The following is a 56757-nucleotide window of genomic DNA, read 5'->3' as shown; positions in this document are numbered from 1 at the left end:
TCCGAGACATCGCTCCTCTCGCGGTGGTGCGCGTGCTACTCGTCGTTTCTGCGCTCTGTCACCGATCGTGTATGACAGTCGCCGCCAGATGTGAAATAGCGTTTTTAGGGCCTGAAATGGCTGTTTGGTGGGGGTGCCTCTAATCCACATCTACACAAAGTATTTATCAGAACCGGTGTACGTTCCATGTGCAGATCCCTACCCAACGAGAACGCGACCGACGCAATTCAAACTACAACCCCAAACAATGACAAGCGATAACACTACACGGAAGAAGGTCGGTGCGGCCTTCTTCAGCGTGGTCATGGTTCTTTCCGTGGCTACGGTCGGTTTTGCCGGCTTTGCCGGTTCCGCAGCCGCCCAAACGACTAACCCCACCGACGTCGACTTCGTCGTCGACGGACAAACGAACCCGAGTATCGTGTATCAGGGCCAGGATGTCACCGCGATAGACATCCAAGCTGACACGGAGTACGTGCTCCGATCGGTGGACGAGTACGACGGTGATGACGTCTCGAGTAGTACGTTCGAGGCGGAGTACGAAACGGATAGTGATGGAAACCTCACGATCGACACGAGTGATCTCGAGGCCAACGACTACTTCCTCCGCGGGCCTGACCTGGACGAGACTCGGGGTAACACCTTCGAGCTGACCGTCCAAGAGCTCACTGTCGATTGGGAAGAGGCGACCTACGACACCGGCGAAGAGGAGGCCGAGCTCAACGTCGAGTCCCGCCGGAACAGCTACAACATGAACGTCAGTGCTGACGGCCTCGACTACGACGAGCTTGAGGCGCTGTTCGGCGGAAACAGCAACAACGACCCCGTTAACGGAATCGCGCAGGACGCCGCAGAAGATGACGACGAGATCATCGTTCGCGGCTTCCGTGACGACGCGCTGATCGCTGACTTCAACAACGCCGATATCGACGCCGGTGAGTACGAGTTCACGGCTGAAGTGACCGATACCGACGCCGAGGACACCGCGTCGGTGACCATCGAGGAGGAGGACGTTAGCGCGGACTTCGCCGAGTCTATCACCACCGATGCGGCCGGCGACGTCGTCGAAATGACCGTCGAACTTGAGGACTCCGACAGCGTGTTCGTCTCCATCGGCGGAAACAACGTCGGCTTCTTCGACGTGGTTTACGTCGAGGACGACGACGGTGACGGCGAAGCGACCTTCCAAGTCAACACCCGGACGCTCGGAACCGATGAAGCGGCGAACGCGTACTCTTCGGCCGACGATATCGTCGAAACTGACGTAGCCAGCGAAGGCGCGTCGTTCGAGAACGAAGACGGTGACACCTTCACCGACGTCCGTGACTTCCGCACGAGTTCCGACGGGCTCGACCAGGGTGAGATCGCGCGACCGATCCAGCCCGGCGAGTACGATCTGATCGCGAGCGACGGTGACTTCTCCGCCGATGATGACGGCGACCTCATCGTTGCGAACGAGCGGGACCTTGCGACGCTCGAACTGGTGGAGCCGACAATCGACGGCGTGACGATCCACACGGCTCCGGCCGGTGCCACTGGCGACGCTGACGACGTTGAGGCGCTCCTCGAGGAGGTCACCGCGAGCGAGTCTATCGCCTTGGACGACCGCATGGTCATCCAGGTCGAAGCCGACGGTATCGAGGGCTTCGTCGCCCAGGAGGGCGGGACGACCCTCGACGACCTCAACGAGGGCATCAACGGTGCCGCCTTCAACGAGCTCGTTGACGATGACAACGGACAGGGTGTGAATTTCGAGGTCGAAGCGACGTCGGCGACTGCGAATCAGGACCCGGCCGCGCTCGACTTCTCGGAGACGACCGTCTACTTCGCTGACGGTCAGTTCTTCGTCGTCGCCGACACGAGCAACGACGACGCGTTCGACGGCTCCGTCTCCGACGGTGACAGCTTCGATGTTGCCTACGAGTACGAGACCGACGAGGACGAGCGCTACAGCTTCGACGATGACTCGCCGCCGACGTGGGACAGCAACGACAACGCGGACTCGTTCCCGTACTTCGCACCCGGCGACAGCGCCTCCGCGGAGGCCAGCTTTACGCTGGAGGACCGCGAAGCGTCCTTCGACAACGAGAACGCCGACGGCTTCGTCGAAGTCGCAGTTAACGAGGAAGCATCGGTCACGGGTACGACGAACGTGGCTCCGGGCTCGGACGTGAGCGTCCGCCTGCGCTCGGCGTCGGATGTGTCTCCGCAGTTCATCCTCACTGATAACGACGCGGAGATCGCCGAGGACGGGACGTTCAACGCGACCCTCGACACGACCGAAGGTGAGGTCGACAACGAGGCGACGCTCCGCTTCCGCGTCGACAGCACCAACGTCGAGGAGGCCGACGCTGTCCTCGTCGAATCGGTCGACGACGGTGAAGACGGCGAGGACGGCGAGGACGGTGAAGACGGCGAGGACGGCCAGGACGGCGAGGACGGCCAGGACGGCGAGGACGGCGAGGACGGCCAGGACGGTGAAAACGGTGAAGACGGTACGGACGGCAACGAGACCGACGGTGAGGACGGCGGAGACGGTGAAACCGACGACGGAACGCCCGGCTTCGGTGCCATCGTGGCGCTCGTCGCCCTCATCGCGGCTGCGCTCCTCGCGACGCGGCGGAACGAGTAACGCAGCAGCGACACTCGCTATTTCGCAACTACCGGTCCTCGCGGGCCGACTCCCTCGCGGTTTTCCTTATTGCGCCACGTCTCGACCGGTGAGCGACAGCGCTACGCAGCGCCGCACAGCGCAGACCGCGTGACGCGGTGTCGCTACCGGATCGAGACCCGATTCGTGACGACCGCCGCGATCGTGGATTGGACGACGGGACGGCCGAATCGAGCTTGCGAGCGCTTCGGCGTCGTCGATGTAGCTGACACACCCTCACCGAACGCCGAGTGCCACCGACCCGCATGCGAACCCCGTAGCGAAGCGGTTAAGGGCGAACCGCGGGAAGTACGGGCAACTCGCTGGTGCGGACACAGCGGGCACTCGCCGCCGGGGTCGGTTCGACGCCGCGATGGCCGTCGACGCCGCGCCCCGGGACGAGACGACATGTGGCCGCTTCGCGGCTGAATCGCAACCGTCCGCGGACAACATATGGCACGAAGCTTCTACTCGCACATCAAGGAGGCGTGGCGGTCCCCCAAGGAGGGGAAACTGGCAGAGCTGCAGTGGCAGCGCAAACAGGAGTGGCGCGACGAGGGCGCCATCGAGCGCATCGAGCGTCCCACTCGTCTGGACAAGGCCCGCGAGCTGGGCTACAAGGCGAAGCAGGGCGTCATCGTCGCCCGCGTGAGCGTCCGCAAGGGCGGCTCGCGCAAGCAGCGACACAAGGCCGGTCGCCGCTCGAAGCGTCAGGGCGTCAACCGGCTCTCACGCCGCAAATCGATCCAGCGCATCGCTGAGGAGCGGGCCTCCCGCAAGTACCGGAATCTCCGCGTGCTCAACTCCTACTGGGTCGGCGAGGACGGCTCCCAGAAGTGGCACGAAGTGATTCTGGTGGACCCGAACCATCCCGCGATCGAGAACGACGACGACCTCGGGTGGATCGTCTCGGACGACCACAAGGGGCGCGCGTACCGCGGGCTCACCTCCGCCGGCACCAAGGGCCGCGGCCAGCGCACGCGCGGGAAGGGCACGGAGAAGACCCGCCCGAGCGTCACCGGCAACGACCGTCAGGGCAAGTAAGCCGACCGCGGTCCCGATCGATTTCTTCGCTTATATCGTCCCACCGGGGACACGATTATACCGACTCACCGCCCACACTCACGCATGAGTCTCTCGCTCGACGCCGATCAGCTCGACCGGTACTCCAGACACGTCATCATGGACGAGGTCGGCCCGGAGGGGCAAAAGCGCCTCCTCGACGGGCACGCGCTCGTCGTCGGCGCGGGAGGGCTCGGCGCCCCGGTCATCCAGTACCTCGCGGCCGCCGGCGTCGGCACCCTCGGCATCGTCGACGACGACGTGGTCGAGCGCTCGAACCTCCAGCGACAGGTGATCCACGGCGACGCCGACGTTGGCGAGCCGAAGGTCGAGTCGGCGGCGCGGTACGTCGACCGGCTCAACCCCGACATCGACGTGGTAACCCACGAGACCCGTCTCGACGAGGGAAACGTCCACGACCTGCTCGCCGGCTACGACCTCGTCGTCGACTGCGCGGACAACTTCCGGACCCGGTACGTCGTCAACGACGCGGCCCGGATCGAGGGGCTTCCCGTCGTCCACGGCGCCATCTACAAGTTCGAGGGACAGGCGACGACGCTCGTCCCAGAGGGCCCCTGCTACCGGTGTCTGTTCCCCGAGGCGCCCGAGCCGGGGACGGTGCCCGACTGCGCGACGACGGGCGTGCTCGGCGTGCTTCCCGGCACCGTTGGGTGCATCCAGGCGACCGAGGCGGTCAAGCTCCTGCTCGGCGCGGGCGAGGCGCTCGAGGGGCGCGTGCTCTTCTACGACGCGATGGACATGACCTTCGAGTCGGTGCCGTATCGGCGCAACCCCGACTGCCCGGTCTGTGGCGACGACGGCATCGAGTCGATCGAGTCGATTGACTACTCGGGCGGGTGCCGCGTCGATGCGGACTGACCGCGACGGGGCGCGATCGCGGCGGACTCACAGCGACCGGTTCGGCATCGTCGCCCCCGCGGCTCCGCCGGACCCGTCATCGACGAAGCCGGAGCGAACGCACCAGCGGCAGTACTGGTAGCCCGTCCGGTTCTCCGCGCCGCAGTGCCGGCAGACGACCGTCTCGCCGTCGGCGTCGAGCGGCGGCGGGTCGCCCGCCGGTCCCGATTCCCCCGCGGTCACCGTGAAGCCCGTCGCTCCGTCGCCGGGCGGCTCCGAGTCGGCCTTCGCCTCCTCGGGTACCTCGCGCGTCGACCCGAGGAAGTCGGCCGGATCGCGGTCCCCGCGCGTGAACAGCCACGCGAACGCGAGGTTGATCAGGGCCACCGCGCCGAGGATCGCGACGAGCGGGGCGATTTCTGTTCCCGTCATGTGTTGTGTGTTAGCACGCAAAGGATATAGGCGCAACGGTGGTGGCGGGACCGCAGTACCGGGAGCGACGGAGCCGAACCGCTCGACCGCGTTCCCCGGTCACTTTATGCACGCCCGGCGAAGGCGGACGTGTATGAAGGAGACAGTCCACACCGACGCGGCCCCCGCGGCCGTCGGCGCGTACAGCCAGGCGACGACGAACGGCGACCTCGTGTTCACGGCCGGGCAGATCCCGTTGACGCCGGACGGCGACCTCCTCGACGACGCGTCGATCGCCGAACAGACCGAGCAGGCGCTCGACAACCTCGTGGCCGTACTCGACGAGGCGGGCGCTGAGTCGACGGACGTGCTCAAAACGACGGTCTTCCTCGCCGACATCGACGACTTCGAGGAGATGAACGAGACGTACGCGGGCTACTTCGAGGAGTCGCCGCCGGCCCGGTCGGCCGTGCAGGCCGGCGCGCTCCCGAAGGGCGTCGGCGTGGAGATCGAGGCCGTCGCCGTCGTCGAGTAGATGGCCGACGGGGGCGGCGTGAGCGATAGGGACGGCGGGAACGACAGGGACGGCGGGAACGACAGGGACGACGGAGCAGACGGGGGCGAGGAGACCACACGCCCGCCCGGAGTCCCGGCGACCCCTCGGACGAGGGCGCGGTCCGCGGCCCTGTGGGGACTGGTCGGGGGGTTCGCGTTCCTCGTGCTCGCGCAGGGGTACCTGCTCCTCGACGGCGACCTCCCCTTCGGGTACGCCGGACTGTTCGCGCTCGCGGGGGCGATCGCCGTCGCGTCCGGCGGGATCGCGTACGCGACCGAGCACCGACTCCACGCGAAAAGAAGGACTTAACAGTCTCACCGGATTATCTCAGGCCGAGCCAGGATGGCCGAGTGGTAAGGCGCACGCCTGGAAAGCGTGTTCCCTTCCGGGATCGGGGGTTCAAATCCCTCTCCTGGCGTCTTTCGCTGTCGCAACAACGAGCGAAGAGCGGAGCGAGCGAAACGTCTGGAGTTCAAATTTCTCTTGGCGCTTTTCCGCAGTATCGCGCCCGTACCCCGCGTAGCGACGCTGTTCGACCACACCACAGACGCTCACGCACACCGGCAGAAGACTCATAAGTGTGGGTGTTGTTCACACGGATGACGATGCCAGACACGAAATCAGGTCGCGAGCGGAAAGGGAGGAATAAGCGCCGGCAGTTGGAGAGCCGCCTCAATCGACGCGAACTCGACGCCGCCGACGAGCCGCCGGAACCGACGCTCGACGAGGTAGACTCGGAGTACCTCACCGAGACCGACCAGCTCGATCGGTGACCGCTCGCGGTCGACCCCGCTTCTCCGTTTTCGTTCGATAGTTCGCATCGCGATCCGCCGGCAAACCGCAGTAGCAAGGTCCCCGTGCGGAGACGCGTTTCGGAATCGACGACCGTCACAGAGATATATATAAACACACCAGATGAGGGCCTTCGATCGAAGTGAAGTCCCGTGCTAACTATACACATAAAAATCGACCGAGAGCCGTGGAGTCTTGCGTTTTTCTCACTGACATCGCAGGGGACGACGATCACGAACGAACGGCGCTCAACGACACATTTATATAGAATCACAATCAATCAAGCGGTGTATGAGCCAGCGAATGCAGCAGGGTCAGCCGATGATCATCATGGGCGACGACGCCCAGCGCGTCAAGGATAAAGACGCACAGGAGTACAACATCTCCGCGGCGCGCGGCGTCGCCGAGTCCGTACGCTCGACGCTCGGGCCGAAAGGGATGGACAAGATGCTCGTCGACTCGATGGGCGACGTCACCATCACGAACGACGGGGTCACCATCCTGCAGACGATGGACATCGACAACCCGACCGCCGAGATGATCGTCGAAGTCGCCGAGACCCAGGAGGACGAGGCCGGCGACGGCACGACGAGCGCGGTCGCTATCGCGGGCGAGCTCCTCAAGAACGCCGAGGACCTCCTCGAACAGGACATCCACCCGACGGCCGTCATCAAGGGTTTCAACCTCGCGAGCGAGTACGCCCGCGAGCAGGTCGACGAGGTCGCCACGCAGGTCGAACCCGACGACACCGAGACGCTGAAGAACGTCGCCGAGACGTCGATGACCGGTAAGGGCGCGGAGCTCGACAAGGACGTGCTCGCCGACCTCGTCGTCCGCGCCATCCAGGGCGTCACCGTCGAGGCCGACGACGGCTCCCACGTCGTCGATCTGGCGAACCTCAACATCGAGACGCGCACCGGACGCGCGGCCGGCGAGTCCCGGCTGCTCTCGGGCGCCGTCATCGACAAGGACCCGGTCCACGAGGACATGCCGACCGACTTCGAGTCGGCGGACGTGCTCTTGCTCAACGATCCGATCGAGGTCGAGGAGGCCGACGTTGACACCGCCGTCAACGTCGACTCGCCCGACCAGCTCCAGAAGTTCCTCGACCAGGAGGAGAAGCAGCTCCGCGACAAGGTCGACAAGATCGTCGAGTCTGGTGCCGACGTGGTCTTCTGTCAGAAGGGGATCGACGACCTCGCCCAGCACTACCTCGCGAAGGAGGGCGTTCTCGCGGTCCGCCGGACGAAGAAGTCCGACCTGAGCTTCCTCAAGAACGTGCTCGGCGCGCCGATCGTCAGCGACCTCGACTCGCTCACGGCCGACGACCTCGCGGTCGGCTCGGTCACCCGCGACGCCGAGGAGGAGCTGTTCTACGTCGAGGGCGAGGACGCCCACGGCGTCACGCTCCTGCTGTACGGCACCACCGAGCACGTCGTCGACGAGCTCGAACGCGGCATTCAGGACGCGATCGACGTGGTCTCGACGACCGTCTCCGACGGGCGCACGCTCCCCGGCGGCGGCGCCATCGAAGTCGAGCTCGCCCGTCGGCTGCGCGACTACGCCGACTCCGTCTCCGGGCGCGAGCAGCTCGCCGTCGAGGCGTTCGCCGACTCGCTCGAGCTGATCCCCCGCGTGCTCGCCGAGAACGCCGGGCTCGACGCCATCGACCTGCTCGTCGACCTCCGCGCGGCCCACGAGGCCGGCGACGCCGACGCCGGGCTGAACGTCTTCTCCGGCGAGGTCGAGAACACGACCGAGGCCGGCGTCGTCGAGACGGCCCACGCGAAGGAGCAGGCGATCGCCTCCGCCGCCGAGGCCGCGAACCTCGTGCTGAAAATCGACGACATCATCTCCGCGGGCGACCTCTCGACCGGCGGCGACGGCGACGAGGGCGGCGCCCCGGCCGGCGGCATGGGCGGGATGGGCGGAATGGGCGGTGCGATGTGAGCTTCGAGTAGGCCACACCCTATCCCCACCTCGTCTGTGTATTGACGCCCGATCACGCGTTTGGACGGTTCACATTTTTGCTTGCGAGATCGGACGCCGGAGTCGCTCCTGTCTTCTGTGAGTTATCTACCTCCTCCGTGGTGAGACTCACCCGTGGTTTCCGGTGCGGTGGCTTCTGTCGATTCGAGGCCCTCCGTGTGTAGGTGTGCAACGGAGGATTTTACCCGGATGCCACACAGGTGTCGACAATGGCGGATTCGTATGCGGAAACGCGAGCCCTCCTCGACGAACGCCCTGAGACCGAGGCGGCGATCGAGGATATCCTCACCGTTGATGAAACGGGGCCGTGGACCTTCGAGGAGATCGAAGCGGATTCGGGCACGTTCGGCGAACTCGTCTCTCGGGGCATCGTCGAGAAAACGGCGGCCGGCTCCTACCGCGTCGTCGACCCCGAGGCCGTGCGTACAGCGGTTGCCGGTGACGGACACGGAGGGACGGCCCCGGCCGAGACGCCCGCTGACAGCACACTCACCCGCGGCACCCGGTGGCTGCAGACGTCTTTCGGTGGCTGGACGGAAGCGCTTCATCGTGACCTGCTCGTCGCGATGACCGCCGTCCTCTCGTTTCTGTTCGTCTTCCGGACGATCACGTTCGGACAGGTGTTTCGCACCGACCGCGTCCTGCTACCGGGGAACGACCCGTACCATTACTTATACTGGGTCGAGCGGCTCGCGGAGGCGGACCCGGACCCGTTCGCCTTTCGCGCCATCGCCGACACGCTCGGGGGGCGTGCGAGCGGTGAGCCACTCGTGTACACGCTCGGGTTGTGGGCGACCGAACTCGGTGGGGGTGACGCTGCAGATGCCATCGCGATCGTCGCGTGGCTCCCCGTGATCGCGGCGCTCATCGTCGGTCTCGGGGTGTACCTCATCGCGACGTGGACGACAAACGACGAGCGCGTTGGTATCACGTCCGTCATCGTCTTCGCGCTGTTACCGGGCCATGCGTTATACTCCGGGATCGGGTTTTTCGATCATCACGCCTTCGATTATCTCTGGTTGACACTGTCGATCGTCGGCGTCGTGTGGCTCGCTCGCGATCACGAACTCCGGGACCCGGGGCGGCGTCTCGAACACCTCACGTCACCGGCCACGTGGGCAGTGGTCGCGGCGCTCGCCGTCGTGTTCGCTATCATGGCCCACTCGTGGAACGGATCGCCGATCCTGCTCGTCGGGCTCGCGGTGTACGTGACCGTGCGGGCGACCGCTGATCTCCGCGCCGGCTGGAACCCACTCGTCGCGACAACCCCGATCGTCGCCGCGCTGGGTCTCGGCTTCGGCCTCGCGTATCTCCTTCACAGCCGAGCCGGGTGGCAAGAACCGGTTGCCGTCTATGCCGTGCTGTTAGTCTGTGTCGGGGCGGCCGTCGTTTCGGGTGCCGCGGCCGTGCTTCAGCGTCTCGACGTGCATCCGGGCGTCCACCTCGTCGTCTCGGCGTTGAGCGTGCTCCCGCTCTGGGGCGTGTTGACCGTCGTTCAGCCGGCCGTTGCGTCCCGGTTTCTCTCCCGGATCCGCGGATCCTTATTCGGGCGTGAAGGGATCGCGGAAACGCGGAGCCTCTTTGCGGCCGACTACGGCGTCATTTTCGGTCCGATCGACCACTTCGGCTGGTTCCTTTTCGTGGCACTTCCCGTGATCGGGTTGGTCGGGTGGCGATGTGTCCAGTCACACGAGCCGCGGTGGCTGGTCCCCGTCAGCTACGCCTCCGTACTGGTGACGTTCGCGCTTATCCAGCTTCGATTCGCGGGCGAATCGGCCGCGGTCGTGGCCGTCTTTGCCGGCCTCGGCGTTGTCTATCTGCTTTCGGTGATCGACGTGGCCGAACGCCCGTCGCCATTCGGGGAGCGGTCAGCGCGCGTGCGGATCGCGCTCCGACCGGCCGGGATCTCGGGCCAACAGATCGGCTACGCGTTTGCGATCGTACTGCTCGTCTCCAGTCTGAGTCTGTTCATGGTGCCTGTAATGATGGACAATCTCGCTGCGACCGACGGCGAGGCCGAGGCGATCGAGTGGATCGACGCGGACGCCGCCGAGAGCGACGGCCCCGACTACGTCTTAAACGACTGGGGTCGCAACCGGATGTTCAACTACGCGGTGGGCGGTGACTCAAACTCGTACGCCTATGCGCAACGCACCTATGAGTCGTTCATCAGCGATCCGAACCCGGACTCGTACGCCGACGAGTTCAGCGGCCGAGTCGGGTACGTCGCCATTGAGGAGGTCGAATCAGACGCCCCTGCCTCCTCTGGATATGCACAACTGTACGAGGCACGCGGGAGTGCGACCTCGGCGGCGAACGGCTCCGGACGGTTCGAGTTGGTGTTTACCACGTCGGATGACTCGATCGCGGTGTTCAAACCGGTTCCTGGGGCGACGATTACCGGTGAGGCCGAACCGGGCGCCACCGTCTCCGTCCACACGAACGTGACCACGGCGAGTGAGACGTTCACCTACGAGCGTCGGACCACTGCCGGCGACGACGGGACGTTCACAATCACGGTCGCGCACGCGGGCGACTACCGTGTCGACGGCGCCCTGTCGAATCCGAACGGCACGACCATCTCGGTCACGGATGCCGCTGTACACGCTGGCGAGACGCACGCGATTTGAGCCTACCGGGCGGCTCCATCAGGGCTCATCGATCCGGTCGAGATATCCCGACGTCGCCGCCCCGCCCGCCGCTGTCACCGACATCGCAGTCCATTTATAGATTGTCCACCGTACGTACGGCTAATGCTCTCCGGGTGGCAGTATCGGCTGCGTAGCGTCGGCGGTGTCGCAGCCATCACTGCGCTCACAGTCGCGGTCGCAAACAGCAGCGCAGTCCACACGCTGCTCACCCGGCTGCCAGTCGTCGGTCGGCTGGCCGCGGACGCGCCGGTGGGTGCCGAACTCGTGTTCGAGATGGCGACGACCGTCGTTATTGTGACGGCGGCGTTTCTGCCGTTGTACAAGCCGCGGCCGCGGCGCATTCTCGACACGGTTGCGCTCACCCAAAAGCGGGTCATGGTCGCGATGCTCACGCTCGCCGCGATCGGGTACTTCGACTACACGTATCGACTCCCGCGGACGACGCTCATCGCGATCACGCCGCTGTTGCTCGTCATGCTGCCCGCGTGGTTCGTGGGGATTCGGCATCGACCGAACGGTGACGCCGAGCGGGCCCTTATCGTCGGGGATGATCCGGCCGCGATCGAGGGACTTGCTGCCGACATCGATATGCCGCTCATCGGATATCTCTGTCCGACGAGCGGCTTCATGACTGGTCCGTCGTCGCGACCGGTGGCCGCTGTTGCAGACGGCGGCGTCCAGCTGAACGGGCTTGAGCGGCTGGGCGGACTCTCGCGGATCGAAGACGTGCTGGTCGAGTACGACATCGATACCGCCGTGTTGGCGTTCGAACACACGGACCGAGCCGAGTTCTTCGGCGCGCTCGATGCGTGTTACGAACACGGCGTCGACGTGCTTGTCCACCGCGATCACGCCGATCGGGTGTTGACTGCCGATAGTGATGCCGGGACGCTCGTTACCGTCGACGTCGAGCCGTGGGACATCCAAGACCACATGCTCAAGCGCAGCTTTGACGTCGTGTTCTCGGTGGTCGGGTTGGCGGTGTTGAGTCCCGTTATCTGTGCCATTATCGTCGCGATCAAGATAGATGATGGCGGGTCGATCCTCTATAGCCAAGAGCGCACTGCGGTGTTCGGCGAGACGTTCGACGTGTTCAAGTTCCGGTCGATGGTTCCCGAGAGTGAATCAGTTGAGCCGGTTGCTGATGCGGCAAATGATCGGATCACGCGTGTCGGGCGCGTGTTGCGCCAGACGCATCTCGACGAGATTCCACAGCTGTGGTCGATCCTCGTCGGCGACATGAGCGTCGTCGGTCCCCGAGCCGTGTGGACCGAAGAAGAGTCGCTGTTGGAGGCGCAAGAACAGTCGTGGCGCAAGCGATGGTTCGTCAAACCGGGGCTCACGGGACTCGCGCAGGTGAACGGTGCGAAAAGTACGGATCCCGAAGAGAAGTTGCGCTACGATCTACAGTACGTCAAACAGCAGTCGTTCACGTACGATCTGAAGCTCGTTGTTCGGCAGATCTGGAAAGTCGGGATCGACGTGATAGAGACGGTCCGTGGGTGACGATTCGCAGCGGTGGGGGCAATCCTGTGGTGAGGCTCCCGAGCGTGCCGAGATGTCGTTCCTTGCGCGCTACGCGTCGGTCTCGACGACGTCTTCGGTGCCCTCGTCGGGCGCGGTGTCCTCGTCGGCGTCGTCGCCCCGGAGGCGGCGCTCGGCCTCCTCGCGGTCCTCCGGATAGCCGACGTCGATCCGCCAGCCGTCGAGACCGATGGCGTCGATCGTCCGGCCCGACTGGATGAGCAGATCGATCGCATCGGAGATCTCGTACTCGTCGCGGTTCGAGGGCTGGACGAGGTGACAGGCGTGGAAGATGGCGGGCGAGAAGGTGTAGAAGCCAGTCATCACGAGGTTGCTCGGCGGGTCCTCCGGCTTCTCGACGACGTCGGTGATTTCGCCGTACTGGTTGGTGTCACAGACGCCGTACCGGGACGCGTCTTCCCAGGGGACCTCCTCGACGAGGAAGGCGGCGTCCGCGCGGTCTTCACGCTGGCGACGGACCACGTCCTGGAGGTTCGCCTGGAAGATGTTGTCGCCGAGGATGAGCATGAAGTCGTCGTCGATGTGTTCCTCGACCGTCAGGAGGGCGTGGGCGAGCCCCTTCTGTTCGCGCTGGTGCGTGTAGGTGATCGGGACGCCCTCGTACTCGTCGCCGTAGTGGTCGATGATGTCCTCCTTCATGTAGCCGACGACGACGATGAGTTCGTCGGCTCCCAGGTCGATCAGCTGATCGAAACAGTGGGTGACGAGGGGTTTCCCGTCGACCTCGACCATCCCCTTGGGCTTGTCGTCCGTGAGCGGGCGGAGGCGCGTGCCCTTGCCGGCCGCGAGTACGACTGCTTTCATGATCCGACAGTTCAGTTCAGCCAATCATAAGGATTCTGGCTTCACGAGCCGGAACGCTGTCCACAGGGCGATCGATGCGGGTCGCGGCTCCAGCAGCCCACCACTGACACACCGTCGCTTCAAGTGAAGCCGCCCGATCGGTTCCCCGGCTCGGGAGAGTCACACACCACCGTTTCACGTGAATCGACTCGGTGGTCCGGCCTCGCCAAGCTCGTTCACGAGGCTCGGAGATCGCTCGATTTCGCGTTTCCGTGCGTTTTTCGGGTGGTCTTCACTCGAAACGGTGGTGTGTCCGTGTTGTTCTGAGGCGGGGATCCGGGGCGCACGGCCGGACGATCTCGATGTCCTCCCGAGGCCGTCAGGCCAGTGGACGGACGGAACGCGAGCAGTCCGAACCGGTATCGATCCGAACCGGTACGTTTGTACGCTGGCGTCGGATACGAGCGCGTAATGCGAATTCTCCGTGTCGCGCCGTGGATTTACCCCGACACGAAGGGCGGTGGGGATTACCACGTTCACGCGATGTCGCGAGACCAGGCCGCGATGGGTCACGACGTGACGGTGCTCACGACGCGGGAGGACGAGTCGCTGCCGCGGATCGAGGAGACGCACGGGTACACGATCGTTCGCGTGTCTCCGGGCGTGACCCTGTTGGGGAACGACGTCTCGCCCGCGGTGGCGCGGTACCTCTGGCATTCGGACGGCGAGGACTTCGACGTCATCCATGCGCACTCGCACTGCTACTTCGTGACGAACCTCGCGGCGCTGAAGCGGCGGCTCGGCGACCTCCCGCTGGCGATTACGAACCACGGCCTGTACAGTCAGAACGCGCCGGAGCGCCTGTTCTCGCTGTACCTGCAGACGCTCGGGCGGTGGACGTTCAACCAGGCGGACGTGGTGTTCTGTTACACCGACGTGGACAAACAGCGCGTCCGGGAGTTGGGCGTGAGTTCACGGATCGAGGTCGTCTCGAACGGGATCGACACGGAGCGATTCACGCCGGAGGGGCCGGAGAGCGACCTGATCGACGCGGAGGGACCGGTCGTGTTGTTCGTCGGGCGGTTCGCGGAGGGGAAGCGACCGTGGCTCGCGGTCGAGGCGTTCGCGGGGGTGTTGGAGGAGTACCCGGACGCGGAGCTGTACCTGTGTGGCGACGGGGCGTTACGCGAGGATCTGGAGACGCAGGTGGCCGAGTTGGGGATCGGGGAGTCGGTGACGTTCCTCGGACACGTGTCCTACGACGAGATGCCGAAGGTGTACCGGAGCGGGGACGTGCTGGTGTTGCCGAGCCGGGCAGAGGGGGTGCCGCGGACGGTGTTGGAGGCGATGGCGAGCGGGCTGGAGATCGTGATGAGCGATCTGGACCAAGTCACGCCAATGCTTGGGAAGCGAGGCCACGTGGTCGCCGATGTTGGGAATGAATCGTTCGCAGACGGACTCTTCGAAGCGATCGAAGACCCTAGTGAGACCTCCGAACAGATCGCGGCGGACGAGCATCGGTGGGCCGATACCGTCGAGCGTACGACTCAGACTCTTCAGTCGATCGCCGAGAAAAACTCATAAGTAATCGCTCCTCTTGTCAACGCATAATGGAGCTGAGTCCGGCGGAGATCGTTAAAAACTCTCTCTTGTACCGCGTCTCAGCACAGCTCATTGAGTGGGCCGAACAGAGTCTATTTCTCCGGGCACTGAACGACGAGCGCGTGCTGGTGGGAGCTCTCGGCTTGGGCTTACTCGCCAGCCTCGTTCGAATACTCTCCTCGGGCCTTCACGTGACCATCCAGTTTCTGAGCTTCGCGCTGCTGTTCGTCGTGCTCGCCGCGGTGACGTGGAACTACACCGAGCCACTCACGAACGAGTAGCTCCCAGCGCGCGATCACGGGTGCGGCGGCGATGACAAGGATAAAATCGAAGATAATTCGATGACGCACCCCGGTTCCGAAGTTTGAGTTGATGGCGCCGTAACCGGCAGTTCCTGCGAAATAGACTACGCCAAGCAGAATGGCGGTCGTAGTGGCGAAATCTCGACTATAGAGAGAACGAACCGCCCCAATAAATATTACAATAGTGATTACTGTTCCAACAAGTGTGAGTCCGTGAAATACTGACTCGACGTGAAGGGGGAACGGCGTGAACTGGAAGTATATCGCTCGTGCTGGCGCCGCCAATAGAAAGTCGAACCATGAACTGTACTCCATTCCGTCGAGGTAGACTGCGCCTCCAGTCGCTCGATACGAGAGTTCCGCATTTACCCGTTCAAACGAATAGAGCAGTTCAGCGAAAAGACCAAATCCAGCTGCTCCGATAGGAACGAGGATGACAAAAATTGATCGCAGAGATAGATCGATATCGGACAACTGAATCACAGTAACACTAACCGCAGCGAGTACGGCGAGTAATGAAACAAGGGCGAGTTCAGGGCGAACGAGGTAGAGCATACCCCACACCGGAAATACAAAGATTCCAACCAAAGCACGTGTTTCTGAGATAGATTTGACTGTGATTGCTAATAGCGAAAAGAAAAGAAACACCGACGTTGAATCGCGCATTGGTAAACTTAACATCAAGAACGAGAGCGGGAGGAACAGGATCATCGTCGTAACCCCGTCAAGCCGGATTCTCCCGTAGAGTGATGTCGTAATGTACCGAATTGGGATCGGGAGGAGGACAGCCAAGAGCCCAGAAATAATGGCGATATTCGTTGGATCGTGGCCAAATATGGCGTACACTATCCCTTGGACTGCTGCGAAGGAAGCAACAGTAGAGCCATCAGGGAGACTTCCTGTCGCTACCAGTTGAGCTGCCTGATCGAACTGACCAAAGTCCCATGTGTATGGTATAATTGGAATAACAACGACTGCAACGATTACGTGCCCCAATAACGCAACTAATCCGAGTCTGAGATACATCTTATCGTCTACTAACTGCGCAATATAAACGAAGACGAGAAACGAGAAACCCGTCGCCGCAAGGACCATTCTAGCTTAATCTCTGTCGCGATGATTAAAAGGATATCTCTCTGCGGCTTTGGATTCGTTCGATGATACTCTTCGGATATACACGGAATCAGAGACACAACGATAATAAGCCGTACTGATAAATACGAGATAGATGTCGGTTCAGAACAACTGGTTCTTACGAAAACTCTACAATACGTCTCCGCCGCAGTTACAATCGCTTGCTGTCTCTGTGTTAGGACTCAAAATCCGCCGCACGCGGTACGATAACCGATTTCAGACGTGTAGCAGAGCATATCGCAGACACCAGTGGAAGAGCGCAACAGACTGGCAACAGGACCAGCTTCACAAACTCCAAGATATCGCTGCGCACGCTAAACAGACGACGAAACACTACAGCGATATTGACCTCGAATCCGTGCGCTCGGCGACGACCCCACGGGAAGCGCTGAAGCACCTACCGTTCTTGGAGAGTGAAACACTCCGTCAAGAGCCTGAGGCGCTCATCTCTTCGGAAGTAGATACTGACGACTGTATCGCGTTGAGTACAAGCGGAACGACCGGAACGCCAAAAACCACGTACCACGACGTGCCGTCTCATATCAAGTATTGGGCGGTTATGAACCGGTTCTGGGGCTGGGGGGGTTGTCGGTACGGAGATCGGCGCGTGTCGTTCACCGGGAATAAGATCGTCCCTGCTGACCAATCGGGAGGACCGTACGGACGATACGACCGGGCAAATAATCGTCTACTGTTGTCGAGTTACCATTTGGGCGAAGAGACGGTCGATGCCTATCTCGACGAAATCGAGGAGTTCGAACCGGACTTCATCGACGGCTATCCCTCTTCGATCCGATACTGTGCGCAGCGGGCTATCGAGACGGATCGAGACGTCGAGATCTCCGCCTGCTTCCCGACTGCCGAGATGCTCCGCGAAGACGATCGATCGATTATCGAGGACGGACTGTCAACGAAGGTGTACAACCAGTACGGATCGACCGAAAGCGCTGCGATCGTGACTGAGTGTTCCAGCGGTCACATGCATGTTAATCCCGAAATCGGGATCATCGAGGTACTGGACGAGGACGGAAATACGGTCTCTGAAGGTGAGGTCGGCGAAATAGTTCTCACCGCGCTGAATAATCGCGCGATGCCGTTAATTCGATATCGGATCGGCGACATGGCTCGTGGGCCGCCAAAGTACGAGGAGTGTGACTGTGGAAGAGAGATGCCGATTATCGACGAGATTATTGGCCGACAGGATGAGGTCGTCGTCACAGAAGACGGGCGCCGGGTTCCGATGTTGAGTTATAATGTATTCAAGTACACTGAGAACATTAGTGAGTCGCGGATCGTACAGGAGTCTGTTGACGAGTTCGTGTTACAGATCGTCCCGGATGATGGGTATACAGACGAACAAGCGGAAATCGCTATCAAGAAGCTCAAGGATCGTGTCGGTGAGGATATCCAAGTTGAGGTCGAAACGCTGGAATCTATTCCACGGACCGACGCTGGGAAGTTCAGGGCAGTGATCAGTAACGTTTCTGCTCAGATGAATCATAAATAAACGATCTGGATTCTATCATTCATCTAAGAAATAAATGACTGCTCTTAATACTAGTTCGACAACCGATCAGACGGAGCTCGTCTACATCATTAACTCCCTACACATTGGCGGGGCTGAGATCGGTCTGTGTCGTCTGCTCAATGGATTGGATCCAGCACGGTACGATATTACTGTGGTTTCTTTAGACGGATTTAGTCAGGATTTCGTCGATGAGTTTCCTGCGTGGGTCCGTATCGTTGATCTCCGGATACGGTCGGGGATCGGTGTGTCGACTATTCGGGAGCTGTATTCGATCGTTCGAACAGCCGACGTGATCGTCGGTTCACTTATTCACTCGTCGATGGTGGCTCGGGCAGCGAAGATTGTGAATCCGACCGCGACGATAGCGACGTGGCACCACGCAGATCAGTTCAAGACTGACCTGCGACGACGGGCGTTCCGTCGGACGGCCGGACTTTGCGATGTGGTTCTCGCTGATTCGGAGCCCGTCGCGGAGATGCTGATCTCGGATCTCAGACTCGATCGATGTCTCGTTCACACAGTTCCTATCGCTGGAATTGATTTGGAGGAGTATACCCCCGTCACGCATCAGGATTCGACGAACATCACTGTTGGGAGCGTTGGACGGTTATCTGAACAAAAAAATCACGAGACTGTATTAGACGTTGCGGAACAGTTCCAGGGCTCTAACATACAATTTAAGATCGCAGGTAACGGTGATTTATACGAAGAATTACAAGCACAGATTAGAGGACGCGGTCTCACGAATGTATCTCTACTAGGACTTGTAGAAGACATTCCGGCGTTCCTCGCAGATCTCGATATTTATTTTCAGCCATCTCTATGGGAGGGGCTCTGTATCACCGTCTTAGAGGCGATGGCTGCCGGACTCCCTGTTGTTGGTAGCGATGTAGGTGGTATCGGGCGGAACGTTGAGGAAGGCAAGTCCGGATATCTGTATGACCCCCATGATACTGATGGGTTTGTCTCAGGAATCCAGAAACTTAGAACCGATCCGAACCTTCGCCGGCAACTCGGTAACCGTGGTAGAGAAATTGTTGGAGAGTCGTTCACTCAAAAACTGCTTGTGAAAGAGTTCGAAAGAGCAATTTCATTAAATATCTGCTAGGACAGAAACTCATATATATCTATCTCTGATTAATCAACGTAATGAATACCGTATTATACGTGGCTATGCTTATTACCCCAGAAATCGAAGGGACGTATAATATTGATTCGTATTCACAGGCTGGTTATCATAAAATATCTAACATAATTGATTCACTGGTCGCCAATAATAAACAAGTTACTGTTATTTCACCACTGTCAGTAACAGAATCGTCACTAATACATAGATCTCCGAAAAAATACACACACCCTGACAACGGAGTAACTATTATTGTACCTAGGCTGCTCAATGTATATGAATTTTCTGTCATTAATAAACTCTTCTTAATTATATTCACAACAGGTGAAGTAATAAAACAAATAATAAGTGACAAAATATTTATGATCTTATTCTACAATATGGTTCCTTCAAAAGCTATACCTGCGACAATTGGGAGTCTAATTTCAAACACTCCCTTAATTCTGGAATATGAAGATGGATCTTTTGCCAACCGCTCCATTGTTGGGAGATTAGCAATCAAATCTAGCCGAATTATTTCTGCACCTTGGGTTGATGGTGCTATCTGTGTCAATGCTTTGCTAGCTAAGAGAGCACCTACAAAGAACACGATCATATTCCGGGGATTCCCCTCCGTTGGACTTCCTGAAGATCTTCCAACTGTTGAATATGATGAATCAAAAACAGTCGTCATGTATGCTGGAAAATTCGATCGTCTAAGAGGAGTTCATACATATATTAATATGATAGAAGAATATCGCGGTGAAAAATGCGAGTTTTGGATCAGTGGCTGGGGTCCAGAAGAAGAAATAAACAAGATTGAAAAAGAAATTAACTTGATTAATAATGACGACGTCACATTTTTTGGTCAATTACCGTTTTCTGAGTATAAGAGGTGTTGTGTTCAAGCAGATGTTCTAATCAATCCACAGGATCCAGATAATTTATTGAGTAAATATACATTTCCTTCAAAAATATTGGATTTCCTTTCAAGTGAGACAATTATTATAACAACTGATATGGCTGATTTAAAATCTGAAATGTCTGATGTACTCATCATCGATGGAAAAAGTCCAGAATCGCTCTCTAAAACACTAGATCACGCTCTAAAAATGGATGAAAATAGTATCAACCGACAAAAAAACAATGGACAACAATGGATTCGTGACCACTGTGATCATAAAAAGATAGGACAGGATATTATAAGACTTGGCTCTTCTTGAGGTATGCTGCCGTCAATCCCGAGACAAACAAATTGCTCCATACAAGGCTTGAGCCGACGACAACAATGTTCTCGCTCATTCGTTTCTGACGGAACTCTCCGAGTAAACACGATATCTCCGACGCCGTGCGCTCTTGGGTAGAGGATTGTTGGTGAGTTCTCAGCAGTAACTGGAAGTCACAGCGGGCAAGGGTGACGCGACCGCGTCACCCGACGAACAATGTTCCCTATCAAGACGTTCGTCTCGGAGCGTCGCGCCGCGAACCTGCTGGAACAGGTTCGCTGGCGCGACGGCGTCTATTGCCCACGCTGCCGTGCCGAATCACAGATTCGCCACGGCAGCTATCGCGTGTTTCAGCGGTATCTGTGTAAGGATTGCGACCGCACGTTCAACGATCAGACCGCACGATCTTCGAACATTCTTCGGTGGCGCTCAGAAAGTGGTTTCTCGCCGTCTACACGTATATCCGCTTCAACACAAGTCTCAGGCAATTAGACGTAGAGATTGACGTTTCATACAAGACGATCTACCGGCGCGTCCAGCGCTTTTTGCGAGCGCTGGACGCGCCTCGACTACAGCTCGAAGGCCCCATCGAGATAGATGAATTCTACGTGAAAGCAGGTCTCAAGGGCCGCGAGCGCGACCGAGAGTCGCGCTCGCGTGGCCTGTCTACGCGCGGACGTGGAACATACGCTGAGGACAAGCTCCCTGTGTTTGTTCTCGCTGATCGCGGCAGTGGTGAACGACACGTGATCCCGACGAAAGCCGCGACCGAATCGAGGATTCGACTCCTGCTGGCTGACCGCCAGCAGGAGTCGTTAACCGTCTACACAGACGGCTTTCGGGCATACGATCCACTTGACGAGGACGACGCATTCACCCGTGAATACGTCGTCCACGGTGACGGCGAGTACGCCGATGGAGACGTTCACGTGAACACCTGCGAGAGCCACGCGTCGCTGGCGCGACGGTGGCTCTCGCCGCATCGAGGTGTCTCTAAAGACAGACTCACGCCGTATATCCGAGCGTTTCAGCTCCGTCGAGAAGTGTTCCGCAAACCGGGGAAAGAAGCGCTCAAAACCATCCTCGAAACTGCGCTATGACTCACCAACAATCTCCGCCACAAGAGCGTGCTGGATATCCTAGGCGAGGAGCATCGTAGAGGCTTGCTCGATCGGTTCATCGTCGAACTGATCGAGCGAGTTCCGGATCGTTTTCCCAACGACTCTGTGCCGTTCAGTCAACGCATCAAGCTGACCGCCCTGATTGCGCCCGATCTTCGCGAGAACGTGTTCTTGCGGCTTTCTCCGTCTACTGCTCTTTGAGCTCGTATAGTTCCTCAAGTGTGACCCTATCGAGCTGAGCCAGTATCGACTATACCAAATCTATCGGTGAATAATACCTCTCGTAGTATCTACTGACGATTATAGCCTATTATCGGACCTAACGAGAAAATCAATCTACAAGTACCCCTATTATATTTTCTCGGGGCCATTGACTAGCCGTCAATAGAAAGATTAAACCAACAATACTATCCAAATCATCCTATGGATATCGACACAAGACTTGCTGAACGCCCCGTATTCGTAACTGGGGCTGATGGATTTGTCGGCTCTCATCTTGTTGATAAACTAATTGAAAGGGGAGCAGATGTTCATGCCTTTGTTCGAGCGACCTCTAGTGGAGAACTGAAGAACATCCGTCACCACGCGGACGAAATAACACTCCATCGTGGTGATATCCGCGATAAACACTCTGTCGAATCAGCTCTTAAGGCATTAAAACCTCATAGTGATTCGCTGATCTTTCATCTCGGTGCGCAGGCTCACGTCGGTGAATCATGGGAGCGACCATACGAAACAGTCGATACGAATATCGTTGGTACGTTAAATCTGCTACAATCTGTTGTCGATCTCGATCTCGACATCGCAAAATTCGACACAGCCGGGACTAGCGAAGAGTACGGTAACGTCAAAGAGGAAATGCTCGGTAAGCATGAGTTCGATGGTGACGACCGTGTTCTCCTGAGTGAGCGTTCGCCAGTCAACCCAACAAGCGTCTACGCAACATCAAAACTGGCTGCGGATTTCCTCACCATGAATTATCACGACGCATACGGGCTTCCAACCGTCACAACACGGATGTTCAACAACTACGGACCACGACAGAACCCGCGATACATTACTGGGACGATCATCACACAGGCGCTTGAACGCGATATCGTTGAACTCGGAAACCTAACTCCGAAACGAGACCTGTGTTACGTCTCTGACGGCGTCCGTGGTCACCTTCACGTTGCTCTCGAAGGCAATCCGGGAGAACAGTACGTCTACGGATACGGCGAAAATCTCTCGATGCGAGAGTGGACTGAGATGATCCTCGATGTCGGTAGTGAACAGGGCTACTGGGAGAACCCTGAGATCGTTCAGGATGATGATCGCTTCCGTCCCGGTGACAGTGATGTCGAGGAGCTTCTCGTCGGATACGAGAAGCTCAATGAGGAGACCGGGTGGAAGCCCGAAGTCTCATGGCGCGAGGGTATCCGACAAACCATCGAGTGGTATGCGGACAATCCAGACAGCTGGTACGGTCGGGTGGACTGGCGATGAGTAGCAGCCAGGAGTACTGGGACGATAAGACGGTTATGGTCACCGGCGGGGCTGGTTTCCTCGGAAGTCATCTGGTCGAGGACCTCGAATCCCGCTCTGATTCGGTCGACGTCTTTGTCCCGCGAAGTGACGACTACGACCTCCGGGAAAAGCCGGACATCAAACGAGCCTTCGAGGACTCGCAAGCGGACATCGTGATCCACCTCGCGGCGACGGTCGGTGGGATCGGGGCCAATCGACAAAACCCTGGTCGATATTTTTACGACAACGCAGTGATGGGCATCGAATTGATGGAACAGGCGCGTCAGTTCGATGTTGAGAAATTCACCATTCTCGGAACGATCTGTGCGTACCCGAAACATACACCGACCCCGTTCAAAGAAAAAAACCTCTTCGATGGCTATCCAGAAGAAACGAATGCCCCCTACGGTATTGCGAAGAAGGCGTTGCTCACACAGTCTCGCGCCTATAGAAAACAGTGGGATTTCAACAGCATCTATCTTCTTCCAGTGAATCTCTATGGTCCGCGTGACGATTTCGACTTGGAGACATCACACGTCATCCCGGCCATCATCCGGAAGTGTATCGAAGCAAGAGAGCGAGGTAACGGGACGATTACTGCTTGGGGGACGGGCGAACCTACTCGGGAGTTTCTCTACGTGAAGGACGCGGCTGAAGGGATCCTTGATGCGACTGAGCGCTACAACTCTTCGGAACCGGTTAATCTCGGGAGCGGCGAAGAGATCTCGATCCGGAAACTGATCGATATTATCGTTGAAGAGGCTGGGTTTGAGGGGAGCGTAGAGTGGGACACCTCGAAGCCGGACGGACAGCCACGACGAAAACTGGATACGTCCCGAGCGAAGCAGCGATTTGACTGGGAGGCGTCGACGAACTTCCGGGAGGGACTCCGAGAGACGATCGACTGGTACGAGAACAACCGGGAGAATCTCGATGAGTGAGTGGATCTCAGAGAAAGACTGGGAAACGATTGTTCAGAACGTACCGATCGTCTCTGTCGATCTCGTGGTAAAACGTTCGGATGGAATCGTACTCGGGAAGAGAACTAACGAACCGGCAAAGGGAGAGTGGTTCGTACCTGGTGGGCGGGTCCTGAAGAGTGAAACCCGAGTTGAGGCAGTCCATCGTATCGCGGAAGAGGAACTCAGAATCACCGTTGAGGTGACTGAGTCTCTTGGAGCATTCGAACACTGCTACGAGACTTCTGACGTTGACGGTGTAGAAACAAAACACTATCTCGCGAATGGATACGTTGTGGAAGTAGATTCAGGTAAGATTCAGCCTGATGACCAGCACGAAGAGATACAAGTATTTGAGTCAGCTCCTGATTCTCTTCATACGTATATTCGATCGTATGCTGATATGTCAGAGGTGATCATCGATTGGTTATAATTGATGCTCTCTGTACTATACTATTTATTACGTCTGGATGATTAAAGTAATAATCTAGAGATATATTTTGCTATAGGCCCATTATGCGGCTACTACAAAGAATTTTTGCCGTAGAATATTTAATAAGTATGTAATGGCTTCTACTGGAATCGCAGTGTTTGCGTATAACCGGCCGAATCACCTCAGTCGTGTTTTATCTGGTCTTCAGCAAAACAATATTGATCATTTATATATATTTGTTGATGGTCCTACGGATGAGCGAGATAAGGAACAAGTGGCTGATGTTAGAAAACGTGCAGAGCAAGTCGACTGGTGTCGAACGACAGTCACTACTCATAATCATAATATTGGTCTGGCAGACTCAATTGTATCTGGGATCGAACGCGTATTTGAAGATCATCAACGAATTATTGTACTTGAAGATGACTGTGTCCCGGCCTCTAATTTTGTATCATTTATGAAAAATTCTTTAGAAGAGTATGCGGATGACAAACAGGTAATGAACGTGAATGGTTATAGTCCACCAATCAATATACCTGGTAATTATCCATATGATATATATTTTACATATCGAAGTGCTTCGTGGGGTTGGGGGACATGGCGTTCCGCATGGGACCATTTTGAACAGGATCCAATGACTCTTGAAGAATTAAAAACAAAAAAGAATGAAATTAAAAGAGTAACTCGAGATGCGGGAGAAGATCTTTATCCGATGATACGAGACCAACTCAAAGGTAATATTGATTCATGGGCAGTTTGGTGGTCGTATGCTATTGCTGCTAATAATGGATTATGTCTTAACCCGGTTACTTCAAAAATTAAGAATATTGGACATGATGGGACCGGAACTCACACTGGGAAATCAGATAAATTCAATGTAGACCTAGACACTAGACCCATCTCCGAATTGAATTTTCCACAACAACCGTTTATTAATGAAGAGATTAATTCTAGATATAATCAGTTTATTGGTAGTAAAGATCAAAGTAGATTAAAACTATATTGTATTAATCTGCTAAAATCGATGGGATTGTTGAATAAATATAATCGGTTACGGAAATAGCTATCTAATAAATGGCCGCATCCACTCTTGTTATCCCCTAGAGCTGTAATTAGTTGTGAGTAGCAGTAATTACATAAACGTCCTGTTCGCGGTGTAGATCTTCGAACCGCTTTTCAGCGATTTCTTTTGATTGTATTGTATATGACAATTCTTTCAATATTTTCTCTACTTCTTCACTAGATGCGCCATATACCCCATGACTTTCTACGAGAAGAACTTTCGGTCTGATAGATATATTCTTGAGTATCTCTAGTTCTGCACCTTCACAGTCCAACTCTAATACATCACACTCTGGAAGTGCCTTAGGAGGAATCTGTTGAGCATCACCTTCCTGGCTATAGAGATTTATTTTGGGACCGACAATACTGTGATTGATACTAACTCTTTCACTAATATCGTTAATCTCTGCTGTTTCTCTTATCTTCTTGACTTCATCTTCTGAACCTTCGTAGACAATCACATTCCCAGATGGTCCTGCCACCTTCGCAGCTCGTGCTGCTGTGACTCCCCATCCACCACCAACAATGACGATCGTCTCTCCTTCTGTCACCCACTTATTAATACCTGAAATAATTCCAGACTCATAGTCTGGTTCTGCCTCTACCTTCCAAGGGAATGAAGTAGGATTGTATCGTGCTGCATTTACGCTAACCCCGTTGAGCTTAGTTGTCATTGTTGGTAGTAGGGGAGCGATCATTCGATTATAACCATAGGGGATGCCTAGTTTGAGGGTTTGATATAGACCATTCCGTCGAATAGAATGAATTGCTCTACTAATTAAACTCATAGCCGTGTGCTCATCTTATGTACTTATCAACATTGTCTTTAGATTTTACTATCGGTCCACAGTACTGTACTTGTTTAGATACCTTTGGGGGTCAGAGTTGGGTCAGATCCATAGAACTGACTTATTGGCGCTACTTGGTCTAACTGATACACATCATGGTTAATCGAAACTCTTGGTAAATAATAAATATTCTACCTATGCAATAGCTATTGAGTTTACTGTGGCGAGACGCAATACGAGGATATATATCAAAGCCCGATTTCCGTTAGATCAGAGATCTAGGTTGATAGAATGAGTAAAAAAATTGACTTATATTTTTCCGGTCTTGTCCGAGATGCTAGCGGCACAGTAGGAGCAAACGTAGAAAAAATCTTAGATATTTGCGACGACAAATCTGTCGGAATCGGGAAAATATTCATAGCGGAAAATGGATCAAAAGATGATACTCGGGATATTCTAAAAGCACTTGAGAGGGACAACTCATCCATTGAATTACAATTATTTGACGACTTAGATGAAGAGTTCCCTGTTCGTGAAGAACGAATTGCACATCTTAGAGAGAGTCTCTTCAACTCCATCTATAAATCTACCAGAAGTTCGTTAATTGATCATTCACAACTCTACATTCCAATTGATCTTGACTCCATGATCGCACAATCTATTAATCAATCAGATTTTATTGAGGAGTGTAAATATGTGGCAAGTGGTAAAACAGATGCAGTATTTCCAGTAGCTAGACCGCGATACTATGACATCTATGCACTGCGAGCTAAAGGATGGATAGAAACAGACTGTTGGAAAAATGTTCAGAAATCGAGGGGTTTGGGTAGACCACTTTTTCCTACAGTAAAATATGTATACTCCAATCAAAAAAGATTAGATGAATTACAGCAGCTCGACCGAATATCCGTTGAAAGTGCATTTGGTGGTCTTGGTATCTACAATCTCAATAGTCTGGGGGATGCCAGTTATAAATCTAATGGTAAATTACCGAAGAACTTTTGCGAACATGTCTCATTCAACTCAGATGTCAGATATAAAGAAATAAGTACAAATCTTGTAGTCAAAGCACCACAAGAACACATCCGGTATCATACCTCTCTAATTGATAAGCTAATAATACTATCTAGACTATCACTCATAAACATACGTGAAACTATATCTGGTTGAATTCACCGATCAACTAGAACCCACACAATTAACGTCCAGAAAGATCTCCATCTTCAAATCAAATTCAAACTGGAGTACTCAACTAAGATCGACGGCTTCTTCAATTCCTATTGACTTCTAATTACTAACAACCCGTCTATGCTGTCCAATTTTGGAAAAATACTGCGCTATATTCGGTCTCGCTTCTATTCTGGCAGGGTTCGTCAAACCATTCGAAATATAGGTCTCAATAAGATCTTATCACGACCATTCTGGCAACTTGTGTATACTCTTGAGGATACACAGACACATAATATAAATAATCATTCAGTTACCTTTCGCACCGACACATTCACTGAGTTTATGCGCTTCCGCAATCTCGTTGGTGAACGCTCTATCATCAAAGATTTACTAACTACCATCGATTCTAATGATGTTTTTTATGATATTGGTGCGAATGTTGGTACTTACACCTGTTTCGCTGCTGCTGAACTCGGCTCCGGTAGAACAGTTGCGTTCGAACCAGAACCAGAAAACGCTGACCGTCTACAAGATAATCTTGAACTAAATAGCCTTGACGCCAAAATCATTCGAGTCGCGCTGTCTGATACCGATGGAACAGTCGATTTCGCTCTTACCGGCGAAGAGGCTGGTGAAGGACAACACGCTATTGCGACTAATAGCGACGGACGAACGCTTAAAGTCGAGACCGCTAGAGGCGACACAATAGTAGAAAAGCGCAAGCTTCCCAAACCAACCGTCGTGAAGATCGACGTCGAAGGTGCTGAACTATCTGTGCTTCGGGGACTTCAGGAGACGATTCGCGAGAGCTGCCGGCTAATATACGTCGAAGTACACTCCGAGAAAATCGCGGACTTCGGTGGAGATGTATCTGATGTTGAAAAGTTTCTCACAGATGCCGGATTTGAACTGACGGAGATGTCTCGACGTGGAAGTGAGATATTCTTCCGGGCATCAAAGTAGATATCAATAACAAGTGTCCGTCTTTATGACTGTATGTCTCTATATCGCTCAAAACACACATTCATCTGATGACTATCCAATATCTCTTGAAAGCTATGAGTAACATCAGTCGAGGATTTATTTCAGTTTTCGGATCAAGGGTAGCTACTCTCGTTCTTGGACTCCTAATAACGCCAATTCTCGTCCGATTACTTGGTAGTTCCCAATACGGGAACTATGCCTTTCTGTTCTCAATTTTAACCATTACGATGACTTTCGCTAATGCTGGGATCTTTGATGGAACTCGAAAATATATTGCTGAGAATCGAGTGGAGTCAAACTGGTCCGAACATGTCTTCGCATTCTATCTTCGAGCTGCTTTCGTACTAGCTGTTTCCGCAGCATTGGCGTATTTTGCGTTCTCATGGTCTGGCCTTTCTGGGCGTTTCTTCGGAGACGAGTTTGAGATCTATTTTTATCTTCTTGCTATCCTAATTATTCTCCGTCAGGCGAACTCCATCGCTCGTGGGGGATTGATGGGGCTTGGGCTTGAACACCGGAGTGAACCGCTAAGTATTCTTAAGGAACTTTTATATGGGTTCCTCGGACTCTCACTCGTGTACATTGGTTACGGACTCGTCGGTGTTCTTGTTGGACAGATCATTGCTACTTTAATCGTCTCGATCCTTGCGTACGCAATCTTATTTCGACATATCAGATTTCAATCTATTTTCATACGTCTTCCCGACGAATTTCCGAAGAGGGAATTGCTTTCCTTTAACAGTCTTAGTGTCATTCTAATCCTATTAACGGCGTCGCTGTATCACGTCGATATTCTATTCCTCAGAGTGCTAACCGGCGATCAAGCGACCGGATACTACAAGGCAGCACTCGTCGTCGCTGAGTTTCTCTGGTTCGTGCCGCACGCATTACAGACGGTACTTCTCCACTCATCTTCGGAACTCTGGGCAAACGACCGCACAGAGCAAATTACAGAATTAGCGTCTCAAACGACACGATATAATTTATCGCTCGTACTGTTGGTCGCGATCGGGTTAGCAGCGCTTGTTCGAGACTTCGTTCCGCTTTATTTCGGGTCCGGCTTTGACGCTGCCATCTTACCTCTCCTCTTGTTACTCCCGGGTGTCCTCGGTTTTGCGCTCGCTCGTCCAATATTCGCCATCGGACAGGGAAAGGGCCAACTTCGCGTGCTAATTCTCGCAACCGGGACAGCTTCGGTTATTAACTTCTGCCTGAATGCGCTACTAATTCCAACGTACGGAACTCGTGGAGCAGCTGTCGCCACGAGCATCGGCTACGGATCGATGTTGGTACTTCACGTGATCGCTGCGCGGCGAGTCGGATTCGATCCGATTGACGATCTCCGTCTTACGAGGATCACAGTCGTTGCCCTCCTCGCTGCTGGTGCCATCTTCGGGCTCTCATCAGCAATCGACTCGTCAATTGCTTCCCTGATCGTGGTCCCGCCCGTCGGATTCGTTGTATATGCCGTATTGACCCTCAGGCTCTCTGTAATCTCACCGAAAGAAACCGAATTAATCACACAGAGATTACCGGAGCCGATTCGAGATCAGGCTAAATCTATAATACAGTTTGTTAGCTGATTATAATACGTATCTATTGTAGCGTACCAAGAGGTCTCGCTAAAACCTCTTCTCCCGTAGAAACTCATTGCTCGGTCGAATGGTCTCTTTATAAAATAGTGAGTGTGGATTTACATCTACCAATCGAACTATGGGAGAGTACGTTTCGTATGCTTTCCCGCTCGCGTCCCTCCGAGAGACAGAGTACATTTCGTGTGCTTTCACTGTGTGTGCTCGGCGATCTCCGTCCGCGTCTCTAAGACGATCGCCGGATCGAGGTCTAACTCATACTCGTAGTACTGCCCGCCGCTCAATCCCTTGTTCTGCTCGTGGCGTCGAAGGAACCCCAGCATGTGGCGGTCCGAGAGGTGGTCTTGGATACTCTTCAGCGTCGACAGCGGCGAGGCGGCGTGCGACTCCGCCACCCGCTCATACGTTCGCTGGATCTCCTTCGATCGCGCCGGGACCTCCCCGCCCGTCTGGAGGTTCGCGATCGCTTCGAGGATGTACTGCGCGTGTTCTGTCTGGTCTCGGATCTTGTTCGCGACCCGACCGCGCTGGACCCGTTCCCGTGCGGTCTCGATGTGCGCATCCGTGACCGGCGCCTCGCCGTTCTGCTCGGCCAGCTCCGCTCCGACGCGGAGCAGATCGAGCGCCTGCCGCGCGTTCCCCATGTCCTGTGCGGCCAACGCTGCCGCCTTCGCGATCGCCGACGTGTCACACGCCTCGTCGACGAAGGCGCGGTCCGCACGGTGTTCCAGAATCGTTCGCAGTTCCGCGGCGTCGTACGGACTGACGGAGCTCTCGGTCTCCATCAGCGTATCCTTCACCTTCGGCGAGAGCGTCTGTCGGAACGTGTAGTCGTTGCTGATCCCAATCACGCCGACCTTCGCGTCCGTGATGTGACCGTTCGCTCGCGCGCGTGGTAGTTCGTACAGCAGCGTGTTCGCGTCCTCCAGATGGTCGATCTCGTCGAACACGACGAGGTGCGTCCCGCCGATGCGATCGAACTGTCGGTACAGTTCGTCGAACGCGTCTCCAGTCCCGAGTCCCCGCTCCGAGAATCGGTTGGTCCGCTCTAGAAGTCACCCGTTGACGAGGCTGCGAACCCCGATTCCGAACACCGGCGGGAGTACACAAGAATGCCTCGTGGGCAGCGACTACTCCCCGACGCTGTTAAGCGCGCTATTCAACTCGAAGAGCTCACGGACGACATCGCTGTCCGCGACCCGATACCGGCGTGGTGACGTGTTCGGAACGTCCTCGATGAGTTCAACCTCACACAAGAGGTCCGTGTAGTTGCCAACAGTTTGGCGCGTGACGCCGGCGTGTTCTGCGAGTTCGGTTTTGTTGAACTCACGATTTGGCGGGAGATCAAGCAACGCGTCGACGAGAATCGGGATCGCATCGTGCTGCGTGAGGTAGAGCCACCCGCTCGGGTGCTCCTTCCGGAGTTCCTTCTTCGCCCCGCGGTCGTCCGCGTGCTCCATACTGCTCATACAGAAAGCCACCATCTGCGTGTGTATAAGTGTTCCCACTAGCGTTAACAGCTATTAACAGCCTTTATATGAGCGTGGATTTATTTCTCCGCCATGGAGAAGCCGTCGGTGAAATGTGCCCTCCTCGCGACGATGATAGCGAAACACAAGTGGGGTACACCGATCACGGAGGAGGCGCTCCTCAATCTCTCAGCGATCGACGGCGACTACCCGACTGCGCGAGATGTCTACGCCGATCTTCGCCGCGAACCCTACATCACCTACCGCGGAAACCGCGGTATCGAACTTAACAAGAGTCGCTTCGACAAACTCGCCGATGTCCTCTACCAGGAGTGTGGCTGGGAGGCTTGGGAGATCGACAGTCGCCTAAAGCACTACGAGGGTATCGAAGAGCACGATTGGAAGTGATTTCATATACTGAAAACGGACCGTGGTCCCGTCGCGTTCATCGCCACCCCCACCCCACCGTGTCGAGTGTTCTTTTCGAGACAGGGTGGGACACTTTCCCCTGAGAACCCATCGTGTCGAGTGTTTGAGCAGAACCACTTGGGACCATCCGAACAACGCTGACCGACCTCACTGCCTCACGTCATCCGCGTCGCCACGCCTGTCGGGAGCGCAATAAAATCGAAATCCCCGAACGACATTGCCGACGACACCGACGTCGAACTCGTACTGGCAACGTCGGGCCCTTCGGGTGGGCAGTACGAGGGACACACCGTATACCGAGTGAAATCAAGAGATGAAACCCCGTCAAACCGTCGTCACACACGTCGGACCGAGTGACACCTGCCGAAACAGTACAACGCAGTCAGCGTGACCCAGTTCAGTTAGAACGATACCTCCAACCAGACTTCAGGCTCACAGAGGAGTAAGGAGGAAGCCTACGGATTCAGCCGTTGGAGGAATCCGACACTCCCCGTAACATACCACGAGCGATAGCAATCTGACTCCCAACTACCAGCCGTAGAATTTATAAATAAACAGATTAAAATGTGAAATACAGATGGGGGATGTGATCCGCACCGTCAAAGTCAAGCTTGACGTACCCGAGGAGCGGTGCGACGACCTCCATCAGACGAAAGACCAGTTTCTCCACTGTGCGAACACGACCGCAGCCTGGGCGTGGAGACACCCAGACGAACACTGTGTCACCTCGAAACAGAAAGCCGAAACCGCTCTGTACGACCGACTCCGGGATGAAACCGAGCTAACTGCGAACCTCGTTCAGAAGGGGATTCGACGCGCTATCGAGGCCAGCAAAAGCGGTGTTGCCCGACTCAAAAAGGGCGAACCCACGAGTCAACCACACTTCGACGCGTGGAGCGTCGTTTACGACAAGCGCAGCGCGACGTTCCACCGCGACCACGTCTCTCTTTCAACAGTGAACGGGCGCGTCGAGTGCGAGTACGTACTTCCTGACGATCCTGAGGAGACACCGATCGGCGAGTACCTACTGAACGAGGACTACGAGTTCCGGATGTCCACGCTTCAGTACGACCGCTCGAGCGAGGCGTTCTACCTCCACGCGCGTATGCGCCGTACCACAGACGAACACGAGCAGTCCACGGCTGTTTCTAACGCCGAGCACAGAACAGTCCTTGGCGTTGATCTGAACGTGGACGGCTCGCTCGCTGTGACTTCTACGGGTGCGTTCATCGGGAACGCCGACGAGATGAACCATCGACGCCGCGAATTCGAGAAAACGCGCGGGTCGATGCAACAGGCGGGTACGCGGTCGGCGCACCTGTCGATCCAGTCGATGGACGACCGAGAACACCGCTGGATGCAGAACGAACTCCACCGCGCTTCGAACCGGATTCTCGACGAAGCTCGCGACCACGAATGTACGCACATCGCGTTCGAGAATCTGACGGATATCCGCGATCGGATGGCTCGTGCGAAGCGGTTCCACGCGTGGGCGTTCCGCCGATTATACGAGTACGTCGAGTACAAAGCCGAGACGCTCGATATCGAAGTTGAGCAGGTGAGTCCGGCGTACACGAGCCAGCGGTGTTCGAAGTGCGGCTTTACACACGAGAGGAATCGGAAATCGAAACACCAGTTCGTGTGTCAAAAATGCGACTACGAGCTGAACGCGGATTATAACGCGAGCAAAAACATCGCTCGAAAACTATTGAAACGTCTCCGCTCGGGGCAGAAGTCTTCGAGTGGAGGCGCACCCTGTCAGTGTGCGCTGAAGTCAGGGACGCTGAACCTGAACGGCGAATTTATCGCCTCCGTCGACTCGACGGCAGAAGGGGAGTCCACTGACAAGCCCACGACTTCAGTCGTGAGTCACTGACTCGGTACGAGGTGTGTCTCTCGGTGACGCCAGCGACGACCAACCCGCGTGACCAACACCAAACGGACAGTCAACGATCATCCAGGGACGATGTGTACGACTACCGAAGGAATCCACTGTCGAGACCAGTGATCTCACTCGGTATCGAGTATGCCCGTACCCGTGCCAACTGTCTCGTGGTAACGCTCGATACGGTGGAGTGGGGGATCCGACTGCTGCCCCGACCAAGAAAGCACTCGACACAGTGGGGTGTCGAGCGCTCCGCCCACCGACTCGCCCGCTTGCTTCCTCTTCAGAGTCGGCGGCGAGGTGGCGAAGAAGCGCAGCGACGACGGCGTCGACGATTCGCACATCGTCGAGGCCCAGGACCTCGTCCAGTGCGGTCAGCTACGCAATCGGATCCGAGACCAGACCCAGTACGCCCAACTGCTGATCGAACCGCCCGCGTCCCTCGAAGAACGAGGCGCGACGCCGGCCCGGTCGAAGACAATCAAAACCCGGTACGAGCGCGGGGCGAACGCACACGCCGTGGACTCGCGTACGACGCTGAAAAGCATCCAGAACCACCTCTCGGAGCTCCACAGGCTCGGCTTCCTCCAACGGACGAACCGGAATCGCGGCGAGAGCGGCGGCCGGTACGACGAGTACGGCCTCGATCTCGACCCCGAGATCGTCCTCGCGATTAGAGACGAGATCGAAACGGAACGCGACCGGTGACACCCGGCCGCGAAGACAGACGAAACGTACTCTCTCACTTTGCTGCTAAGCGAGTGAGAATTGGGGGAACCCTGCCGGGACCGTTCCCGGGCAGACGAAACGAGGTGTGTCCCTATCACCCCCACCGTACGCGATCCAACTCGGAAGCCTCCGAAATACGTCGATACAGCGACACGAATCGCGGGTTCGTGCCAGGGCGTCCTGCTCGAACGCGAACGTCACCCGTATCGAACACTCGACGCCGTGGGGTGTCAGGGGCTCGTCCCGAAAAACGCAAAACCAACTGGAAAGGCCTTCATACCGCATAATTCGACTTTTCGAAGTCTTTTAGTTGGGCCGGTGACTGTACCTAGATGAGATGGTGGACCCCGACCACGTCGTGACTGCTGAAGATGTTGCCGACGCGACCGGCCAGTCCATCGAAACGGTGGCCCGGGGCTGGCACGAGCTGGCCGAAGAGCAGGTCGATACCGAAGAGTCCGAGTCGGAGTCCACGGACCGTCGCCGGATGTTTTCCGACGACTAAGCCATTTTCGTTAGGTCGCAATGAGTGGCACCAACGACGGGTCCACTAATTCCATCGATCAGCTGCTGGGCCACACAGAGGGACCGACAGGAACGCCGTCGGAAGAGGTGATCAAGCGTCTTCGGTACTCAAAACAGATTGTCGATATCAACTTCACCCGTCTTAGCGGGCTCTGTGATGATTTGCCACGGACGGGTTCGTGTATTATGCCCCCGTGGAACAGTCGGATATCCGGAGCTTTGAGCGAACACCTATCGATTCGACGCATATGCTGGTATCTTCGTTTCGAACAACCGCTGAAGCGCGGTCCACAGAACTTCTGTCGGAACAGATTTCGTGAATTCTGTGCGTGTCCGATCGGATTCCCCTGTGTTTCGGTGTTCGTACTGAAAGTGTACCGAACCTAGATCCGGGTGATCCTTGTCGCGGTGCCACCCACAGTCGAAGCCTGTGTTCGGGTCCGCGTAGTGGATTCGATAGGATTCCGTTTCTCGTCGAAACCGCCACTCCACTTCGAGTAGTGGGGACTCCGGACCAGTTGGCGGCGCAATTCGATCCGGAGCGATAGTCGCCCGAATGTATTCTTTCGAGATACTGTCCGGCTCAAAGCCAACCGTTGTGACTTTGGGATGTCGATTTAAGACGTCACGAAGCCCGTCGTAGACAGACGTGTCGATCGTCCCTGGCAACCCCATCGTTCAGACCGGAACCCCGTCTCGATCGGTCGCCCAATCGTACTCTTTCAGCGCTGCCTTCACGACCGGCAACCGGTCAGCGAGGTGTTCCCACTCGCTGGCGATCGCACGCCGTCTCTCGGCCTCGTCAGGGGTATCGACGTCGGCGACACTCGCGAGGAGTTCGCTTGGCGACTCGACGTCGTACTCGGCTTCCCACTCTGCGATCCGCGCCCGCATCGACTCCAGGGCGTCGGCAAGTTCCTCTCGGTCGTGCTCGCGCTGGAGGGCCGCGACTTCGCGATAGGTCGCCATCAGTTGATCGACACAGTAGAGCGTCTGGCTCCCGCGGTCGGTCTTCTGTAAAACGTTATCCTCGACGAGCTGATCGAGGTACTTTTGGGCCGTCTTCGTCGTGGTTTCTGTTTCCTCGGCCACCCACGATGCGGTTCGGGGCGTTCGGAGCGTTCGCGCGGCCGCACGAACTCGCTCACCTCGCGTCATCGAGGGAGCGTTTGAATCGGCAGCGTCCGTTTCGTTCGGCATAGGGCCTCCTATGCTCTGGAAAAACATATATCCAAGGGATTGTAGATATTTCTCACTCGCTTTTGAGCGCGTCGTACATGTTCCGGTTCGAATCCCGGTCGTCCGCCGCCACCCGCCGGATGTCCTCTATCACCTCATCGAGCGGAGATGCTGTTTCCGTCTCTTTCTCCGTGGCCATACCGAAACGGACATTTCGAAAGCCGTTAATCGCTCTGGCCCGAGGAATCGCCGGTCAACTGGTCCAGTCCGTACTGGACGAACTGAACAAGCCATTTGCCGATCTCACCGGCCAGATCCAGCGCTTCTGTGTGGGATCGGTGTCGATCGTGGCCCCCGAAGCGTTCATCCGCTCCCCTACCCCACCGCGTCGAGTGTTCCTTCCGAGACGGGGTGAGGGGTGGAGCCATCTGGGTACCCATGTCGAACACGTGACGCTGTGGAGTGCGATGCAGACCTGTCGTTTGTCGTCTCCGAGAACACTCGACACGGCGAAGTATCAGGAACCCGTCCCTTTCTCCCCGCGCACCAACTCGCTCGCCCGCTCGGTATCCTCCGACGTGTTCACGTTCACGCGCTCACCCACCCGAACCGTCGCCACCTCGTACCCTGCCCGCACCAACAGGCCCACGGCCTCGCTCAGCTGGTACTCGCCCTCGGCCGACGGCCGGAGCAGCGCACACGCGTGAAAGACGTCCTCGGGCAACACGTAACACCCGGTCGTGACGAGCGTCGACGACGGCTCCGCCGGCTTCTCGACGATCCCCGTCACGCGCCCCCTCTCGTCCGTCTCAATCACGCCGGTCGTCGCCGCGACCTCGGACGATACCTCCTCGACCGCAAGCGCGGCGTCCGCCTCCCCGACAGCCTCGACCGCGGGCTCGACGCTACCCGCAAAGACGTTGTCGCCGTTCACGAGCAGGAACGCCCCGTCGACGTGCGGCTCCGCCTGTAACACCGCATGCCCGAGTCCCAGCCGCTCCCGCTGGTGGACGTACGTCAGTGGCTCACGACTTCAGTCGTGGGTCACTGACGTGTCGAAGTGATCTGTGCGCATCCGGCGACGATCGACGACCCACACGAGACCAGCGAGCACCGTCGCAGCGACTATCGGCCACCGGTCGGTACTGAGATAAAACCCGTCGACGGCAAGGCCATGTGTGACGAACGGCCACAGCAACGGACTCGTGATCCCGGACGGCTTATACAACAGCAAATCGAGCGCGTAGTGAGACGCGGTACCAACACTCAAGAGAGCGAACACGACACGCCGATACGCGTTCGGGACGAGGAGTGCGCCAATGCACACGATCAGGAGCGTGCCGCCGACACGGTGGAGCGGGCTCCACGTGAACGGCAGCCCCAAGAGAGCTGTCACCGTTTCCTCGGGGACCACCAGATCGATCCGATTGAGATCTGGGAGCGTCGATCCGATCATTACCGCCGTGACGAACGGATAGGAGATCCACTCGTACCGCCACGAGAGCACGATCGCGAGGGTGTACCCAATCAAAATATGCGTGAAGAGGTCAGCCACTGGCATCATCCTCCGATAAATAGCGGGTGTGAAGTGGCGTGTCCCGCGGCGAGAAGGTAACCGTCTCCGGATCGAACCGCCACCCATCGGCGATCCGGAGCGCAACGAACAGTGCTCCAAGCACCGAGACCGCGTACATGTACGCCGTCTCCCACGGCTCTCGCACGACTGCCCGGTCCCGATCTGCGGTAAGCGTCCCGTCCGTCGTGAGCGTGCCATCGACGACGATCTCTTGGCCCACGGCGACGTCCGGCGCATTCTCGACAGGGAGGTGTTGTGTGGTGGTGCGGTCGGTGACCTCGATAATGACTGGATCAGTTGCGATCACGACGCCACCCGTCTCGACATGGTCGCCGGCCAGATCGGCTGGTGCTACGTCGGGCTCCGCGAGGTCAGGCCCCGAGCTTGCGGGTGCTGGATATCCCGCGCCGGCAAGCACAAAGAGCCCACTGAGAAGGATAACACAGACTCCGAGTGCGACTAGTCGGTACCCGACAGCAGTAGCCATCTAGGGAGTCGTCCGTCGGTAACGGATAAAGATCCATCGATAGTGTGTCTCAGTGACAAATCAACCCCTTTCGGATCCTGATGAGTCGGTGAACGGCGTTCGATTTCGTCCATCGCTTTGTAAACTCGAAGCGATGCCCCTGCCCGAGTGAATCGCCCTCTCACGTGACGGACTTCTCGAAGCCCGTCACACACCGGCCACGGCATTGTTCCCTGTCAACAAGCCCAATCCTGTCTCAAACCAGAGCCGCCTACGACTCCCGCACGAGCGGCTCGTACCACTCGCGGTTCGCCTGATACCACTCGATGAACTCCCCAACCCCCTCCGCGATCGTCCGCGAGGGCTCGTACCCGATCAGCCCGCCGGCCTTCTCGACGGACGCGTGCGTGTGCTCGGCGTCGGCCTCCCGCGCGGATTCGTACTCGATCTCCAGTTCGGGTGCCAACTGGTCTCGCACCGTCTCGGCCAACTTCTGAATGGAGATGTTGTCCGAACTCCCGATGTTCAACACGTCGCCATCGGCGGCGTCCGACTCCAGTAGCGTCCGATTCGCGTCGACCACGTCGGCCACGTAGGTGAAGTCACGCGTCTGCTGGCCGTCCCCGTAGATCACCGGTGGCTCGCCGTTCAGACACCGCGAGACGAAATTCGAGATCGCCATATTCGGCCGCATCCGCGGGCCGTAGACGGTGAAGTACCGCAGACAGACCGTCGGGAGACCGTGAAGCTCGGTGTACACCCGCGCCATGTGCTCTTGCGTCAGTTTCGTCACGCCGTAGGGACTCACGGGCTCGGTGGGGTGATCCTCCTCGTAGGGCAGCGAGCGCGGCTTGCCGTACACCGACGAGGAACTCGCGAGGATCACTCGCTCGACGTCCGCCGCTTTCGACGCCTCCAGGAGATTCACCGTCCCGTCAACGTTGATGTCGGTCACCTTCCGGGGATTATCCACGCTCTCGCGTACGCCCGCCTGCGCGGCTTGGTGGACCACGATGTCCGCGCCGTCGACGACCGCTCGGACCGTCTCGGCGTCCCGCACGTCCCCCTCGACGAACCGGTACTCGACGGCTCGGTCCTCGGCCACCTCGCGGTGGACGTCGATCGTGTGGCGCTTGATCCCCTCGGCGTAGAAGGGTTCGAGATTGTCGAGGACAGTCACGTCATGGCCGTCGGCGAGGAACGACTCGGCGAGGTGGCCGCCGATGAATCCGGCCCCTCCCGTCACGAGGATACGCATACGCGCCTTTCTAAAGGCCGACACAAAACTCGCGCGGTTCGTCGAACTGGAAGATGCTCCGGTTCTGACTATTCAACCGGCGCTTCAAACTCTGCCAGCCGGCGGGCCCGATAGAACCGCACCCGACGCGTCAGCACCCGCCAACAGACCGCGGCGACGGCCGCTCCAACCGCGTTCACGAGCAGGTCACCACCACTGGCAGTCCGCGCGTCCAGCGTCAACTGGAGCAGCTCGATACCCGCCCCGTACCCCACCGCGATCAGAAACACGACACCGAGGACGGACCGATCGCGCCACGGTCGATCCTGAAACGCGTACGCGAGCGTGACGGCGAGCCCGGCATAGGCCAGCCCGTGCAGCCACGTGCTGTACGCGAGCACGCCAAATGGCCCCCGTCTGATCACGCCGCTACCGGGCGGGGTAAACACCGAAAAGTACAGAATCGTCGCCGCGACCGCGAGGACGACTCCCCACCGGAGCGATCGCGGGACGAGCGGGAGCCGGACGCGAACCATCTTTGTTCGCAGCTCTTCGCAGAGCAACTAAAGACCACAGGATTTCGCCCGCCGCGCAGGACAGGCCGAACGAATACGCTTTTGACCCATGCACAAGTTGCATGTGACAATGCCGCTTTCGGAGGGTCTCAGATGGAACTGATCGACGACGACGGCGACCTCTTCGGCGTGGTCAACGTCGTCGACGCACTCGTTGTCCTCCTTCTCCTCGCGGTCGTCGTCGCGGGCGTCGCGCTCGTCTTCGGCGGCGACGATCCCGCACCCGAACCGGACACCGAAACCACCTACGCCACCCTCGATATGGGAACGCAACCCGCATACGTCGTCGACGCGATCAACGAGGGCGACACCTACGAACCGGACGGCTCCTCGACGATCACGGTCACGGACGTCCATCTCACGCCACGCGAGGACGACGTCGGCGTCACGCTTCGCGTCCAACTGGACGGCACTCCGGGCGACGACACCGTCTCGTACGCGGGTGCCCCGCCGCGGCTCGGCCGGAGCCTCACTATCGCCACCACCCGCTACGAGGTGAGCGGGCAGATCCGGGCGGTCGGCGACGACGACGCGCTCGATCGCACCGACCAGCGCGTGATCCTCCGTGACACGCTCGATACGGAGACCGCGGCGTCTGTGACCGCCGGCGACGAGGTCCGTCTCGCCGGACGGACCGTCGCGACGGTCGAGGAGGTCGCGACCTACGCGACGGGCAACGCCTCCCAGACGCGGGTCTTCCTCGAAACGACGCTCGACGCCCACCGCGAGGACGGGCAGGCTCGCTTCGGTGGTGTCCCGCTCCAGCGTGGCCAGTCGCTCACTCTGCCTGCCGACGAGTACACTATCGACGGCCAGATCGAGCGCGTGAACGGCGATCTCCAGTTGGGCGAGACCGCGACGCGATCGGTCACGCTCCGCATGGACGAGGTCCACCGGGACACCGCCGACGCGATCCGACCGGAAATGACCGAGGGCTCCACGAGCGATCCCGTCGCCGAAGTCACGGCCGTCGACACTGAGCCGTCGATCATCATCGCGACCGGTGACGACGGCAGCGTCACCGTCGCCGACCACCCGGTCAACCGTGACGTGACGATCACCGCGGATCTGCAGGTTCGCGAGACGGCCACTGGCGTCCAGTTCAAGGGTGAGCCGTTACGCAGCGGCACGACCGTCACCCTCGATCTCGGGACCGTCCTCGTCGAGGCCGAAGTGGTGAGTATCGGCGGATGACCCGGTGTGGCGGCTGCTCTCTCCGTGTCCGCCTGTCGCAGTCGCGTCTTCGATCCGTCGAGGTGACGCTCACGTGAGTCCGCGCCCGACGGACGACACTGGCCAGGCCACCGCTCGGCGTGACTCGCCGGCTGATGAGCGCTCGTCCATACTCGCTGGGTCAACGATCGTGTCCGCTGTTCGGGCCGGGAGCCGGCGGATTTCGTCGTGGGTGCGTCACTCCGCGATCTACCAGTGGTTGACCGCCGAGCCGGACCCGGAGGTCATCGTGATCGACTTACGGGAAACGTGGACCGTGGGACCGATCCTGCGCGTGCTCGATCGGACCATCGATCGACTCGCGGATGCGGCGGCGGGCTCGCGTGCCGTCGCTATCGCCACCCGGGGGAGTACCGCCGCGATCGCGGCCCCGCTTCGCGCGGGTGGGCTCGTGCTTGCCGCCCTCGGAATCGTCGTCGCTGTGAGCGGCGTGCTCGGTGCGACCGCTCTCACGCGCGTCGCAGTTGGCGTCGGACTGGCCGTGGCGGGGGTGATCGCCATGCAAGACGATCGCGACTGGGCGACGCTGCGGGAGACGCGCCCCGTCGAGCTCGCGATTACGGCGTTTGAACCGCCGGCGCCGCCGGATTCTGGAACAGACCAGGAAGTGGATGACGCTGATCACCGCGAAGACGGTCCGTCTGACACCGAGCGCGATGACTCGACGTGACGCGTCTCTGGAGCGCTGCCCTTGCAGACTCCCTTGGCACAGTCACGTGGGAAGACGACCCGTCCGACTGTCTCGGAAAGCGGTTCGGTGAGCTGCCGCAGGCGGCCAGCGTGCTGTCACCGTCGCCGTGGCTCGCCCCGACGCCGCCACATCCGCCGTCACCCGCATCGCGAATCTGTGCCGCTTAAGTAGTCGGATCCCACGAGTTCACGTAGTGACGCTCTCGGACCTGCTCATCGCGATCCTCGCGGGGATCGTCCAAGGCATCGTCGAGTGGCTTCCCGTCTCCAGTCAGGGGAACCTGTCGTTGGTCCTCGCGTTGGTGGGCATGGAGCCCGACGTCGCGCTGCAACTCGCGCTGTTCTTGCAAGTGGGGACGACGCTGTCGGCGGCGACGTACTACCGCGGCGAGATCCGGACCGCGCTCGAAGCCGTCCCGGGCTGGCGACCCCGTGCGGCGTATGAGGGCGACAACGCGATCGCCTCGTACATCGTCGTCGCCTGCCTGATGACGGGACTCGTCGGCATCCCGCTGTACGTCTTCGCCGTCGATCTCGTTGGCCAACTCACCGGTGGGATGTTCATCAGCGTGATCGGGGTCTTGCTCATCGCGACCGGCCTTCTCCAGCTTGCCTCCGAATCGGTCTCGATGGGGGGACACACCGCCCCAACACTCACCGACTCACTCCTCGTCGGCGCCGTCCAGGGCATCGCCATTTTGCCCGGGATATCGCGGTCGGGCATGACCACGAGTGCCTTTTTGTTTCGCAGCTACGAGCCACCGGCCGCGTTCCGGCTCTCCTTTCTGCTCTCGATTCCGGCGAGTCTCGGCGCCGCCGTTCTCACCCTGCTCAGCGCCGGCGGGCTTCCGGGGATCAGCCCGACGGCCGCCCTCGTTGCGCTCTCTGTGAGCGCGATCGTCGGCTATCTCACGATCGACGCGCTCATGCGGGTCGTCGATCGCGTTCCCTTCTGGGCCGTCTGTTTCGGCCTCGGCGGGCTGGCGATCGCGGGCGGCGGGATCGTGTCGGTCGTCGTGTGATCCGACGCTTCCGGGCCTCGGACGCCTTTTCGAGAGATCACGTGGAAATTGTCCGCTCCTCCCACCGTTCACTGACGGTTGGCCCGAAGGGCCAGCGTCGCGACCAGAAGCGCGACTACCGCCACGACCGGACCGAAGCCCGGGACAGACTCTTCCGTCTCGGTGGCCGGCGAGGCCGCGTCGTCCTCCACGAAGAGGTCGATGGAACCAATCTCGTCGCCATCGAGTGAGACCGTGCCGCTCTCGCTCGGAGTGAACCCGATCCGGATGATGACCGTCTCGTTGGGAGCGAGCGCTACCTCCCGTTCGGCAACGGACTCGTCGTCTATCGTAACGGTGAGCGTTCGGTTTGCCGGGGCGTCGCCGGTGTTCCGAACTGTCGCACGCAGCGTCGTCTCGTAGCCGGCCCGGACCTGATCCGCGAGGAGTTCGGCGTCAACGACCTCGATGCTGCTGGACTCAAGCGCGACGCTGTTACCGGATCCAAGCGCGACGACGGCGACGGGGGCGGCGTGGGGGAGCGTCACCCGGTGCCCGTCTTCAGTCGTCTCGTGTGTGACGTCGGTCGTCGTCCACTCGCCGTCCGCGTACCGCATCACTGCGACGTCCTCGGGGCCAAGCCTATCGGGGAGCGCTTCATCGTTCACGGCGAACTCCAGCGTCGCCGCACCCGTGTCGGTCGCGTCAAGCGTCGAGGTGATATTCACATACCCTAGTACGGTACCCCGCGGAACGGCGGCGCGGGCTCCGGGGTCGCCCCTCGGCCGCCCGACCGTCGCCTCGAACGCCTCCTGATCTTCAGCCGGGTCGATTGTGAGTGTGGACAGCGACACTTCTTGAACCTCCGATGGGCCGGCAAGCCCCACCGAGAAGTCGTACCCCTCCCCGTTCACCCCGTCAACGCTGATCGTGACGGCGCCGTCCGATATGGACCGGACCACGGTTGGCGCACCGCCCGTCGTGGTCGACCCCGACGACCCAGACGACCCCGATGACCCCGACGATCCGGAGGAGTCGGGTGATCCAGACGATTCAGAATCGTCTGGCTCGCCTTGTTCACCTTCGTCCGGACTTTCGGAAGTATCGCCCTCGTCTGGCTCGTCCTCGTCTGGCTCGTCCTCATTAGAATCGTTCTCACTGGGCTCGCCTTGTTCACTTTCGTTCGGACTTTCGGAAGTATCGCCCTCGTCTGGCTCGTCCTCATTAGAATCGTTCTCACTGGGCTCGCCTTGTTCACCTTCGTCCGGACCTTCGGAAGTATCGCCCTCGTCTGGCTCGTCCTCGTCAGAATTGTTCTCACCTGGCTCATTTCTATTCTCTTGCTCGCCGTCGTCGGGGTCGTCTTGCTCGCCGTCGTCGGGGTTGTTCTCGTCAGAGTCATTCTCACCGGACTCGTCCTGTTCAGATTCGTCGAGATCTTCAGAATCGCCTCCGTCATTGTCGTGCCCGCCGGCACTGTCCTCGGTGGGATCGTCACCCTCGTCGCCTCTGTCGGGATCTTCGGAATCGTCTTCGCCGGGATCGTCTTCGCCGGGATCGTCTTCGCCGGGATCGTCACTCTCGTCTGGCTCGTCGTCGTCGTCCTCTTCCTCTTCCTCGTTCTCGTCTTCGTCTGGCTCGTCGTCGTCGTCAGAATCGTCGGATCTGTCGGATTCTTCGTCCTCGTACACATCCGTGTCTTCGACATCGATGTTCGTCACGTGGATATCCGCGTCGTCTCCAGCAGCTGCGACACCCCCACCGATGACTCCAGCGAACGTGAACGTCGAGAGGAGAACCGCCGCACAAACCCACGCGACAACAGCCTTGCGGCCAGACATACGCACACGAGCAGACAGAAGCAAATTGTAATAGGCTCGAAATCACGATTAATTCTCACTTAGATCGGTGTTAGAATGTGGTCGGCATCCTCACGGTGACCACTCGACGCCCGCTTGCGTCTTTCGACACGTGTTCGAAAGGCTAACTACCCGTCCGGCAAAGATTGCGAACATGCAGACGCTGCTTCTCAACGCAGACGACGTCGACGAGAACGCTCGCATGGACCGCGTCATCGACGCGGTGCGCGGCGCGTTCACGGCCTACGAGCGGGGAAACGCGAAGATGCCGGCGAAGTCGTACATCGACCTCCCCGAGTACAACGGCGACTTCCGGTCGATGCCCGCCTACCTCGACGTGCGCACCGAGGACACGACCGAGGACGACGGGTGGGACGCCGCCGGGATCAAGTGGGTGAACGTTCACACCGACAACCCCGCCGACCACGACCTCCCGACAGTGATGGGGACGATGATCTACTCCGACCCCGAGACGGCGTTCCCGCTGGCGGTCCTCGACGGCACGACCCTTACGATGAAGCGGACGGGCGCGGCGGCGGCGGTCGCCACCGACGAGCTGGCCGTCCCGGACGCGACCTCGCTCGGGATAGTCGGCGCCGGCGTCCAGTCGTACACCCAGCTCGAGGCGATCGCGACGGTGCGCGACATCGAGGAGGTCGTCGTGAGCGACCTCGACGAGGAGCGCGTCGCCGACTTCATCGACGCCTTCGACGATCGGTTCGACGTGCGGGCGGGCTCGGTCTCGGAGGCCGGGCACTGCGACGTGCTCTCGACGGTGACGCCCGTCGAGGAGCCGATCGTCGGCCCCGACGACGTGGGCGACCACACCCACGTCAACGCGATGGGCGCCGACGCGGCCGGCAAACACGAACTCGCCGATGACCTCCTGTTGAACGCGACGGTCGTCATCGACGATCACGAGCAGTGCACCCACTCCGGCGAGATCAACGTCCCTTACGCCGCAGGCGTCCTGACCGACGACGACATCTACGGCGAGATCGGCGAGATCGTCGTCGGCAACCGCCCGGGCCGCACCGGGGCCGGCTTCGGGAGCGACGGCAGAGAGGGTAGTGACCGCGACGAGGCCGGCGTCGACGGCGTCACCGTCTTCGACTCCACCGGCCTCGCGATCCAGGACGTGGCGGCCGCCCGCGTCGTCTACGAGCAGGCCGACGACAACGACAACGGCTACCCGTTCGACCTCCTCGGGCTCGCGGAGTAGCGCGGCGTTTTTCCTCTCTGTTGCGCTGTCCGTCGGTCCCCCGCCCGACCCCTTTTGTCGTCCGCGCCCGTACGAGACCCTGTGCAACTCGTCAGCGTCGCAGCGGTCGCGGAGAACCGGGCGATCGGCATGCGCGGCGAGGTTCCGTGGCCCCACATCGAGGCCGACGTCCGACAGTACCGTGAGCGCGTCGCGGGCTCGCCGGTGATCTTGGGCCGCCGCACCTTCGACTCGATGCGTGACGACCTCCCCGGCACCCGCCAGATCGTCGTGAGCCGGAGCGTCGACTCGGTCGACGTTCCGTCCGCGGTCGTCGCCGACGGCGTCGACTCGGCGATCGAACGCGCCGAGGAGATCGCCGACGGCGACGACGGGAACGATGGGGGCGACGGAACCGATGGCGACGGCTTCGTCTACGTCCTCGGCGGCGGGACGATCTACGAGCTGTTCCAGCCGCACCTCGACCGGATGGTGCTCAGTCACGTGGCGGGGAGCTACGAGGGAGACACGTTCTATCCGGCGTGGGGCGCGGAGGAATGGGCCGTCGCCGACGAGACCGCGTTCGACCGGTTCACGCTCCGCGAGTGGGTCCGGCGCGGCGACGCGGCCTGACCGCGTTCAGCTTTCGGGGCGGGTGTCGCCGCCGGTGGCGGTGTCGGTATCGCCGTCGCCGCTCCGGCGCAGCCGCCACTTTATCGCCAGCCCGACGACCAGCACCGTCGCGGCGGTGACCAGTCCGGAAACGAGCGCGCCGCGGGGGGTCGTCGTCCCCGTCGCCAGCGTGGTCGCCGAGGCCCCTCCGCCCGCGAGCGCGGCGCCGCCGGCGATCCCGCCGAGCCCGATACAACAGAGGCTGAGCAGCCCGACGAGCGACAGCGATTCGAAGATCCCGTCCCCGCTCACGGCCTCTTACACCTCCCCGTCGCTGTCGGCCGGGTCCGCGGCGTCGGACTCGGATTCCCCCGCGTCGACGCGCGTCGCGAACCCGAACCGCGGCTTCGCGTCGTCGACCTCGACGGTCACGGTCTCGCCCACGTCGGCGTCGGAGACGAACAGCGAGTACCCCTCGACGTACGCGATCCCGTCGCCCTCGTCGCCGCGCTCCTCGACCGTCACCTCGATCCGGTCGCCGGCCGCGACGGGGGCCGTGTTCAGTCCCTTGGCGACGAGGTACACCTCCGAGGAGGAGTCGCGCGAGGCCGGCGGCGAGACGGTCCGGAGGTACTGGAACTCCTCGCGCACGTCCTCGCGGAACGCGTCTAAGTCCTCGCCCTGGAACACCTTCACGACGAAGTCGCCGCCGGGCGCGAGCAGCTCCTCGGCCACGTCGAACGCCTGTCGCGCGAGGTGGACCGACCGGGCGTGATCGAGGGCGTACTCGCCGGTCATGTTCGGCGCCATGTCCGAGATCACCGCGTCCGCGCCGCGCTCGCCGATCGCCTCCCGCAGGTAGTGGCGGGTGCGCTCCTCGGTCATGTCCCCGCGGATCGTCTCCACGTCGTGTTCCTCGAGGTCGTCGATGCGCTGGAGGTCGACGCCGACGACGGTCCCCGACTCCTCGACCTCTTCGGCGGCGACCTGCAGCCAGCCGCCGGGCGCGGCGCCGAGGTCGACGACGGTGTCGCCGCGCTCGAACAGGTCCGACTCCTCGTCGATCTGTTTCAGCTTGTAGGAGGCGCGGCTCCGGTACCCCTGCTGTTTCGACCGGTTGTAGTACTCGTCTTTGCCGCTCATGTCTCTCTCACCACGACTCGTGGCCGAATGTCTGTCGAACCCGCGGGCGAATCGACGTTCATACCCGGAACGACGGGGTCAACCCGGAAATGGACATCGGTGAGAGGTCCGCCGCTGACGGACGAGCGATCCGGTCACTCCTTCGAGCGTCGCAACCGCGCCACCGCCCGTTTAATACCGGACGCGACCGCGGCTAGCGGTCGCCATCCTGTGGTCTCATTCGACGCGGTGGTGTCCGGATCGGGTGCGTCGTCGGTCTCCGAGCGCGCCGCGACGATCGCCTCGTAGTTGTCGATCATCTGCTGCCGCTGTTGCTCCTTCGACTCGACGATCCGTTCGAGCGCCTCTACCTCCGCTTCCAGCGCTTCCACCTCGGCCGCGAGCGCGGCGACGCGGACGCGGTCGTGGTAGCCGGCGCGCCGGTCGCTCTTCGGCCGAGCGCCCGCGGACCAGGTCGCTCGAAGCCGGGGACCATCGATCGAGTCCACCGCCTCAACGTCGGTGCCATCGAGAGTCTCGTGGGAGCCGGATGTAGAGGACATCGTGTGGTGGAGATGTGTGTACATATACCACACTGAAAAAGCTCAGTCAGCCGCGAGTCGGACGCGCCGCTTCCGGCCGGTTCACGGCGACGTCCCTTCCGCCGCACTGTCCACCGCGGCCCGCCCCCAGAGGCGGTCCGGGTCGCCCTCCGGGACGCGGTCCGTGCTGGGGGCTCCGGTCGCGTCGGAGCCTCGGAACTCGCCCGCGCGTTCGGCCGGTCGGACCGCGAATCCGAGGTTTCGGTAGAACTCCTTCAGCTTCGCGTCGAACGCCGCGGTGACGACCGCGACGTCGGCGTCGCGCTCGGCGCGTCGGACTATCGCGGCGACGAGCGCGGAGCCTGTCCCTCGTCCGCGACGGGCCCGCCGGACGGCCACGGCGTCGACGTGGAGCCGGTCCGACTCGGGTCGCGTCGCGACCAGCGCGCCGACGACCGTGTCCGTCTTTTTAAACCGGGCGACCAGGGCGTCCCCGGCGTCGACCGCGGCGTCGACGACTTCGGGATCCGTCTCCAGCATGGCGGCGTCGAGCACGCGGAGCATATCGAGCCGGTCGTCCGGCGAGGCCGTCTCGATCGCGACGTTCTCGGGCGGGTCGCCGGCGGATCGCTCCCCGCTCACGCGGTGGTGTCCGTCGATCCGCCCTTTATAAGCCGGAGCAGCTTCACCGACTCGGCGTCGACGACGCGGTCGCCGGGGACCGGCGAACCGTCGACCAGCGCCGACGCCTCCTGCGGGTGGTAGCCGGCCTCGCGAATGAGGTCGGCGTAGGTGGCGTCGTCGGAGAGGTCGTACTCCGCCGTCCCCTCGCCGACGACCTCGACGGAAACACGCATCGCGGACTTATCCGTCCAGCTCCTCGCGGAGCAGCCCGTTCACCTGGCCGGGGTCGGCGCTGCCGCCCGTCTCCTGCATCACCTGTCCGACGAGGAAGTTGATCGCCCCCTCGTCGCCGTCGCGGTAGTCGTCGACCGCGTCCGGGTTGTCGTCGATGGCGGCCGTGACGGCGGCCTCGACCTCGCCGGAGTCGGCCACGCCGAGCCCCTCGCGCTCGATGACGGTCTCGGGGTCCTCGCCCTCGTCGAGCATCTCGCGGAGGACGACCTCCTCGGCGTTCTTGACGGTGAGCTCCTCGGCGGCGACGAGTTCGATGAGGCGCTTGAACTCGTCGAGGCGGTCCTCCACGTCCGTGATCTGCATCTCGCGGTAGTTGAGCTCGCCGAGCAGGTTGTCGGCGACCCACGTCGCGGCGAGTTCGGGGTCGAACTGCTCGGCCACGTCCTCGAAGAAGTCGGCGACGGCCTTCGTGGAGGTGAGCTTCGAGGCCGACTCGCGGTCGAGCCCGTACTCCTCGCGGAAGCGCTCGCGGCGGGCGTCGGGCAGCTCCGGGATCGGGATCTGCTCTTTCCAGTCCGACACCTCCAGCGCCGGGAGGTCGGCCTCCCGGAAGTAGCGGTAGTCCTTCTCGGCCTCCTTCGAGCGCATCGAGACGGTGACGCCGCGCGCCTCGTCCCAGTGGCGGGTCTCCTGTTCGATCTCGCGGCCGCGCCGGAGCACGTTCTCCTGCCGGGTGACCTCGTACGCGAGCGCCTGCTCGGCGCCCTTGTGACTGGAGATGTTCTTCACCTCGGCGCGGTTCACGTCGGCGAGCGCGTCTTCCGTGATCGCCCCGTCGTCGCCGACCTCGCTTTCGGGGACCAGCGAGACGTTGGCGTCGACGCGCAGACTCCCGTCGCGGGTCGGGTCGAAGACGCCGAGGTATTCGAGGACCTCCTCCAGTTTCGCGAGGAACGCCCGGGTCTCCGCCGGCGACCGGAAGTCCGGCTCGGTGACGATCTCCATCAGGGGCGTCCCGGCGCGGTTGTAGTTCACGAGGGTGTGCGTCGCCGACTCGATGGACCCGCCGGCGTGTTGGAGACTGCCGGGGTCCTCTTCGAGGTGCGCGCGGGTGATCCCGATGGTCCGGGTCTCGTCGTCGACGCGGACCTCCAGCTCCCCGGACTGGCAGATCGGGGCGTCGTACTGGGTGAGCTGGAAGTTCTTCGGCAGGTCGGGGTAGTAGTAGTTCTTCCGGTGGAACGTGGTCGTCTCGGGGATGTCGGCGTCGATCGCCTTGCCGATCTTCACGGCGGCCTCGACGGCGCCCTCGTTGAGGACCGGCAGCGCGCCCGGCAGTCCGAGGCAGGTCGGGCACGTGCGCGTGTTCGGCTCCTCCTCGTCGGCGGGCTCCGTCGAGCAGCCGCAGAAGATCTTCGTGTCGGTCTCGAGCTGGACGTGGACCTCCAGCCCGATCACGACCGTCCGCTCCTCCGTCGCGGCCTGAGTGCTCATTACCGACTCGTTGCAGGCGGGTCACCTAAATCGTGTCGGGACCGATACGATGTCGATTCGGAGGCTCGTTCGTGTGGTTCTCGACTGTGTGGCGTTACTCCCGCTGACGCGGTGACCAGTTTCAAAGCCCCAGCCGCCCACACCGCGACCGCACCTCATGCCTCCCCAGCCTCGTCGCTCGGTCGGGGCTCCCGGCGGTCGCCCGCTCCCTCGCGACTCCCTCGCGCGTGCACCTCGCGCCCGATGGGCGCTCGGTGGCACGCGCCACCGCGGTGTTTCCGAGTGAGCTCTGTCGCGGTCCTCGCTGCGGTCGCCTCCCCGCCGGGAACGTTGCTAAACCCTTATCAGCGCGCGGGTGGGAGGAACGGCCGTATGAGCGACCTCCCGGACGACTTCGACTGCACCCTCACCAACTGGGAGTACATCTACGGGCTCTGCCGCAACGTCTCGAACGCGGTGAAGCGCGCCGACTTCGAGCCGGACGTGGTCGTCGCGCTGGCCCGGGGCGGCTGGTTCGCGGGGCGGTGTATCTGCGACTTCCTCGGGCTCAACGACCTCACGAGCCTGAAGATGGAACACTACGTCGGCGCCGCCGAGAAGAGCGACGAGCCCCAGATCCGCTACCCGATGCCGGAGGGGAGCGTCGAGGGGAAAGACGTCCTGATCATCGACGACATCGCGGACACCGGCGGCTCGATCCGCCGCGCCGAGGAGTACGTCGAGGACCGCGAGGCCGCCGAGATCCGCACCGCGACACTCCAACTGCTCGGCACCTCCGAGTTCCAGCCCGACTTCGTCGGCGAGCGCTTGGAGCAGTGGACGTGGGTCGTCTACCCGTGGAACTTCCTCGAGGACATGATCGACCTCACCGAGGGCGCGATGGAGCGCGCCGACCAGAACGTGTTCGACCGCGAGGACGTTCGGCACTACCTCGAAGAGTACCACAGCATCGGCCGCATCGAGATGGAGGTCGCTCAGGCCGGCCGCCTCGACGAGGTGCTCGACGAGATGGTCCGCCGCGACGTGGCCGACCCCGCCGGCGACGACGCCTGGACGCTCGCCGAGTAGCCCCCGCGATGGACGGAGACGACGCCTCGAACCCGAACGACCCCACCTCCGCCCTCGACGCCCTCCTCGACGCCTACGCCCTGAAAGACGAGCGGCGCACGGGCTGGCAGCTCCGCGGCGTCGACGCCCCCGAGTCGGTCGCCGCCCACGCGTGGGGCGTCGCGTACCTCGTCTTGGCGCTCGGCGACCGGTTCCGCGAGGACCTGCCCGGCGTCGACCTCGACCGCGCGCTCCGGCTCGCCGTCGTCCACGACGTCGCTGAGGCCGAGACCGGTGATATCGCGACCCGCGCCGACTCGACCGCGGAGTCGGTGGACCCCGCCGCCAAAGAGGCGGCCGAGCGCGAGGCGATGGAGGACCTCGCGGGTGCGCTCCCCGACCGCGTCCGCGACGCGTGGGAGGCGTACGAGGCCCGCGAGTCGCCGGAGGCGGTCCTCGTCAAGGAGTGCGACCTCCTCGACGTCTGCCTGCAGGCGGTTCTCTATGAGCGCGGCGACCGGTACGCCCCCGCCGACGGCGACCCGGACGCGTTCCGCGAGTACGACGACCTCGACGAGTTCTTCGCGACGACCGAGCCCCGCCTCCGGACCGAGACCGGGCGAGCGCTGTTCGATCGACTCCGCGATCGGTATCGGGCGGCTCGGGACGAGGAGTGATCGGTCAGATCGAGGCGCGCCAGGCGGTCGCGGCCGCCTCGATCACCTCCAGCGCGTCTCGGCTGCCGTCCGCGTCGCCCTTCTCGAAGTCCGCCTCGGTCTGGCCCATCTGGTTGGTCACGTGCGCGAAACAGACGACTGGCCGGTCTCGGGCGTCCGCGAACGCGTACAGGGCCGCCGCCTCCATCTCGACCGCGAGGATCCCCTCCGACCGGGCGCGTTCGATCGCGGTCTCCGTCTCCCGGAAGGGGGCGTCGGTCGTCCACGTCGCTCCCGCGTACACCGGACGCGACACCGCCTCGCACGCGCTCTCGATCGAGACCCGGAGTTCGGGGTCGAGGTGGGCGTACTGACCCGCAGATCGGTAGTGATGGCTCGCTCCCTCGTCGCGGAGCGCGCGTTCGATGAGGACGAAGTAGGGCGGGTCGTCCTTCGGGACGATCCGTCCCGAGGAGGTCACGCTGACGAGGAACTCGCAGCCGGCGGCGAACAGCTGCTCCGCGACGAGGACCGCGAACGACGCCCCGACGGCGCATCCCACGACCCCGAACTCCTCTCCGTTTCGTTCGAACCGATAGAGGTCGGTGTGGTAGCCGGGCCACGTCTCGTCTTTCTCCGCTTTTCCGGCGGCCGTCAACTGGCGGACGATGTCCCCGTCCGGGTCGAGGACGCAGATATCCGGGACCGACCGTTCCGGGAGGTCCTTCTGCCGCCGGGCGTTCTCCAGGAGGACCTCCGGCGCGAAGACGGACGGTTCGTCGAACGCCTTCGCCTCGAAGAGCGGAGATGAGAGTGTATCGGGCGAGTCAGTCATCGACTTCGTGTTCACGCAACCCGTCCAAGGAGATTGTGGTCACTCGGTTGGAGTCCCGACTACCGCTGAGATAGCGGCAGCCGTCGGATCGGAACTCTCGAAGACTTCCTCGCCGGAGATTCCCAGGAAGAGATCTCGCTCGCCGTCGACGTATTCCGACACTGTGTCGGTCAAGACCTCGGAATCACGGTGGGCCATCCGCCGGAAATAGGACCCCTCTCGTTGCAGGTTCGATTGAACGTACTCGGAGCGCGTGTTCAACACGAGCGCAATGAGCGTCCCGCCAGACGCGAGAACGCGAGTCGCCTCGGCGAGTGCCGCATCGGCATCGGGAATGAATTCGAGCGTCGAGACGAAAACGACGGCGTCAACGGATCCGGTTGCGACGGGGAGCGCGGTCGCGTCGCCGAGAACGATCGGCGCGGAGACTCGCTCCCGTGCCGCTCGGGTCATCTCCTCCGAGCGGTCCACTCCGATGATCTCGTGATCCGGAAAGCGCTCTTCGAGCGAACCGACGCCGCAGCCGATGTCCAGAATTCGGTCATCCGTAGCGACGTGCCGTTTGACGTATGCGGCCTCCCGATCCATGACCGCGGTCCCGAACTCGGACTCGCAGAACCGAATGAAGCGCTGAACGTCGCTCATCTCACAGAGGAACTACTATTGGATACCTTAAATAAACACCCACGAATTAGCGTCGATCAGTCGTCAGCCCGTTCGGCTCGTCGGATCTCCTCCACTTGCAGCGGGTCGCCGGTCGACGTCGCGGTGACCAGTCGCAGGAACTGTCCCGCGTTCGTGAGGAGCTTGTTCTCCGCCTTCCGAAGGTGTTCCTCGTACGTCGAACGAGCGACGGCCGTCTGCTCGGCCAGGTCCCGCAGCGAGGTCTTCCGGGGTTGCTCGTAGTACCCGCGTTCCAGCGCCAATTGGAGCGCGGCTAACTGTCGATCAGTGATGTTCTCGAACAGTTGATTCGCCGGCGCAAGCATGCTGTGGGGAATCTGCTTCTCCGAGATCGAGGTTTTCGAGAGCAGTTCGATCTCCCTGTCCGAGCGCAGGTCACCGAGCAGCGCTCGGATGTCTTCGCCGTCGAACGCGACCACAGTGTAATGCTCCCAGCCCTGGCGGTAGATCGTCGGCGACTGATACAGGCAGTTGTGTTTCTCGAAGCGATCGATGATCGACTGCTCGAGCGAACAGAGACAGGACTGCGTGACGACGTGGTACCCGTCGTCGTCCTCGGACTCGTGGAGGACGGTTCCGATCTGGTCAATATCGTCGAGCAGCGCGTCCGTCGGCGTCGTCTCCGCGGTGATTTCGAGCACCTGACAGTCGCTCAACGGCCACTCGCGAATGGTCAAGTCCGGATGCCGCTCCGATATCTCTCGGTACGGACACTCGTGTTTGACCCGGATCGAGGCCTCGTACAGGCTCATACGGGGGTTTTGGAACTGGCACTGATTAACGGTGCCGGTCATGTCCGGCAGCGGCCGTATCCCCCTGTCTCCGCTATTCCGGAGTACGATGCAGGAGCTATCGCCGGACGCGCTCAGCGAACAGCTGCGAAACGACGACGCGGGACCCCTCGTCCTTGATATTCGCCACGAGACGGAGTTCGAGGAGTGGCACATCCCGGGCAGCGTCAACGTCGACGTCTACGACGAGCTGACCGAAGACCCCGAGCGGGCCAAGCCGGCCCTCTCCGATCTTCCCGATGACGCGGAGATAGTCACCGTCTGCGCCGCGGGCGTCGTCTCGCAGACGGCGACGGACGTACTCCGCGAGCTGGGCTACGACGCGGTGACGCTCACGGACGGGATGAACGGCTGGAGCCGCGTCCACCGGCACGCGGAGGTCCCGGTCGACATCGACGGCACGCTCGTTCAGATTGCGCGCCCGGGCAAGGGCTGTCTCTCACACGTCCTCGTCTCGGACGGCGAGGCCGCCGTCTTCGACCCGTCGCACTACCTCGACGAGTACGACGCGATTCTCGACGAGCACGACGCCGACCTCGTCGGCGTCTTCGACACGCACGCTCACGCCGACCACGTTTCCGGCGCCGCGGAGCTCGCCGACCGTCACGGCGTTCCCTACTTTCTCCACCCGAAGGACGCGCTCGCCCTCGACGCGACGCCGATCGAGGACGGACGGACCGTGGCGGTCGGCGGTCTCACCGTCGAAGTCGTCCACACGCCGGGACACAGCGAGGGAAGCGTCTCGTTCGACGTCGGCGGCGCGGCGCTGCTCACCGGCGACACCCTCTTTCACGAGAGCGTCGGCCGCGTCGAACTCGGCGTCGAGGCCGGCATCGAGGACTCCGACGTCGAAGGGAACGCGGCGACGCTCTACGAGAGCCTTCAACGGCTGCTGTGCAGGCCGGACGACGCGCTTGTGCTGCCGGCGCACGATCCCGGCTCGCCCGAACCGCCGGTGACCGCGACGCTCGGAGAGGTCAAAGAGCGGAACGCGGACCTGGGTCGCGACCGCGAGGCGTTCGTCGAGGAGCTCGCGTCGGACGTCCCGGACCACCCGCCGAACTTCGAGCGCGTCAAGCGCACGAACGTGGGTGAGGAGTCGGTTCCCGCGGACGAGTTAGCCGAGCTGGAGCTGGGGCCGAACAACTGCGCGGCCGAGTGACCCATGAACATGACAACCGATATCAAACAGGGGGTCCGCGAACACCTCGGCCAGTTCTCGCTGCACGTCCTGCTCGTGTTCGCGACCGGACTGACCATCGGGTCCGAACGCACCGTCGTCCCCGCGCTGGGAGAGGACGTCCTCGGCGTCGAATCGTTCCTCGTGATCGGCTCGTTCGTCGTCTCCTTCGGGGTCGTGAAGTCGATCCTCAACCTCTACGCCGGCAAGTGGGGCGAGGAGTACGGCCGAAAGCCAGTGCTCGTCGCCGGGTGGGTCACGGCGCTCCCCCTGCCGGTCATCCTCATCTTCGCCCCGAGCTGGGGCTGGATCACCGTCGGGAACGTCCTGCTGGGTATCAACCAAGCGCTGACGTGGAGCATGGCGATCAACGCCAAGATCGACCTCGCGAGCCCCGATCAGCGCGGCCTCGCGGTCGGCATCGACGAGTCGTTCGGCTACACCGGCGTGGCCGTCGGCGCGTGGATCACGGGCGTCATCGCCAGCCGGTGGAGCCTCCGACCGGAGCCGTTCTACTTCCTCGCCGTCGTCGTGGTGCTGGCGTTCCTCATCTCGGTTTTCCTGATCAAAGAGACCGTCCAGTACGCGCAGGCCGAGGGCGACGACGACGACCGCGACGCGAACCTCCCGTTCAACGAGGTGCTGAAGCGGGCGACCTACGGCGACCGGACGCTGTTCGCGGCGGCGCAAGCCGGCCACGTCGAGAACTTCGTCGACACGCTGTTCTGGATCGCCGTCCCGCTCTACCTGCTGAATCAGGGGCTCGACATCGCGGCGGTCGGGGCCGTGGTCGGCGTCCACAGCGCGATGTACTTCCTTCAGATCGGAACCGGTGGCCTCGCGGACCGGATCGGCCGACGGCCGCCGGTCATCGCCGGGATGTTCCTGGCCGGCGCGGGCGTGCTCGGGATGGTACTCGTCGAGGGGTACCTCACGTGGGCCGTGCTGGCCGGCGTTTCCGGATTCGGGATGGCGCTGCTGTATCCGAACCTGATGACCGTTCCGAGCGACGCGGCCCATCCGACCTGGCGGTCGGCCGGGATGGGGGTCTACCGGATGTGGCGCGACTCGGG

At 60.1% G+C, this 56757-nt stretch carries 56 protein-coding genes, 1 tRNA gene and 3 pseudogenes (1 of these 60 only partly in view); 37 read left to right on the top strand and 23 right to left on the bottom strand.

Going from position 1 to position 56757, the window contains the following annotated elements:
• Positions 1-316 precede the first annotated feature (316 nt).
• From FGL94_RS10150 to ubaA, 3 genes are all read left to right on the top strand, one after another.
• Complete coding sequence (locus tag FGL94_RS10150; protein ID WP_186313387.1) at positions 317-2632, top strand: BGTF surface domain-containing protein; 2316 nt, start codon at positions 317-319, stop codon at positions 2630-2632.
• Positions 2633-3103: 471 nt separating this feature from the next.
• The gene (locus FGL94_RS10145) at positions 3104-3694 is read left to right on the top strand and encodes a 50S ribosomal protein L15e (protein ID WP_144924337.1); all 591 of its coding nucleotides are present in this window, start codon (positions 3104-3106) and stop codon (positions 3692-3694) included.
• 84 nt (positions 3695-3778) lie between these two features.
• A complete protein-coding gene (gene ubaA / locus FGL94_RS10140; RefSeq protein ID WP_144924334.1) occupies positions 3779-4591 on the top strand; it encodes an SAMP-activating enzyme E1 in 813 nt (270 codons plus the stop codon).
• A 27-nt stretch (positions 4592-4618) separates the two neighbouring features.
• Here the strand turns inward: ubaA and FGL94_RS10135 are convergent, their stop codons facing one another.
• The gene (locus FGL94_RS10135; RefSeq protein WP_144924331.1) at positions 4619-5002 is read right to left on the bottom strand and encodes a DUF7577 domain-containing protein; all 384 of its coding nucleotides are present in this window, start codon (positions 5000-5002) and stop codon (positions 4619-4621) included.
• 133 nt (positions 5003-5135) lie between these two features.
• On the opposite strand from FGL94_RS10135, the gene FGL94_RS10130 reads away from it, so the two are divergent.
• From FGL94_RS10130 to FGL94_RS10105, 7 genes are all read left to right on the top strand, one after another.
• Positions 5136-5516 carry a Rid family detoxifying hydrolase gene (locus tag FGL94_RS10130; RefSeq protein WP_144924328.1) on the top strand — a complete coding sequence of 127 codons (381 nt, stop codon included), beginning with the start codon at positions 5136-5138 and terminating at the stop codon, positions 5514-5516.
• Entirely contained in the window at positions 5517-5846 is a 330-nt protein-coding gene (locus FGL94_RS10125) for a hypothetical protein (RefSeq protein ID WP_394348595.1), read from the top strand. It begins immediately after the preceding gene.
• A 27-nt stretch (positions 5847-5873) separates the two neighbouring features.
• Positions 5874-5955, top strand: a tRNA-Ser gene (locus FGL94_RS10120).
• A 187-nt stretch (positions 5956-6142) separates the two neighbouring features.
• Positions 6143-6310 carry a hypothetical protein gene (locus tag FGL94_RS18300; RefSeq protein ID WP_186313386.1) on the top strand — a complete coding sequence of 56 codons (168 nt, stop codon included), beginning with the start codon at positions 6143-6145 and terminating at the stop codon, positions 6308-6310.
• A gap of 322 nt (positions 6311-6632) precedes the next feature.
• A complete protein-coding gene (gene thsB / locus FGL94_RS10115; RefSeq protein ID WP_144925029.1) occupies positions 6633-8279 on the top strand; it encodes a thermosome subunit beta in 1647 nt (548 codons plus the stop codon).
• A gap of 248 nt (positions 8280-8527) precedes the next feature.
• The gene (locus FGL94_RS10110; protein WP_144924325.1) at positions 8528-10948 is read left to right on the top strand and encodes a hypothetical protein; all 2421 of its coding nucleotides are present in this window, start codon (positions 8528-8530) and stop codon (positions 10946-10948) included.
• 123 nt (positions 10949-11071) lie between these two features.
• The gene (locus FGL94_RS10105) at positions 11072-12475 is read left to right on the top strand and encodes a sugar transferase (RefSeq protein ID WP_144924322.1); all 1404 of its coding nucleotides are present in this window, start codon (positions 11072-11074) and stop codon (positions 12473-12475) included.
• A 69-nt stretch (positions 12476-12544) separates the two neighbouring features.
• Here FGL94_RS10105 and aglF read toward each other — a convergent pair whose 3' ends face one another.
• On the bottom strand, positions 12545-13318 hold the full coding sequence (gene aglF, locus FGL94_RS10100) for a UTP--glucose-1-phosphate uridylyltransferase AglF (protein ID WP_144924319.1): 774 nt from the start codon (positions 13316-13318) through the stop codon (positions 12545-12547).
• A 450-nt stretch (positions 13319-13768) separates the two neighbouring features.
• Here aglF and FGL94_RS10095 point away from each other — a divergent pair, with 450 nt between their 5' ends.
• Complete coding sequence (locus FGL94_RS10095; protein ID WP_144924316.1) at positions 13769-14881, top strand: glycosyltransferase family 4 protein; 1113 nt, start codon at positions 13769-13771, stop codon at positions 14879-14881.
• A 167-nt stretch (positions 14882-15048) separates the two neighbouring features.
• Here FGL94_RS10095 and FGL94_RS10090 read toward each other — a convergent pair whose 3' ends face one another.
• On the bottom strand, positions 15049-16296 hold the full coding sequence (locus FGL94_RS10090) for a hypothetical protein (RefSeq protein ID WP_144924313.1): 1248 nt from the start codon (positions 16294-16296) through the stop codon (positions 15049-15051).
• A 133-nt stretch (positions 16297-16429) separates the two neighbouring features.
• Between FGL94_RS10090 and FGL94_RS10085 the strand changes: the two genes are divergently transcribed.
• The 9 genes and pseudogenes from FGL94_RS10085 (at position 16430) to FGL94_RS10045 (ending at position 25276) form a co-directional block, all read left to right on the top strand.
• Positions 16430-17842, top strand: a complete 1413-nt coding sequence (locus FGL94_RS10085; protein ID WP_144924310.1) for a phenylacetate--CoA ligase family protein — start codon at positions 16430-16432, stop codon at positions 17840-17842.
• A 34-nt stretch (positions 17843-17876) separates the two neighbouring features.
• The gene (locus tag FGL94_RS10080) at positions 17877-18971 is read left to right on the top strand and encodes a glycosyltransferase family 4 protein (RefSeq protein WP_144924307.1); all 1095 of its coding nucleotides are present in this window, start codon (positions 17877-17879) and stop codon (positions 18969-18971) included.
• 41 nt (positions 18972-19012) lie between these two features.
• Positions 19013-20191, top strand: coding sequence for a glycosyltransferase (locus tag FGL94_RS10075; RefSeq protein WP_144924304.1), 1179 nt, complete (start codon positions 19013-19015; stop codon positions 20189-20191).
• 2 nt (positions 20192-20193) lie between these two features.
• Positions 20194-20319, top strand: a pseudogene (locus FGL94_RS10070) (IS6 family transposase); the annotation flags it as partial.
• Between the two features lie 91 nt (positions 20320-20410).
• A pseudogene (locus tag FGL94_RS10065) lies at positions 20411-21294 on the top strand (IS1595 family transposase).
• A gap of 444 nt (positions 21295-21738) precedes the next feature.
• A complete protein-coding gene (locus tag FGL94_RS10060) occupies positions 21739-22800 on the top strand; it encodes a GDP-mannose 4,6-dehydratase (RefSeq protein WP_144924301.1) in 1062 nt (353 codons plus the stop codon).
• Complete coding sequence (locus FGL94_RS10055; protein ID WP_186313385.1) at positions 22797-23762, top strand: GDP-L-fucose synthase family protein; 966 nt, start codon at positions 22797-22799, stop codon at positions 23760-23762. Before FGL94_RS10060 ends, FGL94_RS10055 begins: the two co-directional genes overlap by 4 nt.
• A complete protein-coding gene (locus tag FGL94_RS10050) occupies positions 23755-24213 on the top strand; it encodes a GDP-mannose mannosyl hydrolase (protein WP_144924298.1) in 459 nt (152 codons plus the stop codon). Before FGL94_RS10055 ends, FGL94_RS10050 begins: the two co-directional genes overlap by 8 nt.
• A 133-nt stretch (positions 24214-24346) precedes the next feature.
• Entirely contained in the window at positions 24347-25276 is a 930-nt protein-coding gene (locus FGL94_RS10045; RefSeq protein WP_144924295.1) for a glycosyltransferase family 2 protein, read from the top strand.
• Between the two features lie 49 nt (positions 25277-25325).
• Here FGL94_RS10045 and FGL94_RS10040 read toward each other — a convergent pair whose 3' ends face one another.
• Positions 25326-25949: an FkbM family methyltransferase gene (locus FGL94_RS10040; protein ID WP_186313384.1), complete on the bottom strand. Its 624-nt coding sequence runs from the start codon at positions 25947-25949 to the stop codon at positions 25326-25328.
• A gap of 405 nt (positions 25950-26354) precedes the next feature.
• On the opposite strand from FGL94_RS10040, the gene FGL94_RS10035 reads away from it, so the two are divergent.
• The 3 genes from FGL94_RS10035 to FGL94_RS10025 all read left to right on the top strand — a co-directional run bounded on the left by FGL94_RS10035 (position 26355) and on the right by FGL94_RS10025 (position 29800).
• A complete protein-coding gene (locus tag FGL94_RS10035) occupies positions 26355-27233 on the top strand; it encodes a hypothetical protein (RefSeq protein WP_144924290.1) in 879 nt (292 codons plus the stop codon).
• A 342-nt stretch (positions 27234-27575) separates the two neighbouring features.
• Complete coding sequence (locus FGL94_RS10030; RefSeq protein WP_206664918.1) at positions 27576-28196, top strand: FkbM family methyltransferase; 621 nt, start codon at positions 27576-27578, stop codon at positions 28194-28196.
• A gap of 68 nt (positions 28197-28264) precedes the next feature.
• Complete coding sequence (locus tag FGL94_RS10025) at positions 28265-29800, top strand: flippase (RefSeq protein ID WP_321168829.1); 1536 nt, start codon at positions 28265-28267, stop codon at positions 29798-29800.
• Positions 29801-30000: 200 nt separating this feature from the next.
• On the opposite strand, the pseudogene FGL94_RS10020 reads toward FGL94_RS10025, so the two are convergent.
• Positions 30001-30843 (bottom strand): annotated as a pseudogene (locus tag FGL94_RS10020) (cell division control protein Cdc6); the annotation flags it as partial.
• 96 nt (positions 30844-30939) lie between these two features.
• A complete protein-coding gene (locus tag FGL94_RS10015) occupies positions 30940-31278 on the bottom strand; it encodes a hypothetical protein (protein WP_186313383.1) in 339 nt (112 codons plus the stop codon).
• Positions 31279-31371: 93 nt separating this feature from the next.
• Between FGL94_RS10015 and FGL94_RS10010 the strand changes: the two genes are divergently transcribed.
• The 4 genes from FGL94_RS10010 to FGL94_RS18295 all read left to right on the top strand — a co-directional run bounded on the left by FGL94_RS10010 (position 31372) and on the right by FGL94_RS18295 (position 34826).
• Entirely contained in the window at positions 31372-31686 is a 315-nt protein-coding gene (locus FGL94_RS10010; RefSeq protein ID WP_144924284.1) for a hypothetical protein, read from the top strand.
• 598 nt (positions 31687-32284) lie between these two features.
• Entirely contained in the window at positions 32285-33583 is a 1299-nt protein-coding gene (locus tag FGL94_RS10005; protein ID WP_144924280.1) for an RNA-guided endonuclease InsQ/TnpB family protein, read from the top strand.
• Positions 33584-33832: 249 nt separating this feature from the next.
• Entirely contained in the window at positions 33833-34300 is a 468-nt protein-coding gene (locus tag FGL94_RS10000; protein WP_241659156.1) for a Cdc6/Cdc18 family protein, read from the top strand.
• Positions 34301-34658: 358 nt separating this feature from the next.
• A complete protein-coding gene (locus FGL94_RS18295; protein ID WP_186313382.1) occupies positions 34659-34826 on the top strand; it encodes a hypothetical protein in 168 nt (55 codons plus the stop codon).
• Positions 34827-35524: 698 nt separating this feature from the next.
• On the opposite strand, the gene FGL94_RS09990 is transcribed toward FGL94_RS18295, so the two are convergent.
• The 7 genes from FGL94_RS09990 to FGL94_RS09960 form a co-directional block, all read right to left on the bottom strand.
• Positions 35525-36046, bottom strand: a complete 522-nt coding sequence (locus FGL94_RS09990; protein WP_186313381.1) for a DUF7342 family protein — start codon at positions 36044-36046, stop codon at positions 35525-35527.
• A gap of 52 nt (positions 36047-36098) precedes the next feature.
• A complete protein-coding gene (locus FGL94_RS18795) occupies positions 36099-36224 on the bottom strand; it encodes a hypothetical protein (protein ID WP_277752618.1) in 126 nt (41 codons plus the stop codon).
• Positions 36225-36542: 318 nt separating this feature from the next.
• Positions 36543-37046 (bottom strand): sugar phosphate nucleotidyltransferase, encoded by a 504-nt coding sequence (locus tag FGL94_RS09980; RefSeq protein ID WP_144924274.1) that lies wholly within the window; start codon positions 37044-37046, stop codon positions 36543-36545.
• A 12-nt stretch (positions 37047-37058) separates the two neighbouring features.
• A complete protein-coding gene (locus FGL94_RS09975; RefSeq protein ID WP_277752617.1) occupies positions 37059-37586 on the bottom strand; it encodes a metal-dependent hydrolase in 528 nt (175 codons plus the stop codon).
• Positions 37573-38088 carry a hypothetical protein gene (locus FGL94_RS09970; RefSeq protein WP_144924267.1) on the bottom strand — a complete coding sequence of 172 codons (516 nt, stop codon included), beginning with the start codon at positions 38086-38088 and terminating at the stop codon, positions 37573-37575. Before FGL94_RS09970 ends, FGL94_RS09975 begins: the two co-directional genes overlap by 14 nt.
• 250 nt (positions 38089-38338) lie before the next feature.
• Positions 38339-39325 carry an NAD-dependent epimerase/dehydratase family protein gene (locus FGL94_RS09965; RefSeq protein ID WP_144924264.1) on the bottom strand — a complete coding sequence of 329 codons (987 nt, stop codon included), beginning with the start codon at positions 39323-39325 and terminating at the stop codon, positions 38339-38341.
• A gap of 68 nt (positions 39326-39393) precedes the next feature.
• On the bottom strand, positions 39394-39840 hold the full coding sequence (locus FGL94_RS09960; protein WP_144924261.1) for a VanZ family protein: 447 nt from the start codon (positions 39838-39840) through the stop codon (positions 39394-39396).
• Between the two features lie 132 nt (positions 39841-39972).
• Here FGL94_RS09960 and FGL94_RS09955 point away from each other — a divergent pair, with 132 nt between their 5' ends.
• The 3 genes from FGL94_RS09955 (at position 39973) to FGL94_RS09945 (ending at position 42824) form a co-directional block, all read left to right on the top strand.
• A complete protein-coding gene (locus FGL94_RS09955) occupies positions 39973-41073 on the top strand; it encodes a DUF4330 domain-containing protein (RefSeq protein WP_144924259.1) in 1101 nt (366 codons plus the stop codon).
• Between the two features lie 169 nt (positions 41074-41242).
• Positions 41243-41782: a hypothetical protein gene (locus FGL94_RS09950; protein ID WP_144924256.1), complete on the top strand. Its 540-nt coding sequence runs from the start codon at positions 41243-41245 to the stop codon at positions 41780-41782.
• A gap of 214 nt (positions 41783-41996) precedes the next feature.
• Positions 41997-42824 (top strand): undecaprenyl-diphosphate phosphatase, encoded by an 828-nt coding sequence (locus tag FGL94_RS09945; protein WP_144924254.1) that lies wholly within the window; start codon positions 41997-41999, stop codon positions 42822-42824.
• A 68-nt stretch (positions 42825-42892) separates the two neighbouring features.
• On the opposite strand, the gene FGL94_RS09940 is transcribed toward FGL94_RS09945, so the two are convergent.
• On the bottom strand, positions 42893-43765 hold the full coding sequence (locus FGL94_RS09940; RefSeq protein ID WP_144924251.1) for a PGF-CTERM sorting domain-containing protein: 873 nt from the start codon (positions 43763-43765) through the stop codon (positions 42893-42895).
• Positions 43766-44143: 378 nt separating this feature from the next.
• On the opposite strand from FGL94_RS09940, the gene FGL94_RS09935 reads away from it, so the two are divergent.
• The 3 genes from FGL94_RS09935 (at position 44144) to FGL94_RS09925 (ending at position 46496) form a co-directional block, all read left to right on the top strand.
• Positions 44144-44707, top strand: coding sequence for a hypothetical protein (locus FGL94_RS09935; protein ID WP_206664917.1), 564 nt, complete (start codon positions 44144-44146; stop codon positions 44705-44707).
• Positions 44708-44816: 109 nt separating this feature from the next.
• Positions 44817-45884 (top strand): ornithine cyclodeaminase family protein, encoded by a 1068-nt coding sequence (locus FGL94_RS09930; protein WP_144924244.1) that lies wholly within the window; start codon positions 44817-44819, stop codon positions 45882-45884.
• Positions 45885-45965: 81 nt separating this feature from the next.
• Positions 45966-46496 carry a dihydrofolate reductase gene (locus tag FGL94_RS09925; protein ID WP_144924241.1) on the top strand — a complete coding sequence of 177 codons (531 nt, stop codon included), beginning with the start codon at positions 45966-45968 and terminating at the stop codon, positions 46494-46496.
• Between the two features lie 6 nt (positions 46497-46502).
• Here the strand turns inward: FGL94_RS09925 and FGL94_RS09920 are convergent, their stop codons facing one another.
• From FGL94_RS09920 to gatB, 6 genes are all read right to left on the bottom strand, one after another.
• Positions 46503-46787: a hypothetical protein gene (locus FGL94_RS09920; RefSeq protein WP_144924238.1), complete on the bottom strand. Its 285-nt coding sequence runs from the start codon at positions 46785-46787 to the stop codon at positions 46503-46505.
• A gap of 6 nt (positions 46788-46793) precedes the next feature.
• On the bottom strand, positions 46794-47618 hold the full coding sequence (locus FGL94_RS09915; RefSeq protein ID WP_144924235.1) for a 23S rRNA (uridine(2552)-2'-O)-methyltransferase: 825 nt from the start codon (positions 47616-47618) through the stop codon (positions 46794-46796).
• A 134-nt stretch (positions 47619-47752) separates the two neighbouring features.
• Positions 47753-48160, bottom strand: coding sequence for a hypothetical protein (locus FGL94_RS09910; RefSeq protein ID WP_144924232.1), 408 nt, complete (start codon positions 48158-48160; stop codon positions 47753-47755).
• An 81-nt stretch (positions 48161-48241) separates the two neighbouring features.
• On the bottom strand, positions 48242-48781 hold the full coding sequence (locus FGL94_RS09905) for a GNAT family N-acetyltransferase (RefSeq protein ID WP_144924229.1): 540 nt from the start codon (positions 48779-48781) through the stop codon (positions 48242-48244).
• A complete protein-coding gene (samp2, locus tag FGL94_RS09900) occupies positions 48778-48996 on the bottom strand; it encodes a ubiquitin-like small modifier protein SAMP2 (protein WP_144924225.1) in 219 nt (72 codons plus the stop codon). Before samp2 ends, FGL94_RS09905 begins: the two co-directional genes overlap by 4 nt.
• A 7-nt stretch (positions 48997-49003) precedes the next feature.
• Positions 49004-50491 carry an Asp-tRNA(Asn)/Glu-tRNA(Gln) amidotransferase subunit GatB gene (gene gatB / locus FGL94_RS09895; RefSeq protein WP_144924223.1) on the bottom strand — a complete coding sequence of 496 codons (1488 nt, stop codon included), beginning with the start codon at positions 50489-50491 and terminating at the stop codon, positions 49004-49006.
• A gap of 372 nt (positions 50492-50863) precedes the next feature.
• On the opposite strand from gatB, the gene FGL94_RS09890 reads away from it, so the two are divergent.
• Together FGL94_RS09890 and FGL94_RS09885 are read left to right on the top strand one after the other, a co-directional pair.
• Positions 50864-51559, top strand: a complete 696-nt coding sequence (locus tag FGL94_RS09890) for a phosphoribosyltransferase (protein ID WP_144924220.1) — start codon at positions 50864-50866, stop codon at positions 51557-51559.
• Positions 51560-51567: 8 nt separating this feature from the next.
• On the top strand, positions 51568-52215 hold the full coding sequence (locus FGL94_RS09885) for an HD domain-containing protein (RefSeq protein WP_144924216.1): 648 nt from the start codon (positions 51568-51570) through the stop codon (positions 52213-52215).
• A 4-nt stretch (positions 52216-52219) separates the two neighbouring features.
• Here the strand turns inward: FGL94_RS09885 and FGL94_RS09880 are convergent, their stop codons facing one another.
• The 3 genes from FGL94_RS09880 to FGL94_RS09870 all read right to left on the bottom strand — a co-directional run bounded on the left by FGL94_RS09880 (position 52220) and on the right by FGL94_RS09870 (position 54465).
• A complete protein-coding gene (locus FGL94_RS09880; RefSeq protein ID WP_144924213.1) occupies positions 52220-53029 on the bottom strand; it encodes a nucleoside phosphorylase in 810 nt (269 codons plus the stop codon).
• A gap of 39 nt (positions 53030-53068) precedes the next feature.
• On the bottom strand, positions 53069-53617 hold the full coding sequence (locus FGL94_RS09875) for a class I SAM-dependent methyltransferase (protein WP_241659153.1): 549 nt from the start codon (positions 53615-53617) through the stop codon (positions 53069-53071).
• Positions 53618-53730: 113 nt separating this feature from the next.
• Positions 53731-54465 (bottom strand): helix-turn-helix domain-containing protein, encoded by a 735-nt coding sequence (locus FGL94_RS09870; protein ID WP_144924207.1) that lies wholly within the window; start codon positions 54463-54465, stop codon positions 53731-53733.
• A gap of 88 nt (positions 54466-54553) precedes the next feature.
• Here FGL94_RS09870 and FGL94_RS09865 point away from each other — a divergent pair, with 88 nt between their 5' ends.
• Both FGL94_RS09865 and FGL94_RS09860 read left to right on the top strand, forming a co-directional pair.
• Positions 54554-55666 (top strand): MBL fold metallo-hydrolase, encoded by a 1113-nt coding sequence (locus tag FGL94_RS09865; RefSeq protein WP_144924204.1) that lies wholly within the window; start codon positions 54554-54556, stop codon positions 55664-55666.
• Between the two features lie 3 nt (positions 55667-55669).
• Positions 55670-56757 carry the 5' portion of an MFS transporter gene (locus FGL94_RS09860; RefSeq protein ID WP_144924201.1) on the top strand. Its footprint extends 202 nt past the window's final position, so 1088 of the gene's 1290 nt are visible here — the first part of the coding sequence; it begins with the start codon at positions 55670-55672; its stop codon lies beyond the right edge, outside the window.

This window comes from Halorubrum salsamenti (assembly GCF_007671685.1).
Lineage (GTDB): Archaea > Halobacteriota > Halobacteria > Halobacteriales > Haloferacaceae > Halorubrum > Halorubrum salsamenti.
The sequence above is the reverse complement of the archived record's forward strand: the minus strand, read 5'-3'. Positions and strand labels throughout refer to the sequence as shown.

What these genes read in the sequence shown, in the direction of transcription:
- FGL94_RS09910 (WP_144924232.1), bottom strand. Translation starts at nt 48,160, where the DNA reads ATGTCCTCTACATCCGGCTCCCACGAGACTCTCGATGGCACCGACGTT.
- FGL94_RS09990 (WP_186313381.1), bottom strand. Translation starts at nt 36,046, where the DNA reads ATGCCGAACGAAACGGACGCTGCCGATTCAAACGCTCCCTCGATGACG.
- FGL94_RS09870 (WP_144924207.1), bottom strand. Translation starts at nt 54,465, where the DNA reads ATGAGCCTGTACGAGGCCTCGATCCGGGTCAAACACGAGTGTCCGTAC.
- FGL94_RS09975 (WP_277752617.1), bottom strand. Translation starts at nt 37,586, where the DNA reads ATGCCAGTGGCTGACCTCTTCACGCATATTTTGATTGGGTACACCCTC.
- FGL94_RS18795 (WP_277752618.1), bottom strand. Translation starts at nt 36,224, where the DNA reads ATGGCCACGGAGAAAGAGACGGAAACAGCATCTCCGCTCGATGAGGTG.
- samp2 (WP_144924225.1), bottom strand. Translation starts at nt 48,996, where the DNA reads ATGCGTGTTTCCGTCGAGGTCGTCGGCGAGGGGACGGCGGAGTACGAC.
- FGL94_RS10145 (WP_144924337.1), top strand. Translation starts at nt 3,104, where the DNA reads ATGGCACGAAGCTTCTACTCGCACATCAAGGAGGCGTGGCGGTCCCCC.
- FGL94_RS10085 (WP_144924310.1), top strand. Translation starts at nt 16,430, where the DNA reads ATGTCGGTTCAGAACAACTGGTTCTTACGAAAACTCTACAATACGTCT.
- FGL94_RS09965 (WP_144924264.1), bottom strand. Translation starts at nt 39,325, where the DNA reads ATGCGTATCCTCGTGACGGGAGGGGCCGGATTCATCGGCGGCCACCTC.
- FGL94_RS10125 (WP_394348595.1), top strand. Translation starts at nt 5,517, where the DNA reads ATGGCCGACGGGGGCGGCGTGAGCGATAGGGACGGCGGGAACGACAGG.
- ubaA (WP_144924334.1), top strand. Translation starts at nt 3,779, where the DNA reads ATGAGTCTCTCGCTCGACGCCGATCAGCTCGACCGGTACTCCAGACAC.
- FGL94_RS18295 (WP_186313382.1), top strand. Translation starts at nt 34,659, where the DNA reads ATGGTGGACCCCGACCACGTCGTGACTGCTGAAGATGTTGCCGACGCG.
- FGL94_RS09865 (WP_144924204.1), top strand. Translation starts at nt 54,554, where the DNA reads ATGCAGGAGCTATCGCCGGACGCGCTCAGCGAACAGCTGCGAAACGAC.
- FGL94_RS10075 (WP_144924304.1), top strand. Translation starts at nt 19,013, where the DNA reads ATGAATACCGTATTATACGTGGCTATGCTTATTACCCCAGAAATCGAA.
- FGL94_RS10130 (WP_144924328.1), top strand. Translation starts at nt 5,136, where the DNA reads ATGAAGGAGACAGTCCACACCGACGCGGCCCCCGCGGCCGTCGGCGCG.
- FGL94_RS09955 (WP_144924259.1), top strand. Translation starts at nt 39,973, where the DNA reads ATGGAACTGATCGACGACGACGGCGACCTCTTCGGCGTGGTCAACGTC.
- gatB (WP_144924223.1), bottom strand. Translation starts at nt 50,491, where the DNA reads ATGAGCACTCAGGCCGCGACGGAGGAGCGGACGGTCGTGATCGGGCTG.
- FGL94_RS09960 (WP_144924261.1), bottom strand. Translation starts at nt 39,840, where the DNA reads ATGGTTCGCGTCCGGCTCCCGCTCGTCCCGCGATCGCTCCGGTGGGGA.
- aglF (WP_144924319.1), bottom strand. Translation starts at nt 13,318, where the DNA reads ATGAAAGCAGTCGTACTCGCGGCCGGCAAGGGCACGCGCCTCCGCCCG.
- FGL94_RS10060 (WP_144924301.1), top strand. Translation starts at nt 21,739, where the DNA reads ATGGATATCGACACAAGACTTGCTGAACGCCCCGTATTCGTAACTGGG.
- FGL94_RS10025 (WP_321168829.1), top strand. Translation starts at nt 28,265, where the DNA reads ATGACTATCCAATATCTCTTGAAAGCTATGAGTAACATCAGTCGAGGA.
- FGL94_RS10110 (WP_144924325.1), top strand. Translation starts at nt 8,528, where the DNA reads ATGGCGGATTCGTATGCGGAAACGCGAGCCCTCCTCGACGAACGCCCT.
- FGL94_RS10030 (WP_206664918.1), top strand. Translation starts at nt 27,576, where the DNA reads ATGCGCTTCCGCAATCTCGTTGGTGAACGCTCTATCATCAAAGATTTA.
- FGL94_RS10090 (WP_144924313.1), bottom strand. Translation starts at nt 16,296, where the DNA reads ATGGTCCTTGCGGCGACGGGTTTCTCGTTTCTCGTCTTCGTTTATATT.
- FGL94_RS10080 (WP_144924307.1), top strand. Translation starts at nt 17,877, where the DNA reads ATGACTGCTCTTAATACTAGTTCGACAACCGATCAGACGGAGCTCGTC.
- FGL94_RS10010 (WP_144924284.1), top strand. Translation starts at nt 31,372, where the DNA reads ATGGAGAAGCCGTCGGTGAAATGTGCCCTCCTCGCGACGATGATAGCG.
- FGL94_RS09915 (WP_144924235.1), bottom strand. Translation starts at nt 47,618, where the DNA reads ATGAGCGGCAAAGACGAGTACTACAACCGGTCGAAACAGCAGGGGTAC.
- FGL94_RS09875 (WP_241659153.1), bottom strand. Translation starts at nt 53,617, where the DNA reads ATGGATCGGGAGGCCGCATACGTCAAACGGCACGTCGCTACGGATGAC.
- FGL94_RS10005 (WP_144924280.1), top strand. Translation starts at nt 32,285, where the DNA reads ATGGGGGATGTGATCCGCACCGTCAAAGTCAAGCTTGACGTACCCGAG.
- FGL94_RS10040 (WP_186313384.1), bottom strand. Translation starts at nt 25,949, where the DNA reads ATGACAACTAAGCTCAACGGGGTTAGCGTAAATGCAGCACGATACAAT.
- FGL94_RS09880 (WP_144924213.1), bottom strand. Translation starts at nt 53,029, where the DNA reads ATGACTGACTCGCCCGATACACTCTCATCTCCGCTCTTCGAGGCGAAG.
- FGL94_RS09885 (WP_144924216.1), top strand. Translation starts at nt 51,568, where the DNA reads ATGGACGGAGACGACGCCTCGAACCCGAACGACCCCACCTCCGCCCTC.
- FGL94_RS09970 (WP_144924267.1), bottom strand. Translation starts at nt 38,088, where the DNA reads ATGGCTACTGCTGTCGGGTACCGACTAGTCGCACTCGGAGTCTGTGTT.
- FGL94_RS09890 (WP_144924220.1), top strand. Translation starts at nt 50,864, where the DNA reads ATGAGCGACCTCCCGGACGACTTCGACTGCACCCTCACCAACTGGGAG.
- FGL94_RS10045 (WP_144924295.1), top strand. Translation starts at nt 24,347, where the DNA reads ATGGCTTCTACTGGAATCGCAGTGTTTGCGTATAACCGGCCGAATCAC.
- thsB (WP_144925029.1), top strand. Translation starts at nt 6,633, where the DNA reads ATGCAGCAGGGTCAGCCGATGATCATCATGGGCGACGACGCCCAGCGC.
- FGL94_RS10095 (WP_144924316.1), top strand. Translation starts at nt 13,769, where the DNA reads ATGCGAATTCTCCGTGTCGCGCCGTGGATTTACCCCGACACGAAGGGC.
- FGL94_RS10035 (WP_144924290.1), top strand. Translation starts at nt 26,355, where the DNA reads ATGAGTAAAAAAATTGACTTATATTTTTCCGGTCTTGTCCGAGATGCT.
- FGL94_RS10135 (WP_144924331.1), bottom strand. Translation starts at nt 5,002, where the DNA reads ATGACGGGAACAGAAATCGCCCCGCTCGTCGCGATCCTCGGCGCGGTG.
- FGL94_RS10050 (WP_144924298.1), top strand. Translation starts at nt 23,755, where the DNA reads ATGAGTGAGTGGATCTCAGAGAAAGACTGGGAAACGATTGTTCAGAAC.
- FGL94_RS10105 (WP_144924322.1), top strand. Translation starts at nt 11,072, where the DNA reads ATGCTCTCCGGGTGGCAGTATCGGCTGCGTAGCGTCGGCGGTGTCGCA.
- FGL94_RS09930 (WP_144924244.1), top strand. Translation starts at nt 44,817, where the DNA reads ATGCAGACGCTGCTTCTCAACGCAGACGACGTCGACGAGAACGCTCGC.
- FGL94_RS10055 (WP_186313385.1), top strand. Translation starts at nt 22,797, where the DNA reads ATGAGTAGCAGCCAGGAGTACTGGGACGATAAGACGGTTATGGTCACC.
- FGL94_RS10015 (WP_186313383.1), bottom strand. Translation starts at nt 31,278, where the DNA reads ATGAGCAGTATGGAGCACGCGGACGACCGCGGGGCGAAGAAGGAACTC.
- FGL94_RS18300 (WP_186313386.1), top strand. Translation starts at nt 6,143, where the DNA reads ATGCCAGACACGAAATCAGGTCGCGAGCGGAAAGGGAGGAATAAGCGC.